The organism is Paraburkholderia sediminicola, from assembly GCF_046027825.1.
Classification (GTDB): domain Bacteria; phylum Pseudomonadota; class Gammaproteobacteria; order Burkholderiales; family Burkholderiaceae; genus Paraburkholderia; species Paraburkholderia sediminicola_D.
Window position 1 is genome coordinate 1 of sequence record NZ_JAQQDU010000059.1, and the last position, 56,105, is coordinate 56,105.

At 60.5% G+C, this 56,105-nt stretch carries 49 protein-coding genes; 35 read left to right on the forward strand and 14 right to left on the reverse strand.

The features are described 5' to 3' along the window. The first annotated feature begins 90 nt into the window (after positions 1 to 90). From PQQ96_RS27395 to PQQ96_RS27415, 5 genes are all read left to right on the forward strand, one after another. Positions 91 to 1,227: a polyamine ABC transporter substrate-binding protein gene (locus PQQ96_RS27395; RefSeq protein ID WP_408298464.1), complete on the forward strand. Its 1,137-nt coding sequence runs from the start codon at positions 91 to 93 to the stop codon at positions 1,225 to 1,227. 237 nt (positions 1,228 to 1,464) lie between these two features. Further along, positions 1,465 to 2,628: an ABC transporter ATP-binding protein gene (locus PQQ96_RS27400; protein WP_408298466.1), complete on the forward strand. Its 1,164-nt coding sequence runs from the start codon at positions 1,465 to 1,467 to the stop codon at positions 2,626 to 2,628. Beyond that, on the forward strand, positions 2,625 to 3,599 hold the full coding sequence (locus tag PQQ96_RS27405; protein ID WP_408298468.1) for an ABC transporter permease subunit: 975 nt from the start codon (positions 2,625 to 2,627) through the stop codon (positions 3,597 to 3,599). Before PQQ96_RS27400 ends, PQQ96_RS27405 begins: the two co-directional genes overlap by 4 nt. Next, a complete protein-coding gene (locus PQQ96_RS27410) occupies positions 3,596 to 4,507 on the forward strand; it encodes an ABC transporter permease subunit (RefSeq protein WP_408298470.1) in 912 nt (303 codons plus the stop codon). Before PQQ96_RS27405 ends, PQQ96_RS27410 begins: the two co-directional genes overlap by 4 nt. 37 nt (positions 4,508 to 4,544) lie before the next feature. Then, positions 4,545 to 6,125 (forward strand): DUF3138 family protein, encoded by a 1,581-nt coding sequence (locus PQQ96_RS27415; protein ID WP_408298471.1) that lies wholly within the window; start codon positions 4,545 to 4,547, stop codon positions 6,123 to 6,125. Between the two features lie 76 nt (positions 6,126 to 6,201). On the opposite strand, the gene PQQ96_RS27420 is transcribed toward PQQ96_RS27415, so the two are convergent. After that, the gene (locus PQQ96_RS27420; RefSeq protein WP_408298473.1) at positions 6,202 to 7,128 is read right to left on the reverse strand and encodes a LysR family transcriptional regulator; all 927 of its coding nucleotides are present in this window, start codon (positions 7,126 to 7,128) and stop codon (positions 6,202 to 6,204) included. Between the two features lie 179 nt (positions 7,129 to 7,307). Here PQQ96_RS27420 and PQQ96_RS27425 point away from each other — a divergent pair, with 179 nt between their 5' ends. From PQQ96_RS27425 to PQQ96_RS27445, 5 genes are all read left to right on the forward strand, one after another. Next, the gene (locus tag PQQ96_RS27425; RefSeq protein ID WP_408298475.1) at positions 7,308 to 8,636 is read left to right on the forward strand and encodes a flavin-containing monooxygenase; all 1,329 of its coding nucleotides are present in this window, start codon (positions 7,308 to 7,310) and stop codon (positions 8,634 to 8,636) included. Next, positions 8,633 to 9,070 carry a RidA family protein gene (locus PQQ96_RS27430; protein WP_408298477.1) on the forward strand — a complete coding sequence of 146 codons (438 nt, stop codon included), beginning with the start codon at positions 8,633 to 8,635 and terminating at the stop codon, positions 9,068 to 9,070. The genes PQQ96_RS27425 and PQQ96_RS27430 overlap by 4 nt, the downstream gene beginning before the upstream one ends. 10 nt (positions 9,071 to 9,080) lie before the next feature. After that, a complete protein-coding gene (locus PQQ96_RS27435) occupies positions 9,081 to 9,758 on the forward strand; it encodes a DUF1028 domain-containing protein (protein WP_408298478.1) in 678 nt (225 codons plus the stop codon). Continuing rightward, entirely contained in the window at positions 9,751 to 10,914 is a 1,164-nt protein-coding gene (gene argE / locus PQQ96_RS27440) for an acetylornithine deacetylase (RefSeq protein WP_408298480.1), read from the forward strand. The genes PQQ96_RS27435 and argE overlap by 8 nt, the downstream gene beginning before the upstream one ends. A gap of 258 nt (positions 10,915 to 11,172) precedes the next feature. Next, on the forward strand, positions 11,173 to 13,836 hold the full coding sequence (locus PQQ96_RS27445; RefSeq protein ID WP_408298481.1) for a bifunctional diguanylate cyclase/phosphodiesterase: 2,664 nt from the start codon (positions 11,173 to 11,175) through the stop codon (positions 13,834 to 13,836). Positions 13,837 to 13,859: 23 nt separating this feature from the next. Here PQQ96_RS27445 and PQQ96_RS27450 read toward each other — a convergent pair whose 3' ends face one another. Beyond that, positions 13,860 to 14,120 (reverse strand): hypothetical protein, encoded by a 261-nt coding sequence (locus tag PQQ96_RS27450; RefSeq protein ID WP_408298483.1) that lies wholly within the window; start codon positions 14,118 to 14,120, stop codon positions 13,860 to 13,862. After that, entirely contained in the window at positions 14,113 to 14,862 is a 750-nt protein-coding gene (locus tag PQQ96_RS27455; RefSeq protein WP_408298485.1) for a DNA/RNA non-specific endonuclease, read from the reverse strand. The genes PQQ96_RS27450 and PQQ96_RS27455 overlap by 8 nt, the downstream gene beginning before the upstream one ends. Before the next feature lie 107 nt (positions 14,863 to 14,969). On the opposite strand from PQQ96_RS27455, the gene PQQ96_RS27460 reads away from it, so the two are divergent. After that, the gene (locus tag PQQ96_RS27460) at positions 14,970 to 15,155 is read left to right on the forward strand and encodes a hypothetical protein (protein ID WP_408298487.1); all 186 of its coding nucleotides are present in this window, start codon (positions 14,970 to 14,972) and stop codon (positions 15,153 to 15,155) included. A gap of 165 nt (positions 15,156 to 15,320) precedes the next feature. On the opposite strand, the gene PQQ96_RS27465 is transcribed toward PQQ96_RS27460, so the two are convergent. After that, on the reverse strand, positions 15,321 to 15,680 hold the full coding sequence (locus PQQ96_RS27465; protein WP_201081306.1) for a DUF3564 domain-containing protein: 360 nt from the start codon (positions 15,678 to 15,680) through the stop codon (positions 15,321 to 15,323). Between the two features lie 160 nt (positions 15,681 to 15,840). On the opposite strand from PQQ96_RS27465, the gene PQQ96_RS27470 reads away from it, so the two are divergent. Beyond that, complete coding sequence (locus tag PQQ96_RS27470) at positions 15,841 to 16,515, forward strand: DUF4410 domain-containing protein (protein WP_408298489.1); 675 nt, start codon at positions 15,841 to 15,843, stop codon at positions 16,513 to 16,515. A gap of 43 nt (positions 16,516 to 16,558) precedes the next feature. Here the strand turns inward: PQQ96_RS27470 and PQQ96_RS27475 are convergent, their stop codons facing one another. Beyond that, positions 16,559 to 18,244 (reverse strand): acid phosphatase, encoded by a 1,686-nt coding sequence (locus PQQ96_RS27475; protein WP_408298491.1) that lies wholly within the window; start codon positions 18,242 to 18,244, stop codon positions 16,559 to 16,561. Positions 18,245 to 18,358: 114 nt separating this feature from the next. Further along, a complete protein-coding gene (locus PQQ96_RS27480; RefSeq protein ID WP_408298493.1) occupies positions 18,359 to 18,646 on the reverse strand; it encodes a hypothetical protein in 288 nt (95 codons plus the stop codon). Positions 18,647 to 18,821: 175 nt separating this feature from the next. Here PQQ96_RS27480 and PQQ96_RS27485 point away from each other — a divergent pair, with 175 nt between their 5' ends. Next, positions 18,822 to 19,793: an IclR family transcriptional regulator gene (locus PQQ96_RS27485; RefSeq protein ID WP_408298495.1), complete on the forward strand. Its 972-nt coding sequence runs from the start codon at positions 18,822 to 18,824 to the stop codon at positions 19,791 to 19,793. A gap of 85 nt (positions 19,794 to 19,878) precedes the next feature. Here PQQ96_RS27485 and PQQ96_RS27490 read toward each other — a convergent pair whose 3' ends face one another. Then, on the reverse strand, positions 19,879 to 20,955 hold the full coding sequence (locus PQQ96_RS27490; RefSeq protein ID WP_408298497.1) for a porin: 1,077 nt from the start codon (positions 20,953 to 20,955) through the stop codon (positions 19,879 to 19,881). Positions 20,956 to 21,394: 439 nt separating this feature from the next. Here PQQ96_RS27490 and PQQ96_RS27495 point away from each other — a divergent pair, with 439 nt between their 5' ends. Genes PQQ96_RS27495 through PQQ96_RS27560 form a run of 14 tightly spaced genes read left to right on the forward strand, consistent with a single transcriptional unit; the run spans position 21,395 to position 34,803 of the window. Continuing rightward, a complete protein-coding gene (locus tag PQQ96_RS27495) occupies positions 21,395 to 21,709 on the forward strand; it encodes a non-heme iron oxygenase ferredoxin subunit (protein WP_020068683.1) in 315 nt (104 codons plus the stop codon). A 1-nt stretch (position 21,710) separates the two neighbouring features. Continuing rightward, positions 21,711 to 22,022, forward strand: coding sequence for a recombinase-like helix-turn-helix domain-containing protein (locus PQQ96_RS27500; protein WP_408298499.1), 312 nt, complete (start codon positions 21,711 to 21,713; stop codon positions 22,020 to 22,022). Between the two features lie 49 nt (positions 22,023 to 22,071). Then, positions 22,072 to 23,169 (forward strand): aromatic ring-hydroxylating dioxygenase subunit alpha, encoded by a 1,098-nt coding sequence (locus PQQ96_RS27505; protein ID WP_408298501.1) that lies wholly within the window; start codon positions 22,072 to 22,074, stop codon positions 23,167 to 23,169. Further along, positions 23,162 to 23,938 (forward strand): SDR family oxidoreductase, encoded by a 777-nt coding sequence (locus PQQ96_RS27510; RefSeq protein WP_408298502.1) that lies wholly within the window; start codon positions 23,162 to 23,164, stop codon positions 23,936 to 23,938. Before PQQ96_RS27505 ends, PQQ96_RS27510 begins: the two co-directional genes overlap by 8 nt. Before the next feature lie 26 nt (positions 23,939 to 23,964). Next, positions 23,965 to 24,492, forward strand: a complete 528-nt coding sequence (locus tag PQQ96_RS27515) for a cupin domain-containing protein (RefSeq protein WP_074289220.1) — start codon at positions 23,965 to 23,967, stop codon at positions 24,490 to 24,492. A 46-nt stretch (positions 24,493 to 24,538) separates the two neighbouring features. Beyond that, on the forward strand, positions 24,539 to 25,429 hold the full coding sequence (locus tag PQQ96_RS27520; RefSeq protein WP_408298504.1) for an alpha/beta fold hydrolase: 891 nt from the start codon (positions 24,539 to 24,541) through the stop codon (positions 25,427 to 25,429). Beyond that, positions 25,430 to 26,317, forward strand: a complete 888-nt coding sequence (locus tag PQQ96_RS27525) for an IclR family transcriptional regulator (RefSeq protein WP_408298506.1) — start codon at positions 25,430 to 25,432, stop codon at positions 26,315 to 26,317. After that, on the forward strand, positions 26,314 to 27,120 hold the full coding sequence (locus PQQ96_RS27530) for an SDR family oxidoreductase (RefSeq protein ID WP_408298508.1): 807 nt from the start codon (positions 26,314 to 26,316) through the stop codon (positions 27,118 to 27,120). Before PQQ96_RS27525 ends, PQQ96_RS27530 begins: the two co-directional genes overlap by 4 nt. After that, positions 27,113 to 28,771: a thiamine pyrophosphate-binding protein gene (locus PQQ96_RS27535; RefSeq protein ID WP_408298510.1), complete on the forward strand. Its 1,659-nt coding sequence runs from the start codon at positions 27,113 to 27,115 to the stop codon at positions 28,769 to 28,771. Before PQQ96_RS27530 ends, PQQ96_RS27535 begins: the two co-directional genes overlap by 8 nt. Next, positions 28,764 to 29,594 (forward strand): aspartate dehydrogenase, encoded by an 831-nt coding sequence (locus PQQ96_RS27540; RefSeq protein WP_408298512.1) that lies wholly within the window; start codon positions 28,764 to 28,766, stop codon positions 29,592 to 29,594. Before PQQ96_RS27535 ends, PQQ96_RS27540 begins: the two co-directional genes overlap by 8 nt. A 40-nt stretch (positions 29,595 to 29,634) precedes the next feature. Beyond that, on the forward strand, positions 29,635 to 31,125 hold the full coding sequence (locus PQQ96_RS27545) for an aldehyde dehydrogenase (RefSeq protein ID WP_408298514.1): 1,491 nt from the start codon (positions 29,635 to 29,637) through the stop codon (positions 31,123 to 31,125). Between the two features lie 26 nt (positions 31,126 to 31,151). Continuing rightward, positions 31,152 to 32,117, forward strand: coding sequence for a VOC family protein (locus PQQ96_RS27550; RefSeq protein ID WP_408298515.1), 966 nt, complete (start codon positions 31,152 to 31,154; stop codon positions 32,115 to 32,117). After that, positions 32,110 to 33,375, forward strand: a complete 1,266-nt coding sequence (locus PQQ96_RS27555; RefSeq protein WP_408298517.1) for an NAD(P)/FAD-dependent oxidoreductase — start codon at positions 32,110 to 32,112, stop codon at positions 33,373 to 33,375. The genes PQQ96_RS27550 and PQQ96_RS27555 overlap by 8 nt, the downstream gene beginning before the upstream one ends. Positions 33,376 to 33,399: 24 nt before the next feature. Beyond that, a complete protein-coding gene (locus PQQ96_RS27560) occupies positions 33,400 to 34,803 on the forward strand; it encodes an MFS transporter (protein WP_408298518.1) in 1,404 nt (467 codons plus the stop codon). Positions 34,804 to 34,928: 125 nt separating this feature from the next. On the opposite strand, the gene PQQ96_RS27565 is transcribed toward PQQ96_RS27560, so the two are convergent. From PQQ96_RS27565 to PQQ96_RS27580, 4 genes are all read right to left on the reverse strand, one after another. Next, positions 34,929 to 36,815, reverse strand: coding sequence for a J domain-containing protein (locus PQQ96_RS27565; protein WP_408298520.1), 1,887 nt, complete (start codon positions 36,813 to 36,815; stop codon positions 34,929 to 34,931). Positions 36,816 to 36,821: 6 nt separating this feature from the next. Then, positions 36,822 to 38,531: a molecular chaperone HscC gene (locus tag PQQ96_RS27570; RefSeq protein WP_408298522.1), complete on the reverse strand. Its 1,710-nt coding sequence runs from the start codon at positions 38,529 to 38,531 to the stop codon at positions 36,822 to 36,824. A 271-nt stretch (positions 38,532 to 38,802) separates the two neighbouring features. Continuing rightward, positions 38,803 to 39,264, reverse strand: a complete 462-nt coding sequence (locus PQQ96_RS27575; protein WP_408298524.1) for a GNAT family N-acetyltransferase — start codon at positions 39,262 to 39,264, stop codon at positions 38,803 to 38,805. Between the two features lie 50 nt (positions 39,265 to 39,314). Further along, positions 39,315 to 39,656, reverse strand: coding sequence for a hypothetical protein (locus PQQ96_RS27580; protein ID WP_408298526.1), 342 nt, complete (start codon positions 39,654 to 39,656; stop codon positions 39,315 to 39,317). Between the two features lie 40 nt (positions 39,657 to 39,696). Here PQQ96_RS27580 and pdxR point away from each other — a divergent pair, with 40 nt between their 5' ends. Continuing rightward, the gene (gene pdxR / locus PQQ96_RS27585; RefSeq protein WP_408298528.1) at positions 39,697 to 41,202 is read left to right on the forward strand and encodes a MocR-like pyridoxine biosynthesis transcription factor PdxR; all 1,506 of its coding nucleotides are present in this window, start codon (positions 39,697 to 39,699) and stop codon (positions 41,200 to 41,202) included. Here pdxR and PQQ96_RS27590 read toward each other — a convergent pair. The 3 genes from PQQ96_RS27590 to PQQ96_RS27600 all read right to left on the reverse strand — a co-directional run bounded on the left by PQQ96_RS27590 (position 41,199) and on the right by PQQ96_RS27600 (position 43,919). Next, complete coding sequence (locus tag PQQ96_RS27590; protein ID WP_408298529.1) at positions 41,199 to 42,302, reverse strand: NAD(P)/FAD-dependent oxidoreductase; 1,104 nt, start codon at positions 42,300 to 42,302, stop codon at positions 41,199 to 41,201. The genes pdxR and PQQ96_RS27590 overlap by 4 nt on opposite strands. 147 nt (positions 42,303 to 42,449) lie before the next feature. Beyond that, positions 42,450 to 42,656: a DUF3562 domain-containing protein gene (locus PQQ96_RS27595; protein WP_408298530.1), complete on the reverse strand. Its 207-nt coding sequence runs from the start codon at positions 42,654 to 42,656 to the stop codon at positions 42,450 to 42,452. Positions 42,657 to 42,854: 198 nt separating this feature from the next. Continuing rightward, positions 42,855 to 43,919 carry a DMT family transporter gene (locus PQQ96_RS27600; RefSeq protein WP_408298532.1) on the reverse strand — a complete coding sequence of 355 codons (1,065 nt, stop codon included), beginning with the start codon at positions 43,917 to 43,919 and terminating at the stop codon, positions 42,855 to 42,857. A gap of 168 nt (positions 43,920 to 44,087) precedes the next feature. Here PQQ96_RS27600 and PQQ96_RS27605 point away from each other — a divergent pair, with 168 nt between their 5' ends. The 7 genes from PQQ96_RS27605 (at position 44,088) to PQQ96_RS27635 (ending at position 55,955) form a co-directional block, all read left to right on the forward strand. Continuing rightward, positions 44,088 to 44,690 (forward strand): lipocalin family protein, encoded by a 603-nt coding sequence (locus tag PQQ96_RS27605; RefSeq protein WP_408298543.1) that lies wholly within the window; start codon positions 44,088 to 44,090, stop codon positions 44,688 to 44,690. Between the two features lie 84 nt (positions 44,691 to 44,774). Then, positions 44,775 to 45,551 (forward strand): DUF1295 domain-containing protein, encoded by a 777-nt coding sequence (locus PQQ96_RS27610; RefSeq protein WP_408298534.1) that lies wholly within the window; start codon positions 44,775 to 44,777, stop codon positions 45,549 to 45,551. A 67-nt stretch (positions 45,552 to 45,618) separates the two neighbouring features. Beyond that, positions 45,619 to 46,722 (forward strand): SAM-dependent methyltransferase, encoded by a 1,104-nt coding sequence (locus tag PQQ96_RS27615; protein WP_408298535.1) that lies wholly within the window; start codon positions 45,619 to 45,621, stop codon positions 46,720 to 46,722. 824 nt (positions 46,723 to 47,546) lie between these two features. Then, the gene (locus tag PQQ96_RS27620; protein WP_408298537.1) at positions 47,547 to 49,193 is read left to right on the forward strand and encodes a glycoside hydrolase family 43 protein; all 1,647 of its coding nucleotides are present in this window, start codon (positions 47,547 to 47,549) and stop codon (positions 49,191 to 49,193) included. 282 nt (positions 49,194 to 49,475) lie between these two features. Further along, the gene (locus PQQ96_RS27625; RefSeq protein WP_408298538.1) at positions 49,476 to 49,778 is read left to right on the forward strand and encodes a GntR family transcriptional regulator; all 303 of its coding nucleotides are present in this window, start codon (positions 49,476 to 49,478) and stop codon (positions 49,776 to 49,778) included. Positions 49,779 to 50,037: 259 nt separating this feature from the next. After that, a complete protein-coding gene (locus PQQ96_RS27630; protein WP_408298540.1) occupies positions 50,038 to 53,109 on the forward strand; it encodes a glycoside hydrolase family 35 protein in 3,072 nt (1,023 codons plus the stop codon). A 332-nt stretch (positions 53,110 to 53,441) separates the two neighbouring features. Beyond that, positions 53,442 to 55,955 carry a glycoside hydrolase family 95 protein gene (locus tag PQQ96_RS27635; protein ID WP_408298541.1) on the forward strand — a complete coding sequence of 838 codons (2,514 nt, stop codon included), beginning with the start codon at positions 53,442 to 53,444 and terminating at the stop codon, positions 55,953 to 55,955. The last annotated feature ends 150 nt before the right edge of the window (positions 55,956 to 56,105 follow it).

Below are 56,105 nucleotides of genomic sequence, written 5' to 3' on the forward strand. Positions count from 1 at the left end.
CTGCAACCCAGCGTTTCTCAACGCCAATTTCATCCGGCGAGAGCACCGACCGACGCTCGCACCGGCTTCTTTATTTACTAGGGGAACATCATGAGCGCTTGTCATTCTGGACGTCATCTTCGACATGCGGCCGCGGGGGCGGCCACGCTACTGGCCTTTACGAGCTTTGCAGCGCTGTCGGTCACGCCGGCGCAGGCGGCCGATACGGAATTGAATGTCTACAACTGGTCGGACTATATCGCCAAGGACACGATTCCCAACTTCGAGAAGCAGGACGGCATCAAGGTCAAGTACGACAACTACGATAGCGATGACACGCTACAGGCCAAACTGCTCGCAGGCAGTTCCGGTTACGACATCGTGGTACCGACGTCGAACTATATGGCCAAGCAGATTCAGGCCGGCGTGTACCAGAAGCTCGACAAGTCGAAACTCCCTAATCTGGCCAACCTGGATCCCACCCTGATGAAAATCATCAGTGAGGCTGATCCTGGCAACCAGTACGGCGCGCCCTACGCGTACGGTACCGACGGCATCGGCTACAACGTGCAGGCCGTCCAGAAGGCCCTGGGTACGGATGCGCCCGTTGACAGTTGGGCGCTGGTGCTTGATCCGCAGTACCTCTCCAAGTTGAAGAGTTGCGGCGTGTCGTTCCTCGATCAGCCCGTCGACGTGTTCGCCGCCACGCTGCAATACCTGCACAAGGACCCGAACAGCACAAATCCGGGCGACTACCAGGCCGCCTTCGAAGTGCTGAAGAAGGTTCGTCCGTATATCACACAGTTCAACTCGTCGGGCTACATCAACGACCTCGCGAACAACGACATTTGCGTCACGTTCGGCTGGTCGGGCGACGTCGGCATCGCGCACCGCCGTGCGGAGGAAGCGAAGCGTTCATACGACATCAAGTTCAACAACGTGAAGGAAGGTGGCCTGGTGTGGTTCGACATGATGGTGATCCCGAAGGACGCGCCGCACCCCGAAGCGGCGCTCGCGTGGATCAATTACATCGAGGACCCGAAAGTCAACGCGGCCATTACTAACGAGGTTTTCTATCCGACCGCCAATGTCCCCGCGCGCCAGTTCGTCACGCCGGCTGTTCTGCATGACCAGGGTGTGTACCCGGCGGTGGATGTGCTGAAGAAGATGACGCTGATGAAGCCGTTGCCCACTGACATCCTTCGACTTGAAAACCGCCTCTGGGCCCAGCTCAAAACCGGCCACTAATCCCGCTAAACCCTCTAAACCGTTACGCACGGTAAACCAGCTCATCGCACCCTTCGCGGCAGGAGTCGCTTGACCCCTGCCCAACTGAAATAAGCAGCACGGTAGTCAGCCTGCGCGCTTTAAGGTTCCGACCTGCGCGCAGTCCCATGTTTCCCGATCGCAGCGCATTTTGCGAGCCGCTTCCCGCGCCTCGTATGGAGACACTTGCGCCCGCGATCCGCAAGGAATGGTTACATCATGAACTCGACGACCTTAAAAAGCGCGGCCGGCGCCGCCCAGACGGCCCGCCCAGCACCGACGACAAAGTCGAAATCGGACGAATTCGTTCGGATCGAAAACGTCGTGAAAAAATTCGGCGACAGCACCGCTGTCAATAACGTCAATCTGAACATCGCGAAGAACGAACTGTTCGCGCTGCTGGGCAGCTCCGGCTGCGGCAAGTCCACGCTTCTGCGCATGCTCGCTGGACTGGAGACGGTCACCTCCGGGCGCATCTTCGTCGACGGCGAAGATCTCGCTGCGATGCCGCCATACAAACGCCCAGTCAACATGATGTTCCAGTCATATGCGCTGTTCCCGCACATGAGCGTCGAAGCGAACATCGCTTTTGGTCTCAAGCAGGAAGGCACGCCGAAGAACGAGATCAAGGAACGTGTCGGCGACGCGCTCAATCTCGTGCAGATGAGCAAATACGCGCAACGCAAGCCGCATCAACTCTCTGGCGGCCAGCAGCAGCGTGTGGCGCTGGCCCGTTCGCTCGTCAAACGCCCCAAGCTGCTGCTGCTCGACGAACCGATGTCGGCGCTCGATAAACAGATCCGCCAGAAGACCCAGCTCGAACTGGTGAACATCATCGAGAAAGTCGACGTGACCTGCGTGATGGTCACGCACGATCAGGAAGAAGCGATGACGATGGCAGGCCGCATCGCGGTCATGAGCGAAGGCCACATCGTGCAGATTGGCTCGCCGAGCCAGGTTTACGAGTTTCCGAATAGTCGCTTCTCGGCCGAGTTCATCGGTTCGACCAATCTGTTCGAAGGCACGCTGGTCGAAGACGAACCTGACCATATCTTCGTCGAAAGCGAAGACCTCGAAGCACGGATGTATGTGAGCCATGGCATTACCGGTCCGCTCGGCATGCAGCTCGGCATCTCGGTGCGTCCGGAGCGCGTGAAGGTGTCGCTCGACAAGCCATCCACGCCGCACAACTGGGCGCGTGGCGTGGTCTCCGATGTCGCCTACATGGGCAGCTATTCGCTGTATCACGTACGTCTGCCGAGCGGCAAAACCGTCGTGTCGAATCTCTCCAGTTCGCACCTGATGAGCGAAGGTGCGCCCGCCTACAACGATGAAGTGTTCATCTACTGGTCGCCGTCGAGCGGCGTGGTGCTGACGCAATGAGCCATCCCACATCCTCCTCCCCCGCGACACTCGGCGCGTCGTCCGGCAGCCGGCTAGTTGGCTCGCTGCAAAAGCGCCTCTCGAAGCTGGTGCCGTCGGGCCGCTCGACGGTCATCGGTGTGCCGTTCGTCTGGCTCACGCTGTTCTTCGCCGTGCCGTTCTTGCTGGTGCTGAAGATCAGTTTCACCGACTCGCGGCTTGGCATTCCGCCGTACACCGATCTCCTCAGTGCGAAGGACGGCGTGCTCCACGTGGTCATGCAACTGGGCCACTACGCGTTCCTGTTACAGGACGATCTGTACGTCGCGACCTACATCAGCTCGCTGAAGATGGCGGCGATCTCGACTCTCTGCTGCCTGTTGATCGGCTATCCGGTTGCGTACTACATCGCACGCTCGGAGCCGGCAAAGCGAAACCTGCTGATGATGGGCGTGATGCTGCCGTTCTGGACGTCGTTCCTGATCCGCGTCTACGCATGGATCGGCATTCTGAAGGACGACGGCCTCCTCAATCACACGCTGATGGCCCTCGGCATGATCCATTCGCCGCTGCGGCTTTATCACACGGATATCGGCGTCTATATCGGCATGGTCTATTCGTATCTGCCGTTCATGGTGATGCCGCTTTACGCCCACCTGGTGAAGTTGGACCTCACACTGCTCGAAGCCGCTTACGACCTCGGCTGCAAACCGTGGACCGCGTTCACGCGTATCACCTTGCCGCTGTCGAAGAACGGCATCATCGCCGGCAGCCTGCTGGTCTTCATTCCGGCAGTCGGCGAGTACGTGATTCCCGAACTGCTGGGCGGCGCGGACACGCTGATGATCGGCCGCGTGATGTGGAATGAATTCTTCAACGACATGGACTGGCCGATGGCCTCGGCCGTGACGGTCGCGATGGTTCTGCTGCTGCTCGTGCCGATGGCCGTGTTCCAGTACTACCAGGTCAAGGAACTGGAGGGCGCGAAATGATCAAGCCAAATAAAACCCTTTCCGCCAGTGTGCTGACGTTCGGGTTCCTGTTTCTGTATATCCCGATCATCAGCCTCGTCGTGTTCTCGTTCAACGAGTCGAAGCTCGTCACGATCTGGTCCGGCTTCTCGATGAAATGGTATGCCGCGCTGCTGCAGGACGACGAGTTGCTGACTGCTGCCTGGTTGTCCTTGAAGATCGGTCTGATGACGGCGTGTGCGTCGGTCGTGATCGGCACATGGGCCGGTTTCGTGCTCGCCCGCTTCGGACGCTTTCGCGGCTTCACGCTGTTCGCCGGGATGATCAACGCGCCGCTCGTGATTCCGGAAGTGATCCAGGGCATTTCGCTGCTGCTGCTGTTCGTGGCGATGGAGCAGATGCTTGGCTGGCCGAAGGGTCGAGGCGTTGTCACGATGTGGATTGGTCACGTGATGCTGTGCGTGTCCTATGTGGCGATCATCGTGCAGTCACGCGTGAAGGAGTTGAACCGATCGCTCGAAGAAGCGGCCCTCAACCTGGGGGCGACACCGCTCAAGGTGTTTTTCGTGATCACGTTGCCGCTGATCTCGCAGGCGTTGATGTCCGGCTGGCTGCTGTCGTTCACGCTGTCGATCGACGACCTTGTACTGTCCGCGTTCCTGTCGGGGCCGGGCTCCACCACGCTGCCGCTCGTCGTGTTCTCCCGTGTGCGCCTCGGCCTGAATCCGGAAATGAACGCACTGGCGACGATCTTCATCAGTCTGGTGACGATTGGGGTGGTCAGCGTGAATACCCTGCTGGTTGCCAAAGAACGTAAACGCCTGCGCGATATGCAAGCGGCGTTGAACGTGGCCGAGACCGTCGATACAGGTCCCGCTGCGCCACAACCTGCTACGGCGCGGAAGTCGCTCGATACGGCCAGCGCATAAAAAACTTGCGGCAATACGACCAATAAGGAGAATTTGCATGAGAAAGAAGCTCATCTGTCTGTTGGTGGCGGGGAGTCTGCCTGGCATGGCCATGGCAGACGCCACCAGCGACCAGATCAAGGCGCTCCAGGCCCAGCTCAACGCGCTGCAAAAGGAGGTGAAGCAGTTGCGCTCCGAGGTGGCGACCAAGCCGAAAGCGGCCGCGGCGATGGTGGCGCCTGCCCCGGCAGCGGCTGCTGCGCCGGTCGACATCTCGTCGCCGGATTACGGCAAGGCACAGGCGACGCTGACCAACGACCAGGTCGACTCGATGAAGCAGCAGATCGCCAACCAGCAGTTGAAGGTCGATTCGCTGGTGGACGCGCAGAATACCGGGCCGATCGCCGGTCTGTCGGTGACGGGTTATATCGATCCGACCTACATGTATAACCGCGCGGCAAGCAGCTCGTCGTTCCTGTTCGCGAACCACGAAAGCAGCTACAACTACTTCAACAGCACGTTCGGCGATCTGTACCTCGACATCAAGAAGACCTTCGGTGTCGGCCCGATGGCGCCGTCGGCCGAGATCACCTTGATGCCGAACCGCGGCAACGGTATTACGCTGCTGCAGAACGAACACGGCAACATCGGCAACAACATTCTGAATACGGCGGTCGTGACCGTGCCGGTGACCGCAACCACGACCTTCGTGGCCGGCTTGATGCCGAGCTTCGGCGGCTATGAAGTGCAGCAGTCGAACCAGATGGTGACGCTCACGCACAACCTGCTGTATGACTTCTCCGATCCGGGCAGCTATATCGGCGTCGGCGTGAACTACACGGGCGACAACAGCAACTGGGCTTGGAAGTTCATGCTGGGCAACGAGCAGTACCGCACTTACGGCTCGGTGGTGCAGACGGGCACCAATGCGCTGGGCGACCCGATCACCAGCAGCAACAAGATCCCGACATTCACGGCCCGTCTTGACTACACGTGGTCGAGCGCGCTGGATATCGGCGGCTCGATCAATATCGGCCGTCAGACGCTCGCACAAGCAACGGATTCCAGCGGAAACGTGTTGCCGGGCGTCTACGGTGTTGGCGGTCAGGCGTCCAATCCGTATGGCACGTTCTTCTTCGGTGAAGCGGATCTGGCCTACACGGCGGCGGACGTGACGTACAACGCTGAACTCGACTACGGCCAGCAGCAGAACGCCGCATTCAACGGTGGCCAGGCGCAGTGGTACGGTCTGTCGCTGCTCGCACACCGCAAGTTCAGCATGCCGGTGGTGGGCCGTATGGGCGTGACCGCCCGCTACGACGTGCTCGTCGACAGCAAGAACGGCGGCGGCGGTGGTGGCGTTGCGTTGAATTCGAACGGCATGGACACGGCGGACGGCTTCGGTATCGGCGCGGACTGTCTCGCCAATTCGAAGGCGAACGGCGGTCTCGGCTTCGACTGCAAGGGCGCAACCCATCAGGACGTGGCGCTCGATCTGTTGTTCTACCCGACACAGCAGATTACGGTCAAGGTGGAATACCGCCACGACTGGGCCAACAAGCAGGTGTTCCTGAAGAACGACGGTTCGTACGGCAAGTCCAACGACCTGCTCGCGACGCAGTTCATCTACTCGTTCTAACGCCTTGCTTTGAGGTGTGGGCGTGTCGGAGTGAGGTGCCCGTCGGCAGTATCGTCGGGCACCCGACGCAAAAAATTCAGCGCTTCGCGTGCTGCTTCTTTATCTGCGCTTCACAGAAAGCCGTGAAATGCCGCACAACCTGTCTCGGCTTCATGTTGCGCGACTGCGCAATGCCCAACGTGGCGGCTGCCACGTCGTCCTTGAACCGTTTGACGACGAAATCCTCACCGTCCACGGTATGGGTCGATTTGAGCGGGAAGTTCAGGATGCTGTATCCCAGACCGTTCGCCACCATACCGCGCACCACCTCGGGTTGGGCGGACTTGAACGCCGGGACCGGACGCTCGCCCACCGCGTCGAACAGCCCCGCAAAATATTCCCGGCTATGGGGCAGGTCGAGCATGACATAAGGCTCCCCCACCAGATTCGCGAGCGCGATCGAGCGATGCTGGGCCAAATGATGGGTTTTCGGGAGGATGACGTACGGCGGCAGCGTCAGCATCGGCAGGAATTCAATGTCGTCGGTCAGATCAATGCTGTAGGTCAGCGCGAGGTCGAGCGATCCGTCGTGCAAGCCCGTGAACAAATCCTCCTGGTGCGCTTCCAGCGTCTGGAATACGACGCCGGCATGTTGGGCCACAAAGTGGCTAATGAGGCCCGGCAGCAACGGCGGCGCAAGCGAGACCAGGCAGCCGAGCGCTATACCGCCGGAGATGCCGGTGTCCATCCCGCGTGCAGCAACCTGCAGTTCTTCCGCATTCTTGAGCAGGTCACGCGTCTTGCCGAGCATTTCGCGCCCGGCCTGGGTCAGGGAAAGCCCGGAGGCGTGGTGACGGATGAACAGTTGCACACCAAAAGATTCTTCCAGCTCTGCAATCGCCGTAGAAATCGAAGGCTGCGAAATGTGCAGAATTTTTGACGCGCCGGTAAATGACAGCGCTTCTGCCGTCACGACAAAGTATCGCAACTGGCGCAGCGAATACCGAAGCAGTGGGCTTTCCATTGACCTGTTCCCATGAAAAAAATCATTCAGGAGACGCCGCGCAGGGCGCTCGACTCCAGGTTGATTATCGCGCGCTCTGCATAGCTAAAACAAATGTTTTGCATTTTTTAAATATGTTTTTCAGATGTGATCTATCCGCGTAGATTTCTTTCATCAGTGGATCTTGCAAGGAGATAGCCGTGACAGTTGAAAGAACGTCAATCGATACGCTTGTGGTCGGCGCCGGTCAGGCCGGCGTGGCCATGAGTGAACACCTGAGCAAACTCGGGGTGCCGCACCTCGTTCTGGAGCGTGATCGTATCGCCGAACGCTGGCGCACAGGACGGTGGGATTCTCTGGTTGCCAATGGTCCGGCCTGGCACGATCGTTTCCCGGGCATGGAGTTCGACGACCTCGACCCGGATGCCTTCGCCTCGAAAGATCGGGTGGCGGACTACTTTGAAGCTTATGCAAAGAAGTTCAATGCGCCCATCCGCACAGGTGTGGAAGTGACGAAGGTGGTACGCAATGCCGGCCGGCCGGGCTTCACCGTTGAAACCACGAAAGGCGTGATCGAGGCCAACCGTGTGGTTGTCACGACCGGACCGTTTCAGCGCCCGGTTATCCCGCCGATCGCGCCTGAAGCCGGGAAGCTCACGCAGATCCACTCTGCCGAATATCGTAACCCAGGGCAACTGCCCGACGGCGGGGTTCTGGTGGTCGGTGCCGGGTCGTCGGGCGTGCAGATCGCTGATGAGCTGCAGCGCGCGGGCAAGCAGGTTTACCTCTCGGTTGGCGCGCACGATCGCCCTCCACGCTCGTATCGCAATCGTGACTTTTGCTGGTGGCTGGGCGTTCTCGGCGAATGGGATGCGGAGGTCATGAGGCCGGGCAAGGAGCACGTCACCATTGCAGTGAGCGGTGCGCGTGGTGGCCATACGGTTGACTTCCGGCGGCTTGCCAATCAGGGGATCACGCTCGTTGGTTTGACGAAATCGTTCAATGACGGTGTCGTGACCTTCGAAGCGGATCTTGCTGAGAACCTCGCTCGCGGCGACGAGAACTATCTGTCGTTGCTCAATGCCGCTGACGCCTATATTGCCCGCAATGGTCTCGACCTTCCGGAAGAACCTGAAGCCCGCCATACGCTCCCGGATCCGGAATGCGTGACCCATCCCATACCTGAACTCGATCTGGCCGAGGCCGGCGTGACCTCGATCGTCTGGGCAACCGGCTATGCCGTCGATTACAGCTGGCTGTATGTCAACGCCTTCGACGCAAACGGCAAGCCGAAGCATCAGCGCGGCGTGTCGATCGAGCCTGGTGTTTATTTCCTGGGTCTGCCGTGGCTGTCGCGTCGCGGCTCCGCTTTCATCTGGGGCGTCTGGCACGACGCCAGGCATATTGCCGACCATATCATCACGCAGCGCAAATACCTCTCCTACCGTGATGCCTCGGAACGCCAGGCAGAAGACGGTAGCGAGATCTACGAAGCAAAATTTCTTCCGAGTACTGAGGTGCACGAATGAGTCAGCCTACCCACACCCGTATCCGCATGTTCAACACCAAGGATACCTACCCGAACCAGACGCTGGATAACGATCTCTGTCAGGCCGTGCGAGCCGGCAACACGGTCTATGTGCGCGGCCAGGTGGGCACGGATTTCGACGGCCGCCTGGTAGGACTCGGCGATCCGCGCGCCCAGACCGAGCAGGCGATGAAGAACCTCAAGCAACTGCTGGAAGAGGCGGGTAGCGACTTATCCCACATCGTCAAGACCACAACCTACCTGACCGACCCGCGCTATCGCGAGCCGGTGTACCAGGAGGTCGGCCAGTGGCTTAAGGGCGTGTTCCCCATTTCGACCGGACTGGTGGTGAGCGCGCTCGGCCAGCCGCAGTGGCTGATGGAGATCGATGTGATCGCGGTGATCCCGGATGGCTGGAAGCCGGCACAGGCCTGAGGAGTAGGACATGACTTTCTCTATAGTCGGACGTTGCCCGGAAACCGGGCAACTCGGGATCGCCATCAGCTCTTCCAGTATCGCCGTGGGTGCGCGATGCCCCTGGGTACGTGCGGGAGTGGGTGCGGTGGCGACCCAGAACGTCACCTTGCCTGCGCTCGGCCCGCAGATTCTCGACCTCCTCGAGAACCAGCAGATCGAACCTGCGGCGGCCTTGGACCGGGCGCTCAGCGCCAATGGCTGGAGCGAGTATCGACAGGTGACGGTGATCGATGGCCGGGGCCGTACCGCGCTCTTCAGCGGTAAAGAAGCGCTGGGCCTGCACAACGCGGTGGCGGGTGAGCAGTGCGTAGCCGCCGGCAACTTATTGGCGGGTGTCGAGGTTATCGAGGCGATGGTTCGGGCGTTCGAGAATGCGCCTGGGATACTTGCCGACCGACTGCTCGCAGCGATGCATGCCGCGATGGCGGCTGGCGGCGAGGCGGGGCCCGTGCACTCGGCGGCGCTCAAGATCGTGGGCGACGTGAGCTGGCCGATCGTCGATCTGCGCGTCGACTGGGCGGAAGAAGACCCAATCGGCCAATTGGGCGCGCTCTGGCAAGCCTATCGGCCGCAGATGCAGGACTACCTGGCGCGTGCGTTGAATCCGACCGCGGCGCCCAGCTACGGGGTGCCGGGCGATGAGTGAGGTGTCCAGCCGTGAGCTGCTCGAACGACTGATCGGTTTCGCCACGGTCAGTCGGCACTCCAACCTGGAGCTGATCGCTTTCATCCAGCGTTACCTGGCGGAACTCGGTGTGGAGAGCGAGCTGTTCTACAACCCGGAGCGCACCAAGGCCAACCTGTTCGCCACCATCGGTCCTCGTGACCGGGGTGGCGTTGTGCTTTCCGGCCATACGGATGTAGTGCCGGTGGATGGGCAGGCCTGGACGGTGGAGCCGTTCCGTCTCACCGAGAGAGACGGGCGCCTGTACGGGCGCGGCACGGCCGACATGAAGGGCTTCATCGCCTCGGTGCTCGCGGCGGTACCGGTCTTTCTCAAGCGGACGTTGACGCTACCGGTCCACCTTGCGTTCTCCTATGACGAGGAAGTGGGATGCCTTGGTGTGCGGCCGATGCTGGCGGAACTGGAAAAGCGTCCGCACACGCCACGTCTGTGCCTGATCGGCGAACCTACCGAGTTGAAACCGGTGCTGGGCCACAAGGGCAAGCTGGCCATGCGCTGCCAGGTGAAAGGGGCTGCCTGCCACTCGGCCTACGCACCCTATGGGGTCAACGCTATCGAATATGCGGCGCGACTGATCGGCCGGCTGGGAGAGATCGGTGCGCAACTGGCACAGCCTGAACATCACGATCAGCGTTTTGATCCGCCGTTCTCGACGGTCCAGACCGGCATCATTAAAGGGGGGCGTGCGCTGAACATCGTGCCGGCTGAATGCGAATTCGATTTCGAGGTACGCGCCTTGCCGGGCTTCGATGCCCATGAGGTGGCGGATGAGCTGCAGACCTTTGCCGAGGCCGAGTTGCTGCCGAGGATGCGTTCGGTGCAGCCCGATACTGACATTCACTTGCAGCCGCTCTCCGCCTACCCGGGATTGGCCACCTCGCCTGACAGCGAAGCGGCACGTCTGTTGGCTTTGCTGAGCGGATCCGCCGAGTTCGGTACGGTGGCCTTCGGCACAGAAGGCGGACTGTTCGACCAGGCGGGCATTCCCACCGTGGTCTGCGGACCGGGAAGCATGGATCAAGGGCACAAGCCGGACGAATTTATTATCCTTGATCAACTGACCCGCTGCGATGCGATGTTGGCTCGCCTGGCCGAATACCTTGGGAGTCCTGTTTGATCTCAATGCGGATGAACGCGATTTTGGCCTGAGCGTTTCCACCCCATGCTTTCATCGCGCCGACATTATCTAGGGAGAATTATCTAATCGAAAGGAGAGCCGCAATCTATGCAACCGCATGTAACTCAGCGGACGTAGAATTCCGCCCGCTCGCCAACCCGTACTTGTACCCATCAAGAAATGGCGGAGCAGACCGTTAAGCCCTTTGTGCCTGGTTGCTATTTTTGTTGTTCGCACGGCAGCTTAACAAGTCTACTCATGCTGAAACGCTTCCCTATCTGGCTGGATTTTCTTCGTCGGCGCCAATTCGAACTGGTCCTGTTCTTGTCTGTGTTCGTGTTGATCGCGCTTGCCAGCTATGGGCTTGTTCGCGACCGCATCAAGATGGTCGAGACGGGGCATCGGGATGCGTTGAACATTGCAGAGGCCGTGCAGTTGCACATTTCGGGTGAGCTTGTGCGGGCGACCAATAGCATCTTGGGCGTTCGCTCGGATTTGCAAGGAAATCCAGATGTAAGCACGCGCATGGTGCAGGCTAGCCTGTCGGAGGCGATGCGCTATGACTCGGTGTCGGCGCTCGTTGGGGCCGAGCACAGTGGCGAAGTCGTGATGGTGGACCGCGCGGGCCGTTTCACCAACCAACCCGCCTTGGCAAGCGCGGTCAAGGCAGCGTTCAAGACCCTCCAGGCGAACATCGTCGAGCCACTCCCGCTTATCCATGACGATGAGCGTGGCATCTGGTATTTGCCCCTGGCGATACGCAACGCGGAATCCGGCAAGGACGCCGACGTTTTCTTCTCGCTCGTTCCTGCGGAGCAGTTAGTCGAAGCGGCCGCCAGTCTTCAACTGGTCACAGACGGACGCTTTGGTTTGTTTACGGGTGACGGCAAAAGGTTGTTCCGCTATCTGAGCCGCGAGCGCGCATTCGAGATTCGCCCGGCTCCGGTTCCACCAAACTTGCTACGCCTCTTCGCGGCGCAGAAATCTGGGACGTTTGAAAGCAAATCTTCCGTCGATCAACGATACGACATTTTCGGATACTCGCACTCCAACTCCCTGCCGGTCTTTGTGGTCGTGGGCGTGCCGAGGCGTCCGATCGAGATGGCATGGTTACGACAGTCTGCCGTGCAGCTTTTTTTACTGTTGGCAGGGACGATTGCATCAGTTGTCTTCAGTTTGCGATTGAAGAAGGCAGTTTTGGACCTGAAGGATAGCCACAGCCAGTACCGGCAACTGTTCAGATCGGTGGGCGACGGATTGGTCATCCTGAATCGCGACGGCGTCATCCAGAAATGCAATCAAGCGGCTTCCCGCCTTCTGCGTGTTGGATCGGCACAGGATCTCGCCGGTGTGAACCTCTTTCATCTGACTGTGACGGATAAAGATTCAGCGGTGGTCGAGTCCCGCGGGCTACGGCAATTGCGCAAACTTCGGCCAGGCGAAACGTGCACACATGACTGGCAATTTCGGCGCGTTGGCGAGTCGGGCATGGCCTACGTGAAAATGCAGCTATCCGCGTCTCCATGCGAGTCGGAACCATTCGTCACAGCGCTATTGCGGGACGTGACGGCCGAGCGCGAGTATCTTGCCCGGCAGGAATTTCTCGCCCGGCACGATGCATTAACGGGTTTGCTGAATCGTTCCGGGTTCCTTGATCATCTTGCTGGCAGAATCAACGACCATTCAGACACGTCGTTCTTCGTTGCGTTTGTGGACTTGAACCGCTTCAAGGACATCAATGATTCATTGGGGCATCACGCCGGCGACACTGTCCTCGAAATTCTGGGCGGGAGATTAAGCCGCGTGCTTGAGAACCGGTCTGGCTGCATTAGCCGACTGGGCGGAGACGAAATTGCGGTTTGCGCGGACCCGACGGAATGGGCTGGTGGAGTCGCTGAGTTTTGCCAGGAACTGCACGCGGCCGTGCAGCAAACCTTCACGCTCAACGATGCAAGTTTCGAAATTGCCGCAAGTGTCGGCATTGCGGTCTATCCCGATGACGCAACCAGCCCCGAGCAGCTTCTGCGCTGTGCCGACATCGCCATGTATTCAGCGAAACGGGCCATGATTCCGTTTCAGTATTATTCGCAGAAGCTGGATCGCTACGCGCCGCAGTCATTGACGTTCAGGTCTGATTTTGCACGCGCCATTCGCAACGGAGACCTGGCTCTGGCGTATCAGCCCAAAGTGCGATTGAGTGATGGGGCCCTGGTCGGGTTCGAAGCATTGGCGCGCTGGACACATCCCAGTCAAGGTGCCATATCGCCCAGCATTTTTGTTCCTTTGGCGGAAACAACTGAGCTGATTTATCCCTTTACGGATCGGGTGATCAGGATGGCGATGCAGCAACTGATGTCGTGGTCGCTGCTAGGCCAGACGGCATCGGTATCCGTCAACGTCAGTGTGAACAATCTGCTGCATCGGGATTTTGTGGCGCAAGTACGCGCACTGCTCGTGGAGTTCGATGTTTCGCCGGAACAACTCGAACTGGAAGTCACGGAAAGCGCACTGATGAGCGACCCCGATACCGCACTGATGCAACTTTGCCAGCTTCGAGACATCGGCGTCAGACTGTCTATCGATGACTTTGGCGCGGGTCACTCTTCTCTGGCTTATCTGAAGAGGCTTCCTGTCCATATCCTGAAGATCGATCGCTCCTTTATCGCATCACTCATGACCGAAGAAGGGGATCGCCGGATCGTGGAATCATCCATCGCGCTGGCGCATAGCTTCAACCTGGAGGTGGTGGCCGAGGGGGTGGAAACGTCTGAGGTGGCCGACTTACTGACGAGCATGGGATGCGATATTGCGCAAGGCTACTTCTATGGCCGGCCGGCGGGAGCGGAGGAAGTGACCGCGCAGTGGTTGTTGAGTGACTCGAGCGCTGCGAAAGCGGATCGAGCGGCAACGACAAACGTGTGAGTGTCGCGTTGCCCGTGGACGCGCTATTGAAACGGATTCTGCACGACGCCTGGTTTCGCATCCGGCTCGTCCTTCACCTTCGCCGGCAAATTGGTCTGCGCCTGCAGCGCAGCCACTACCGCATCGATCGCTTCCTTCAGCGCCAGCGCTGCCTTCAGCCCGTGCTGGTCCTGAGTCAACTCCAGCGTGCCGTTCAGCACCACGCGCGTGGTGCCGTTGCTGACGGTGAGGGCATCGCCCTGGATATTGAGCACGTCGTCATCGTTCGAATAGGGTTTAAACACCTTTCAGTCCTCCCGGTCGCTGATCTTTGAGATTCTCCGGGATACCCGGAAAACGGATGCCCGATGCCGCCTCGAGTTCGTGAATCGTTCTGATGTCGTAGCGGCTGGTCGACACGTTGTCCACCACCACCGCGAATGCCATCTTCCGCGACGGCACGTACACCACCTTGAACAATTGCGTCGGCACGAAGACGCGCGTCGGTCCGATGGTCTGCAATTGCTGGCCGCTGAAAATCGGCCCGGTGACGACATAGGTATCGTCGTACGACGTCGCGATCTTACGCACCGACGTTTCGATACGCGCCCACAAACGCTGGTTGTTTTCGCGGTTCTGCGGCACGACGTTGGCCAGCGAAAACGATTGTGCCATCGCTTCCTGATTCCAGCGATTGCCTGCCGGACTCATATGACCGCGATCGAAGCCGCTGCGCTTATAGTCCGCGAGTGTTGCGCCTTCGCCGTCGGGCAAACGCGCGTCTTCGAAGAATTTGTTGGTGCGCACCATGTCTTTGGCGGCTTCGATATGGTCGCGCGTCAGATGCTCGGCGGACCACAGCGGACCATGCGTGATACCCGAATGCAGTACCGCGAAATCGCTATAGCAAAGCATGCGCGTTTTCGGCGCCATCTTCTGATTGGTCAGAACCGGCCATTGCGCATTCGGGGTGAACTGGGTGCAGGAAGGCGCCGCGCTCGCGTGAGCGGCAACGGCGAACAACAGACAGGCAAACCACTTCTTCATGTGTGTCAGTCAGTCGAAAGATCGGGGGCGCAAGTATAGCGTCGCGAGCCCGTATCGAGCGACGTCGAACATAGGGAATCACTGAGGAAAGAAGCGGATTTTGCGCGATGCTTGCGGCGATGAAAATGGCGCGAGCGGAAGAAGCGGAAGAAGCGGAAGAAGCGGAAGAAGCGGAAGAAGCGGAAGAAGCGGAAGAAGCGGAAGAAGCGGAAGAAGCGGAAGAAGCGCACGGCGCACCAAAAAACCCCAAAGCGCCACACCAAAAAAAACGGGCCGCTTTGCAGCGACCCTAATGCGTGGACTTCAAACTCTACGCACGCAAACTTAAGGCGGACTTAAGCGCACGCGATGCAAAGTATGGCGTGCATTGAAGGTGCGAACGCGCGCACGAACCCGCCGCGCACGGGCGGCGCGGTCTGCGTGAGTAAGAATTTCGACGAACGAAAAAGCGCTCGAACTTAATTACCGAATACGCTGTGCTCGGCATGCACGTTCTGGCGGTCGACGGCTTGCAAGCGCCAGAAGCCGCTGGTCTGCGCGCGTGTGGGCAAGGCCGTCCATGCCGCGGCGCCTTGCGCCGCGCTCACGCGTTGTTTGCGATCGACGTGCAATCCGCGCAGCGTGCACAGCGGCGCATCCGTGCTCGGCGCACAGAGGGTGGTCACGCCATTGTCGTCGTGTAATTCGCCCCACGGGGGCAGATCGATCCCTTGATGCGCTTCTCTCGACCACCGGTGTTCATCGGTGTCGAGCCATAACACAGCGTAGTCGTGGCTGACGGTGGGATCGGAACCGTTGATGAGGATGGTCAGTCGCATGGCAGTTCCGTACAAAGTGCGAAGTGATGCCCTAACAGTCTATGCCGCAACGCGTGTTATGCAAGGCAAAAGGGATGACGATCCGGCACGAAAAAAACTTACGCGCCGTGCATACGGTTGTACGATAGCCGCGTCTCATAGACATTCGCGGAGGCGCGCCATGCTGCGTCGATTTCTGCAACTCACGATGATGGCGGCGTGCCTCGGCGCGGTATCGACGCTCAGTGCCGCAGCGGACAGCGCCCCTTTCGCCGCGCCGGTGCCGATCGTCTATGTGTCCGACTTCGAACTCGACGTGGCCAACGTGAAACCCGACAGCGGACCGGGGCAACGTCTGCGCGGCCTGCGCGGTATGCTGCCGAGTGGCCCCGGACCGTTAGGCAAGGACAAGAATCCGGAGGACCACGCCAAGGACATCGTGAACGAGATGGCGGACGCGCTGACTGCGGATCTGAAAAAGGGTGGTGTCGACGCGCGCCGCAGTGCGCCCGGTCAGCCATTACCCGCAACGGGCTGGGAAGTGCGCGGCGTGTTCCTGAGTGTCGACGACGGCAATCGTCTAAGACGTGCGATGGTCGGTTTTGGTGCAGGTCAGAACGATATTCAGGTCGCGGTATCGTGCGACAGCCTGGGGACGGCGGATTTGCCGCCGCTCTATCAGGCCGTCGAAGAGGCCGACAGCAAAGGGAAGCCCGGCGCGGTGATCAAACTCAATCCCTACGTGATCGCGGCCAAGTTCGTGATGGCGAGCGGCGACGAGAAAAAGACGATCAAGAAGACCGCTCAGGAGATTTCGGATTCGGTGATTGCGAAGCTGCACGGGGTGGCGCAGTGATTGACGCACTGCGGCCCACCCCTTCGAGGCAGGTAAAAACGGCTTAGGCGAGATCCAGCGTACCGGTCAAATCGCCCAGCGGCGCGAGACCATTCTGCGCAAAAGCCCGATCTCGTGCGACCACCCCATCCAGCGGCGCCAGCCCATGCACGCGGCTAATCAGGCGAAGAATCGAGTTGGTGTCGTACACCGTATGATCGACATACCCCTTCTTCGCCAACGGTGAAATCACCAACGCGGGAATCCGCGATCCCGGCCCCCAGCGGTCGCCCTTCGGCGGTGCGACCGGATCCCACCAGCCGCCGTTCTCGTCATGCGTGACGATGATCACTGTATTGGCCCACTGCGGACCGCGCTGAATATGCTCGATCACATTCGAGATGTGGCGATCCCCCGATGCGACGTCCGCATACCCCGCGTGCATGTTCAGGTCGCCCTGCGGTTTGTAGAACGTGACCGCCGGCAAACGCCCCGCGTCGATATCTGCAATCAGGTGGTTGGTGGACGCGTCGTCGCCGAGGCCCGCATCGCGCAGATACCTGCTCCGCGCGGCCGTGCCCGGTGCGTAATTGGCGAAGTAATTGAACGGCTGATGGTGGTACTGGAAGTCAGGCACCGCGCCCGTGTCCTGATGCTCCAGCGCGTACTGCCACGCACCGCTGTACCACGCCCAGTCGACGCCCTTGCCTGTCAGACGGTCGCCGATCGTCGCGTAGTTTTGCGGCGGCATCACGCGCGGATTCGACGGGTCGGCGAACGCGGGATTGCCGCCTTCGGCCGGCCGCACATTGCTCGGTTGGAAAGGCGGCGCCATCGTGTTGACGGCGTAGCCGTCGGCGGTAAACGCGCCGTCGTTGACGAATTTCGGCGGACCGTCGAGCGCGGACGCGGGCGAGTCCGGCGCCAGCTTCAGCCGTGTGCCGGTCGGATCGTCGCCGTCGACCACCGAGACCAATTTCTTCGCCGGACTGTTATGGATGTCGGGGTAGAACGGCGCCTGCGCCGAGATCAGAAAAATGTGGTTCATCCACGAACCGCCGAACGCCGCCATGAAGAAGTTGTCGCACAGCGTGTATTGCTGCGCGAGATTCCATAGACGCAGCGTATCGGTGGAATTGCGGTAGTGCCCCATCACCAGGCCGCCGGAGTCGCCCCATGCGGCGAACTGATTGTTGCGGCCGGCATTGATCTGCATCTGGTTCTGATAGAAGCGATGCACCAGATCGCGGGTGATCACACCGTTCGGCAAGGGTGCGCCTTGCGCGTCGGTGATATGGAACGGGCCGTTGCGCAGGTTGCCGATGTCCTTCTGACCGATCATGTAGCGCTTGCCGTCCACCTCCTGCGCTTGCGGCACGAGGCCGCCCCAGATCGCCGGCAGCCGCGGCAGCGGCGTTTTGCCATCGCGGTCGAGTTGCAGGTAACGCTCGGCGCTCACTGTGTCGAGTGGATGCTGGACGCCGGGAAAGTTGCCGTAAAGGTTGGCAAAGCTGCGGTTCTCGGCGTAGATCACCACGATCTGCTTGACCTGATCGTGCAGCGCGGCGTCGAGCCGCATGTCGGCGGCACTGCGCGGCGCGGCGCCGCTCGCGGTACTTTGCTCGGTCGTGCAACCGGTCAGCACGAGCCCGATACCGACCGCGGCGAGCCCGGTCAGGACACGGCGGCGTTCGGGATCGTCGGGGGCATCGTCGGGGTTCGGCGGCAGGATGGAGTCGTTGTCTGTCATCGGTCGGTTTCGAGGTTCGCGTGACGGGCGCTTCACAGGCTCTAGTTGCCACTCGGGGCGGCATGCGCGCGGTACCGGGTTCAAATACGAGGGGGCCGGAAGGTTCCGGCACAGCTAAGGTAATCGTCGTTTCACGCGCCAGCTATTGTGCGTCGAGTCGACGGCGAACAGAAGCCAATGTCTGGCGTCGACGGGATGGCGCCTCTGCGTCGCGTAACCGTCAACGGTCAATTCGAGTTCGTCGAAAGTCCGCCGATGGCAGGTGGCATGCGCGCCGGAGCCGTCCGCAAATTCGACGATAGCCGCGGCCGCGCCGGCCGGCTCGGGCAGGTGCGCGATCTGCACTGCGCAGCCCGGATAGAGATGTGAGTCGGCAACCTGGATCTGGACGGAATCGGACATGAGCGTGGTCTCCGGACGCCTGGCGGCAGCCAAAGCGCGGCAGTGAGACCGCGCGCGATGGACCGCATCAAAGGATAGCACCGCGCGAAACGAAAATGACCGCCGTGTGCTTCGCGCTATCATGTTGATCTGTATCCGATGAACAGCAGAGACAACGGCAAAGACGGCAGCCAAGATGGCAAAAGAAGAGCAGACAGGAGCGGGACGCAAGCTGGGGCGGCCACGCGGTGCGGCGGCCCCGGCTTCGCACGACGACGCGGCGTTGTCCCATGCGGAAGGCGCGGATTCCACCGACTCCACCGATGAAGAGAGCACCGGCGGATCGACTTACCTCGTGCCTGGGCTGGAGCGCGGCCTGCGCATCCTCGCCGAATTCAGCGCGCGTGAACCGATTCTGGGCGCCCCCGAATTGTCGAAACGCATCGGCATTCCGCGCACCACGACATTCCGTCTACTGCAAACGCTCGAAGCATTAGGCTTTCTCGAGCGCGTGAACGGCGACCGCTATTTCCGCTTGAGCGTCGCGGTGTTGCGACTCGGTTTCGAGTATCTGAGTTCGCTCGAACTCACCGACGTCGGCACTCCGATCCTCGAACGCCTGCGCGACGCGACCGGCCTCAGCACGCATCTGCTGATCCGCGACCAGCGCGACGTGGTGTTCGTCGCCAAAGCGCAAACCCATGAGCCGATGTTCAGTTCGGTGAAGGTGCATGTCGGGACGCGTCTGCCGGCGCATGCCACGGTCCACGGCCAGGTGCTGATGGGCGATTTGAGTTTCGAAGAATTGCGTCAGCTGTACCCCGAGCCGCAACTCGAACGTTTCACCGAACGCACGCCGGCGACGGTCGAAGAACTGTATGGAAGAGTGCGCGAAAGCGCGGCGCTCGGCTATGCGTTGAGCGAAGCGTCTTTTGAACGCGGGATCTCGGTGGTGAGCGCGCCGGTGCGCGATCAAAGCGGCAAGATCACCGCCGCGTTGACGGTCACCATTCCGCGTTCCGATATCGGCGAAGCCGAAGAGCGTGAGCCGCTCATCATCGCGGTTTGCCAGGCGGCGCTCGAGTTGTCCGAGCGTCTGAGCTATCGTCCGCGGCCGGATGATCCGACTGCGGCTCAAGCGCGTCGCAGACCGGTTGCGGCGCACTGATTCTGGTTTTGCTTCCGCTCATGTCAAACGGCCCGGCTGCTTTCGCACCCGGGCCGTTTGTTTTACGTCGTCGGCATCATGGCGATCAGAACGAGTGGTGAATACCCGTCAGGAAAATCGTCTGATTCCGGCCGCTCGACACACCCGCGGTAAAGAACGCGGCATCCGTATTCGAGCCCGCGCGCTCATACAGCGCATTCACATACAACTGCGTCGACTTCGACAGCGCGTAGATATCGCCGATCTCGAACTGCGTCCAGCGATGGCCCGCCAACGTGGTCGTCGCGGCGCCGCCGGCGACGCTGTTGAACGGCGTGAACTGATAGTTCGCACCTGCATCGTAGCTCTGATACGTGTCCGAATGGCCGGCCGATTCCAGCTTCACACGCGTGTACAGGCCATGCACCAGCAGCTTGCCGAACTGGTACGACGCGCCCGCACCCATGTTCTCGACCTTGTCCGCCGCGTAGTTTGCCGCTGCCACGCCCTGGAAGGTGGTGATGCCCGTGGTCACGATCGACGGTGTCTGGTTGTGCTCATTCGCATAGGTCGCGCCGGCCTTGAACGGACCATTCGCATAACTAAGCGCAAAACTCAGGGTCTTGCCGGTTGAGAAGTTGGTCGTGTTGCCGAGACCCATCATCGCGCCGACCGAGAAGCCGTTGAAACTCGCCGAGCGGAACTTCACCGAGTTGGCGAACGGCACCACGCTGGTGTCAGCGAGTTCGTCGATGTTGCCCGGGTGGAACGCGTACCAGCTCGCGGCCAGATAACCCGTGCTCAACGGACCCAGCACGTCGAAGCTGAACGGCGTCTGAAGACCGAGTGTGACCGTGCCGATCTGGTCCGAGCTTAGGCCCACGAAAGCCTGGCGATTGAACAGCGTGCCAGCAGAGACCATTGCGCCTGTGTTCGTTTTAAAGCCGTTTTCCAACTGGAAAACCGTCTTCAGACCACCGCCCAAATCCTCGACACCCTTCAGGCCCCAGCGGTCAGGCTGCATGTTGCCTTGTTCTTCCATCCATTCCGAACTGCCATGCACATTGCTGATATACGCGACACCGGCATCCAGGCTGCCGTATAGCGTCACGCTGCTCTGCGCCCATGCGCCAGTCGTTGCGCAGATTGCCGTCAAGCCGGCCGCCGCAATGATGTGTTTCACCGTTGGTTCTCCTGATCGCACGACGGGCAGCTCGCGCTGATTTCGTCGTCCCGATCCTTGCTTTGGGTTGAATTCAGCTTCGGGTTTATGCGCCAAAACTGTTCCGCTTTATGTTCCACCTATGGGCGTCTGTATCGCCTATGGAAAAGTATAGTGACTCTAGAAGTGGTCAAAATAAATTTTCGGACCCCGTACAAACCCGCATGAGGGCGTCGGCATTTGTCTGAAAATTATGGGGAAACCCAAGCCCACAAAGGCTCTTGAGCGAAAACGGGCATTCATGCCAGTTCACGCAAAGCTGTGTTGTGAACGCCACAGTCGGTGTTTTCCCCTACCAGCCCAGATTTTTATTTTCTCCAGTCGAAGCCGCTCCTATAATTATCCATACACGAACTGATGTTCCTTGTATGGAACATAAGGCTTCAGGAGAAGGCGAGAAATGACTGAACAATGGCGCTGCGCCGGCCATGCCGGCGACCTGTCCGAAGACGCGCCGCTCGAGTTCAAACTCGACGGCACCGAAATCGGCATCTACAAGGTGGGCGATGCGCTGTACGCGCTGGAAAACGTCTGCCCCCATGCGTACGCGTTGCTGACGCAGGGCTTTGTCGACGGCGACACCGTCGAATGCCCGCTGCACGAAGCCGTGTTCCATATCCCGACCGGCAAATGCTTGAAAGAGCCCGGTGGCCGCGACCTGAAGATGTACTCGGTACGTCTCGCCGGCGAAGAAATCCAGATCAAGGTGGAATGACATGCGAGAGCAAACCGTGAACTTCAATCCCTTCCTGAAGCCGTGGCTCGCGCCGCAGCCGAACAACGTCGCCGGCAAGGGCGTGATCGAAAAGCCGGGTGAGACCGAAAACTTCATCTGGCAAACGCGTAAGGCGGAGCCGACCCAATACGAAAACGACTTCGGCGACGCGCTCGAGCACGTCTTTGAAGCTGGCGCGATGGAGTTGCAGGAAGTCGTCGACGGTCTGAACCGCTTGGGCTTCCGTACGCCGGAAGGCCAGGCGTGGGACGCCGACCGCCTCGCCGCCGAATTCCGCCTGCTCGCCGAATAAGCGCGCTTTTCCGAACACGTCTCATCGCTTTCGTATCTGGAGTCTCTTCATGACGTCCCCCAATACAACGACTCAAGGCGCGGCCGATCCGATCCAGTCCTATCTGGACCGCGGCCTGCGCAATTACTGGTATCCCGTTGCACCGAGCTGGCAAGTCGGCGACGCGCCGGTCGGCATCACGCGCCTCGGCGACCAGATCGTGCTGTGGCGCGACAAGGAAGGCAAAGTCCGCGCGCTCGAAGACCGCTGCCCGCACCGCGGCGCGCGTCTATCGCTCGGCTGGAATCTCGGCGGCAGCGTCGCGTGCTGGTATCACGGCATTGAAATCGACGGCGGCGGCACGGTCACGAAAGTCCCGGCGGTGTCGAACTGCCCGCTGGAAGGCCAGAAGTGCGTGAAGTCGTACCCGGTCGAAGAACACGCCGGCGCGATCTTCCTGTGGTTTGGCGACGAGGCCCATAAAGAACCTACGCCGCTCGTGCTGCCGGAAGAACTGGTCGGCGAGGAGTATGCGAACTTCCTGTGCATGTCGAACTGGAAGTGCAATTACCAGTACGCGATCGACAACGTGATGGACCCGATGCACGGCGCGTACCTGCATGCGACGTCGCACTCGATGGCCGAAGGCGACAAGCAGGCCGACATGCGCGTGCGCAAGACCGAAACCGGTCTGAGGTTCGAAAAGGTCGGCCAGCGCGATGTGAACTTCGACTGGGTCGAGCTCGGCGAAACCGGCACGCTGTGGATGCGCCTCGCGATTCCATACAAGAAGAAGTTCGGCCCGGGCGGCAACTTCGGAATCATCGGCTTTGCTACGCCGGTCGACGACAACAACTGCCAGGTTTACTTCTGGCGTACGCGCAAAGTGTCGGGCTGGCAGCGTGACGCATGGCGTTTCATGTATCGCAACCGCCTGGAAGCGCTGCACTGGGCCGTGCTGGAACAAGACCGCTACGTGCTGGAAAGCATGGCGCCAAATGCGCGCGAGCACGAATTCCTCTATCAGCACGACGTTGGCATGACGCGTGTGCGCCGCATGTTCCGTCAGCGCGCGCAGCAGCATTTTGCCGATCTGGAAGCGCATCGCGCCGAAGCCGCTCAGGCCGGCGCCGCGCAAACAGACGCAGCAGGCCACAGCCATGCATAACGACGCGTCATCGGCATTGTCAGCACTCAAAGGCCGGCGTGTCCTCGTGACGGGCGGCGCGCGCGGTCTCGGCGCGGCGTTCGTTCGCTCGCTGGTGCAAGCCGGTGCACAGGTCGTATTCGGCGATGTCCTGCATGACGAAGGCCGTGCGCTCGCTGCGTCGCTGATTGAGCAAGGTCACGCGGTGACGTATTTGCCGCTCGATCTCGCTGATCCCGTCAGCATCAAGCAGTTTGCCGATCAAGCTGCGGCGCAACTCGGCGGCTTCGACGCTCTGATCAACAACGCGGCGATCACCAACTCGGGCGGCAAGTTCGCCGACGAGTTGTCGGTCGAGACGTGGGACGCCGTGATGAACGTCAACGTGCGCGGCACGTGGCTGATGAGCACCGCAGCATTGCCGTATCTGCGTGACTCAGGCCGCGGCAGCATCGTCAATATCGCGTCGGATACCGCGATGTGGGGCGCGCCGAAATTGCTCGCGTATGTGGCCAGCAAGGGTGCCGTGATCTCGATGACCCGATCGCTGGCGCGCGAATTCGGTGCCCACGGCGTGACGGTCAACGCGATCGCACCGGGTCTTACCGAAGTCGAGGCCACTGCCTACGTGCCCGCCGAGCGTCATCAGTATTACCTGCAAGGCCGCGCGCTCATGCGCGCACAAGTGCCCGACGACGTCACCGGGCCGGTGCTGTTTCTGTTGTCCGATGCCGCGCGCTTCGTGACTGGCCAGTTGCTGCCGGTCAACGGCGGCTTCGTGATGAATTGATCTTGTCGAATCGAAAGGAGAAAGAGATGGCGGACGCCGAACTCGAACGCAAATCGTGGGAACAACCCGCGGACGCGAGCTTTGCACAATGGTTGGACAGCCGCGTCGCGCGCCTGGAAACGCGTCGTTATGACTGGGATGCGCTGAAGTTCCAGGCCGACTACGACCCGAAGTATCGCCGCGCGCAAATGCGCTATGTCGGCACAGGCGGCACGGGCGTCGCGAAGGACATGAACACGGTGCCTGCGGGCGGCTTCACATTCTCGACGATGGTGATCCCGGCCGGCAACATCGGTCCGAGCCATATCCATATGGATGTCGAAGAAATTTTCTTCGTGCTGCGCGGCAAGATGAAGGTGATCTGCGAGAAAGACGGCGAGACGTGGGAAGCCGTGCTCGGCGAACGCGATCTGATCTCGGTGCCGCCGGGCGTGTATCGCACGGAAGTGAACATCGGCGAAGAAGACGCGTTGATGTGCGTGATGCTCGGTGCAGCCAAGCCGATCACGCCGACGTATCCGCCGGATTCGCCTTTGGCCAAGCTCAAGCGCTAAGCCTTCTGTTATTAGCGCCGTTTTGAAAACACCCGCGAAGGAAATCATGTCCGCAGTCCCGTCCGCCACCGCCGATCAGAACGCTACGCTCGAAGCGCGCCTTGGCCGCTTTCCCGCGCAGCAGATCTGGCTGGCATCGCAACGCGCGGTGAGCTATCGCGATGTGGATAGCGCCGAAGGCGAAGCACTGCCGCTCGTGCTGTTGCACGGTATCGGTTCGGGCGCGGCTTCGTGGGTGCAGCAGTTTGAAGTACTGGGCGAGACGCGCCGTGTGCTGGCGTGGGACGCGCCGGGGTATGGCGCATCAACGCCCGTCGAAGCCGACTCGCCTGCTGCAAGCGATTACGCCACTGTATTGACGGAATGGCTCGACGCGCTCGGCATTGAACGCTGCGTGCTGCTCGGACATTCGCTTGGCGCGATCATCGCGGGTGCGTTTGCTGTGACGAATCCGCCGCGCGTGGCCGGCTTGCTGCTGTTGTCGCCTGCTGGCGGTTACGGCGCTTCGGCGGCGGAAGTGCGCGAGACGAAACGCGACCAGCGTCTCGCCATGATTAACGAACTCGGCCCGCAAGGTCTCGCCGAGAAACGCAGCACCAATATGTTGTCTGTCCACGCGAGCGACGAAGCGCGCGCATGGGTGCGCTGGAACATGTCGCGCGTGATTCCGCACGGTTATGCGCAAGCGACGCATCTGCTCGCGAACGCCGACCTCGCCAGCGATCTCGCGCGTTACACAGGCCGCATCAACGTCGCGGTCGGCGCCGAAGACACGATTACGACCCCGGAAGCCTGCGAGCGACTCGCACTGGCCGCCGGCACCAAACTGCAGGTCGTGCCACGCGCTGGGCACGCCGGCTATATCGAAGCACCCGCCGCGTACACCGCGATCATCGACACGTTCTGCCGCGCGAGCGACGGACAACGGAGCCAATGAATGACGCCCGACACGATTAGCGCCGAGCGCGAAGCGGACGACGACCGCAACGACACCAGCAGCGATATCAGCTATCGCGTGCCGGGTCTGGAACGTGGTCTGAAGATTCTCACCGAGTTCTCGCCGCGCGAGCCGGTACTTGGCGCACCGGAATTATCCAAGCGCCTGAAGATTCCCCGCACGACGGTGTTCCGTCTGCTGCAAACACTCGAATCGCTCGGCTTTCTCGAGCGGGCCGATAAGGACCGCAACTATCGCCTCGGCGTCGCGGTGCTGCGGCTCGGTTTCGAATATCTGAGTTCGCTCGAATTGACGGACTTGGGCTTGCCCATCATCGAAGCATTACGCAACGACACCGGCTTGACGAGTCACATCGTGATTCGCGACGGACGTGATGTCGTATTCGTCGCCAAGGCGCAAAGCCACGCACCGATTTTCAGCTCGGTGAAGGTAAACGTCGGCACGCGCCTGCCGGCCTACGCGACGACGCATGGCCAGGTGCTGATGGGCGACATGACGCTCGAGGATTTGAAAAAGCTCTATCCCGAGCCGGAACTCGAACGCTTCACGAAGCAGACGCCCGCCACGATCGACGACCTGTATGAACGGATTCGCGATGACGCCAAGCGCGGTTACGCGATCAGCGAGTCGTCATTCGAGCGCGGCATTTCGGTGGTGAGCGCGCCGGTGCGCAACGACACGGGCCGCATCGTCGCCGTGATCACGACGACGATTCCGCGCCACGAGATCGACGCCTCGCTGCTCGATAGCGGCCTGATCGACAAGGTTCGCCATGCCGCCGACGAACTCTCGCAGCGGCTCAACTATCGGCCGAAGGGTGGCCCGAACGCGGGTACGAAATACTTTAAGGCACTGGGGCTCAAATGATTCAAATCGACTTGACCGGACAGGTAGCGGTGGTGACGGGCGGTTCGTCCGGCATCGGCCTCGCCACTGCCGAACTGTTCCTGCAAGCAGGCGCTTCGGTGGCGATCTGCGGCCGTGACGCTGAACGTCTCGCACAAGCAGAGGCCACGCTGAGGACGCAGTTTCCCGACGCACAACTGCTGGCACAAACCTGCGACGTGCTGGACGCCGACGAAGTGAACGCATTCACGCAAGCTGTGCAAGCGCGCTTCGGTCGCACTGACGTGCTGGTGAACAACGCCGGCCAGGGCCGCGTGTCGACCTTCGCCGACACCACCGACGACGCCTGGCGCGAAGAACTCGACCTGAAGTACTTCAGCGTGATCCGCCCGACCCGCGCGTTCCTGCCGATGCTGCGCGATGCGGCTGGCTCTGGCCATGCCGCGGTGGTCTGCGTGAACTCGCTGCTCGCACTACAACCGGAGCCGCATATGGTGGCGACTTCGTCGGCTCGCGCCGGTGTGCTGAGCCTTATCAAATCGCTCGCGGTGGAACTTGCGCCGCAACGCATTCGCGTGAATTCGATTCTGATCGGCATCGTCGAATCGGGTCAATGGCGCCGCCGTTATGCGAAGGAAGCGCAGCCGGGCCAGAGCTGGGAAGACTGGACCGCGGAACTCGCGCGCAAGAAAAACATTCCGCTAGGCCGCTTCGGTCGCCCCGAAGAAGCCGCACAAGCGCTCTTTTACCTGGCTACGACGCTGTCGTCCTATACGACGGGCAGTCACATCGATGTTTCTGGAGGCGTTGCACGACATGTCTAACAAAACCACCGTTGGCGAACTGATCGCCGCTTTTCTCGAGCAATGTGGCGTTCAAACCGCATTCGGCGTGATCTCGATCCACAACATGCCGATCCTCGACGCGATCCACAACCGCGGCAAGATTCGCTACGTCGGCGCACGCGGCGAAGCCGGCGCGGTGAATATGGCCGATGGCCTGGCGCGTGTCTCCGGCGGCCTTGGCGTGGCTTTCACCAGCACCGGCACCGCGGCGGGTAACGCTGCCGGCGCGATGGTCGAAGCACTGACGGCGGGCACGGCGCTCTTGCACGTCACCGGCCAGATCGAAACCGAATACCTCGATCAGGACCTCGCTTATATCCACGAAGCGCCGGATCAATTGTCGATGCTTTCGTCGATCTCGAAGGCAGCGTTCCGCGTGCGCTCGGTCGAAACCGCGTTGCCGACAATCCGCGAAGCCGTCCGTGTCGCGCAAACCGCGCCGAGCGGTCCGGTCAGCGTTGAAATTCCGATCGACATCCAGGCGGCCGAAATCGAATGGCCTGCCGATCTGGGCGCGCCGCACGTCACGACGCTCACGCATTGCAGCAAGCGCGTCGCGCAACTAGCAGAGCAACTGGTAAGCGCCAAGCGCCCCCTGTTGTGGCTGGGCGGCGGTACGCGTCATGCACGTGCTGCGGTTGAACGTCTGGTGGCGTTGGGCTTCGGCGTCGTGACTAGTGTGCAGGGCCGTGGCGTGCTGCCGGAAGATCATCCGGCGACGCTCGGCGCGTTTAACGTGCACTCGGCAGTCGAGAGCTTCTACAAGACGTGTGACGCGCTAGTGGTGGTCGGTTCGCGTCTGCGTGGCAATGAAACGCTGAAATACAAGCTGGCGCTGCCGCAACCGCTGTATCGCATCGACGCCGACGCGCTCGCCGATAACCGCGGCTACCGCAACGAGATGTTCATTCACGGCGATGCATCGGCCGTTCTCGAAGAACTCGCGACGCTGCTCGAAGGCCGCCTGAAGGTCGATCCGACTTTCGCGCAAGATCTGGCTGCCGCCCGCGAAAGCGCCGTCGCCGATGTGGGCAAGGGCCTCGGCCCGTACAAGCGCCTTGTCGACGCGCTGCAACAGGCGGTGGGCCGCGACTACAACTGGGTGCGCGACGTCACGATCTCGAACAGCACGTGGGGCAACCGCATGCTGAAGATTTTCTCGCCGCGCGCGGGCGTTCACGCACTCGGCGGCGGTATCGGCCAGGGCATGCAAATGGGTATCGGCGCAGCACTCGCCGGCAATGCCGCGAAGACCGTGTGCCTGGTCGGTGACGGCGGCCTGATGGTCAACGTCGGCGAACTCGCAACGGCTGTGCAGGAAAACGCCAACGTGATGATTGTGCTGATGAATGACCAATGCTACGGCGTGATCCGCAACATTCAGGACGCGCAATACGGCGGGCGCCGCTGCTACGTCGATCTGCACCAGCCGGATTTCGCGCAGTTCTGCGAGAGCCTGAAGCTCACGCACTACCGCATCAAATCGCTCGACCAGGCCGACGAAATCATCCGCGCAGGGTTTGCGAAGACCGGTCCGGTACTGGTCGAAGTGGACATGCTGTCGGTCGGCTCGTTCGCCACCGCGTTCGCGGGCCCGCCGGTCAAGGAACAGGAGCCGGAACATGCGTGAGACCGGCTACGCGGGGCATCACGCACCCGTCGACGTCGCGATGATCGGCTTCGGCGCGATCGGCCAGGCGGTGTATCGCTCGGTCGAGTCGGATCCGACGGTGCGCGTGTCGCACGTGATCGTGCCGGAACGCCATATGGCGTCGGTACGTGACGTGGTGGGGTCGTCGGTCGACGTGGTCTCGTCGGTGTCCGCATTGAACAGCCATCCGCATTTCGCGCTGGAATGTGCGGGGCATAGCGCGCTGGTCGATCACGTGGTGCCGTTGCTGAAAGCCGGTACGGATTGCGCGGTCGCGTCGATCGGTGCGCTGTCCGACATGATGTTGCTGGACGCGCTGTCGGCGGCGGCTGACGAAGGCGATGCGACGTTGACGCTGTTGTCCGGCGCAATCGGCGGCGTGGATGCGCTGGCCGCCGCCAAGCTCGGTGGCCTCGACGAAGTGCTGTACACCGGCCGCAAGCCGCCTACGGGCTGGCTCGGCACACCCGCGGAACAGGTCTGCAATTTGCACACGCTGAGCGAAGAGACGGCGATTTTCGAAGGCAGCGCCCGCGAAGCGGCGCGGCTGTATCCGAAGAACGCCAACGTCGCTGCGACGATCGCTCTGGCCGGCCTGGGTCTGGACCACACCATGGTCCGCCTGATCGCCGACCCGAACGTGTCGCGCAATGTGCACCGGATCGTGGCGCGCGGCGCATTCGGCGAGATGTCGCTGGAAATGTGCGGCAAGCCGCTGCCGGACAACCCCAAGACGTCCGCACTGACCGCGTACAGCGCGATCCGTGCGTTACGCAATCGCGCGGCACGCTGCGTGATTTAAGACATTAGCTGATTAGCTGAAGCAAACCGGAACGACCGACATGACTCACTTTGATACCAGCCTCGTGCCCACCGGCGATATTTTCATCGGCGGCGAATGGCGGCAAGGGCGTGGCAACCCGTACACAAGCCTGTATCCGGCGGATCAGTCGGTCAACATGGAAATCTCGACGGCCAATGCCGACGACGCCCGCGAAGCCGTGGAAGCCGCGGATATCGCCTGGCGCCGCGCGGATTGGTCGGGTTTGAAGCCGCATCAGCGCGCGCTGATTCTGTACCGCATCGCCGATCTGATCATGTCGCGTCATGAGGCGCTTGCACAATTGCAGCGCCGCGACAACGGCAAGCCGATCGGGGAAACGCGTGTATTGGTGGCGAGCGCTGCGAACACGTTCCGCTATTTCGCGGCGTGCCTCGAAACGCTCGACGAAGAAGTCACGCCCTCGCGCGGCGACTATCTGACGATGAGCATCTACGAGCCGATTGGTGTGATCGCGGCCATTACGCCGTGGAATTCGCCGATCGCATCGGACGCACAGAAACTGGCTCCGGCACTGGCAGGCGGCAACGCAGTGGTGTTGAAGCCCGCTGAAGTCACGCCGTTGGTGTCGCTTGCATTGGCTCGTATCTGCGAAGAAGCCGGTGTGCCGAAGGGTGTGATCAGTGTAGTGCCGGGTAAGGGTTCGGTGATTGGCGACGTGCTGGTGCGCCATGCGTTGGTGAAGAAGGTGTCGTTCACGGGTGGCACCGAAGTAGGCCGCGGGATCGCGCGCATCGCGGCAGACAAGCTGATGCCGGTGTCGCTGGAGCTCGGCGGCAAATCGCCGACCATCGTATTCGACGACGCCGATCTCGATCACGCAGTGAACGGTGTGCTGTACGGCATTTTCAGTTCATCGGGCGAAGCGTGCATCGCGGGCTCGCGCCTGTTCGTGCAGCGCTCGATCTACGACGCATTCATGAAGCGTCTGGCTGAAGGCGCTCGCAAGTTGCGCGTCGGCGATCCGTCGCGCGCGGAAACGCAGATGGGTCCGCTCATTACAGCAGCGCATCGCGAAACCGTCGAACGTTACGTCGCTTTGGGTCTGGAAGAAGGCGGCCGCCTGCTGTGCGGTGGCGAGCGTCCGGTTGGCGATGGCCGCGAAGCAGGCACCTACTTCCAGCCGACGATTCTCGAAGGCCTCACGAATGACGCCCGCATCTGTCAGGAAGAAATCTTCGGCCCGGTGCTGGTCGCGATGCCGTTCGACGACGAAGCGTCGCTCCTGAAAGAAGCGAACAATAGTGTGTTCGGTCTCGCCGCCGGCATCTGGACGCGCGATTACAAACGCGCCTACCGGATCGCCCGCGCGCTTGAAACCGGCACCGTGTGGATCAACACCTACAAGCTGTTCTCGATCTCGACGCCGTTCAGCGGCTGGAAGGAGAGCGGCATGGGACGCGAGAAAGGCCGTCTCGGCATCCGCGAATACATGCAACAGAAGAGCCTCTACTGGGGCTTGAACGACGCGCCGCTGGCGTGGGCGAATTAATACGCAAGATACGCAAGAGGCACGTTATGACGATTCTCGGCATTGAACAGATTATTTACGGCGTGACGGATCTCGCCACCTGCCGGCGGTTTTTCGCGGATTGGGGCCTCAAAGAAACCGGGCACGACGAGACGCACGCGCGCTTCGAAACGCTGAACGGCTGCACGATTCTCGCCGTCGATGCGAGCGACCCGTCGCTGCCGCCCGCGTTCGAAGAAGGTCCGACGCTGCGGGAAGTGACCTGGGGTGTGGCAACGAAAGCCGAACTCGACGATCTGCGCGGCCGCTTTGCCGGTCAGCCGGGCCACTTCGAAACGGAAGACGCTGTGGGGTGTATCGACCCGAACGGCATGGCGATTCGCGTTGAAGTGACCCGCAAGCGTGCGCTCGATATTCACGGTTCGCCGTCGAACGTGTGGGGCCAGACGTTGCGCGTCGATCAACCGTCGCCGATTTACGAACGCGCGGAGCCGGTTGAAGTGGGTCACGTGGTGTTCTTCACGAACCAACTCGCGGAACAGGAAAAGTTTTACCAGGAACTGCTCGGCTTCGAAATGTCGGACCGTTATCCGGGCCGCGGCGCATTCATGCGCTGCGCACCGCACGGCGGCCACCACGACATCTTCCTGCTGGCCTTGCCTGGCGGTAAGCGCGGTCTGAATCACGTCGCGTTCACCGTGCGCGATATCCACGAAGTGTTCGGCGGCGGCATGCACGTCAGCCGCTGTGGGTGGGATACGCAACTCGGTCCGGGGCGTCATCCGGTGTCGTCGGCGTACTTCTGGTATTTCCAGAATCCGGCCGGCGGCCTGATCGAGTACTACGCCGACGAAGACCAACTCACGCCCGAATGGCAGCCGCGCGATTTCGAACCGGGTCCGACCGTGTTCGCCGAATGGGCGATCGACGGCGGCATCGACGGCAATACGCGTCGCCAGAAGAACGCGAAGGCGCCGGAAGGCAAGTTCATGACGGAGCGGAAAAATGACTGACGCTGCTGCTGAAAAGGCTCAAGCCGCGCATGCCGGACTCGAAGCGCCGCGCACGATCGTTGTGATCGGCGGTGGTCAGGCGGCGGGTTGGGTCGTGAAGACGTTGCGCAAGGAAGGCTTCGACGGCCGCCTCGTGATGATCGCCGACGAGATTCATTTGCCGTACGAGCGCCCACCGCTGTCGAAGGCCGTATTGGCCGGCGAAGCGGATATTGAAACCGTGCGCCTCGTCACGCCCGACGATTTCGACGCGCTGAATGTCGAAGCATGGCAACCGGATTGCGCGACGTCGATCGATCGCGAACAGCGCATCGTGCGCACGCAGTCGGGTCGTGAAGTGCAATACGACCGGCTGGTGATCGCAACGGGCGGCGCGGCGCGCCGTTTGCCGGAAGCGTTGGTGAAGACCTCGCACATTACCTATCTGCGTACGCTCGACGAAGCCGTCGTTCTGGGCGAACGCCTGCGTGCAAGTAAACGCGTACTCGTTGTCGGCGGTGGCTGGATCGGTCTCGAAGTTGCGGCCACTGCACGCAAGCTCGGTGTGGCAGCGACGGTAGTGGAAGGCGCGCCGCGTCTGTGCGCTCGCTCGTTGCCGCCGATGGTGTCGGATTTCCTGCTGCACCTGCATCGTGCGAATGGCGTGGACGTGCGTTTGAACGTATCGCTCGTGTCGATCGCGGATCATCCGAACGACGCCAACCGTATTCGCGCAACGTTCGCCGATGGCTCCACATTGGACGCCGACTTCGCGGTCGCCGGCATCGGCCTCACGCCGCACACGGCACTGGCGGAAGCCGCCGGTATCAAGGTGGAAGACGGCGTCGTCGTCGATCATTTCGGCGCGACCGACGATCCGCGCATTTTCGCGTGCGGCGACGTCGCGAATCATCCGAGCGCGTGGTTGAAGCGCCGCGTGCGGCTCGAATCGTGGGCCAATGCGCAGAACCAGGCGATCTCGGTGGCGAAAGCGTTGCTCGGCACCTTTGAACCGTATGCGGACATCCCGTGGTTCTGGTCCGATCAATACGACGTCAATCTGCAAATCCTCGGCGACATTCCGGGCGGTGCGCAACTCGCTGTACGCGGTGACTTGCCGGGCAAACGCGCCACGCTTTTCCATCTGGAAGACGGCACGATCCGCGGCGTGATCGCTATCAACACGCCACGCGAACTGAAATTGTCGCGCAAGTGGATGAACCAAGGCCGCACCATCGACCTTGCCACCCTGACTGACGCCTCAACGGCGCTTGCCTAACCACATTACGGACGGCACCACGGCATGAGAACCATCGACAACACCATGGGGGACCGCAGCAGCGCCGGTGTCTCAGGCCCCGTGACCCGGGGTTCCATCATCGCGCGTCTCGAGCGCTTGCCGAAGAATGCGATGCAGGTGCGCGCGCGCATTTTGATCGGTCTCGCGACGTTCTTTGACGGCTTCGACGTGATCGCTATCGCGGCCACGCTGCCGATCCTGATTGCGAAATGGCATCTGACGCCGTGGGAAATTGGCTTCCTGATCGGCTCCGGTTCGGTCGGGCAGTTGATTGGCGCATTCGTGTTCCCGTGGTACGCGGAGCGCAAAGGCCGCGTGAAGGCGATTGCGTTGAGCTCGGGGATCATCGGCATTACGAGTATTGCGTGCGGCTTTGCGCCGACGTTTGCCGTGTTCGTCGCGTTGCGGGTGATTCAAGGGCTTGGGCTCGGCGGTGAATTGCCGGTGGCCGCGACGTACATCAATGAGATCAGCCGTGCACATGGCCGCGGCCGCTTCGTGCTGTTGTATGAAATCGTTTTCCCCGTTGGCCTGCTTGCATCGAACGCGTTGGGTGCCTGGATCGTCCCGCGTTTCGGCTGGCAAGCAATGTACTTCATCGGCGGCATGCCGTTGATCCTCTTCTTTGTGCTGCGCAAGCTTGTGCCGGAATCGCCGCGCTGGCTCGCCGAACGTGAACGAATGGCCGATGCCGATGCAGCCGTGCATGCTTTCGAGCGCGTGGTGAAGGGTCCGCTGCCGCCGGTCGCCAATTCGGCTGAGTTCGAAGCGATGGTCAATCGTCATCCGAAGCGGCGCATGAGCGACCTGTTCGGTCCGGCGTATCTGAAGCGCACGATGGCTGTGGCGATGCTGTGGATGACGTGCGGCTTCATTCAGTACGGCCTGTCGACCTGGCTGCCGACGATCTATCGCACGGTTTATCACGCGCCGCTGCAACTGGCGCTGAATCTGGCGGTGGCGGCTTCGGTGCTGGGGGTGGTGGGTTCGCTGACGTGTGCGTTGCTGGTCGATAAGGTGGGTCGCAAGCCGATTATCAATTTGTCGTTCTTGGCGTGTGCGTTGTCGTTGCTGCTTGCGGGTGTGTTCCACAACTCGTCGGTGTATGTGGTGGCGGCGTGCTGCGCGTTCGCGCTCGGCTTCCTCGCTTGCGGCTTTATCACGGCTTATGTGTACACGCCGGAGTTGTATCCGACCAGCATCCGTGCGATGGGTTGTGGTGTCGGCGGCGCGTGGCTGAAGGTGGCGGCGATTTTCGCGCCGGCTATCGTGTCGAAGACGATGATCGGCGGCAATCTGGATGTCGCGTTCTATATCCTCGCGGTTGTGCCGTTCATTGCGGCGATCGCGGTGCACTTTCTTGGGATCGAGACCAAGGGCAAGGTGCTGGAGCAGCTTGAGGCTTGATGCTTTTGGGCGTGTGACGAGTTTGGTGGGCGGTTGATGTAAAAGCAGAACCGCAATGGCAGGGAGATGAAGGGCGCACTGGGTGGTGCGCCCTTTGTTTTTGGGGCGGCCCTTCGGATGCAACCTTAAGGCGCTGTTCCGCGCGCCCCGCGTCGCTGCTTGAATTCCTCGATAATCCACACACTCATCAACCCCGCGCTCACGCAGGCGATGATGTCCGGTTTGGAGACTGCAAGCGCCAACCAGAAGAGGTGGACATACCCTCGAAAGAATCCCGGCACTGCCCGGCGCAGATCATTCCAACGCGTCGTCGCCAACACGCCGCCCGCTGCGGCCATCACCGTAAAGAGCGCCCACGCAAACTGCGTCGAACGCTCATCACGTTGCAACAGCAAAACGATCAACGCGGCGAAACCCGCAAACCACAGCGTTGCCCCGAACCGCGCGAGGCGCGGCCGGCGTGCGAGCCAGCCACGCCACTCCTGTTGCACAAAAGAGAAGAAGAACGCGAACAGCACCCCGTGCGCAAATGGCATCTGCCACGCGCGAGGATCGGTGGAGAGCCAATGGCCGACGAAGCCGAACCCGGTCGCCCCGACGGCGGCCAGTATCACGAGTTGCTTGATGCGGGGCCATCCACAGATCAACGTGGCCCATATCGTGCAGATGCCGAGTGCGCCCATTGCGATCGAGGTCAAGCGCCCACTGCCGCCGTCGCACAGCGCGGCGCCAGTCGCGCCAAGCCACACCGGCACCCACCCATAACGCAGCCAGCCATTCGAGCGCAGCGTCCGCAATCGCTGTTGCTGCGGTTCGGATAGCAGCACGGTCATCGCGGCGCTGGTGACCAGTGTCACCATCAGCGTGCCCAGAAGCACGGCCAACTGAATGGGCGTCCATTGATCGAACCACCGATCGCCATTGAGGTTCATCGACGCGTCGGCGAACAGCAAGCCGCACCAGGCGCTAAGCGCGAGCGCCGGACCGAACAGGCGGCCCGTGCCGAGCCGGAACGTCAGGCAACGGGTCCAGAATTCGACCTTCTCGCTGTCGAGCCGCAGGCGCACGACGTTCGGATGATAGCGACTGAGCGCAGTCAGTAACTGTTCCATCTCGGTGCGCACGCCTGCGCGAAGCAGTGCGTGTGCGCCCGCCGCCAGCGTGGGCTGCGGCCCTTCGAGGAGTGCCATGGCATTCGTGAAGCGCAGCCGCAGCGCGTTGTAGTCTTCGTCGGCGAACACACGGTCCAGCGCGAGGGTCGCGACAGCCGCGTTGCGACGACGCAGATGGGCGGCGTTGTCCCGCCACCCAAGGACCGCACTCAGGTTCATGCGCAGCGTGGCCGGTGCTTGCTCGTTCAGGCAGTGAACCAGCGCCTGCCATTCGAGTTCGTCGCGCGTCTGAATATTGACGACGGCGGCGAATAAATCCTGCAGGGAACGGCGCGACTCGAGCTGATCCCGTTGCGCGACGAAGTCTTGCCAGAGCTGGGCAGCGCGTTCGAAGGCGTCGGGTTCGCGAGGGTGGGCCGCAGGCGGTGCATGTTCGATGCTAGATGGCTGCGGCGTCTTTTGCGCAGCGGGTGTCCTACGCGAAACGGGCGTTGTCTCCGTGTCAGGCATGGAGTGGACCGTGGCCTCGGCGCTCGCGCTCGTCGGAGTCCGCATTGACGTCGGCTCAGGCACCGGCACCGATATCGGCTCCGGCTTCGCCTCCGGCACAGGCACAGGCACAGGCATCGACACCGGCTCTGGCGCCGTGCCAGGCACAGGCACCGATACCGGCATTGATTTATGCACCGGCACCGCGGCTATCTTCTCCGCTGCTGCGCCGCTCGCCATCTGCAACGCAGATTCATACGCGTACCGAAGCCGCTGAAACGCCTCGGCGTCCTCATCCGGGCGTTGCTGTTTCAGGAGACGCGCATAAGCGCGGCGCACGGTGCGCTCGTCGGCGTTCGCCGCAATGCCGAGCACGTCCCACGGCCAGTGATAGGCAGAAGTCGTATCCATGGCCGATCAGTAAGTCACATGCACATCGAAGCGATCCAGCAACGCGGTCAATTCGCCGCGCGCATGCGCGATCTCCTCGGTGTTTTGTCGCTCGAGCAGCGACTGAAACCGCGCGATCTGCGCGGCCAGATATTGCCGTTGCTCGCCGAGCGTTTCTTCATACACGCGGTCTGCTCGCGTCAGCAGCGTGCGATTCTCCAACTGATCGCGCGGATGGATCTTCAAAGCGCTTAGTGCCGCAAGCCGTTCGCTGATTTCTTCCGGTGTTAGCACGCCGGGGTTTTCTTCGATCACCATCGCGCGTTTCACACCGCCAGGAAAGGCAGTCGCTTCCACTTCCAGCACGCCGTTAATGTCGTAGGTGAAGCGCACGTCCGCACCGGCCTGGCCTGCCGGCTTAACCGGCACGTCGAGCGTGAATTCGCCGAGCGGAACGTTATCAACGGTCAAACGCGCTTCTCCCTGGAACACCTTGATGCTCAAGATCTGCTGACGGTCGCTCACCGTGAAAATGCGCTGCATGCGGCTAACCGGAACGATCGTGTTGCGCTCGATGATCGGCAGAAAATGCCCCGGCACATACTGATGGACGCCAACCTGCATCGCGGTATCGATGCCGAGGCTATACGGCGCGACATCGGTCAGCACCATTTCGTCGAGACCCGCGTCGCGCGTGACGAGTCCTGCCTGCACGGCGGCGCCGAGCGCTACGACTTCGTCCGGGTTCAGATTGGCGGCGGGCAACCGGCCGAACATCTTCGAGACCAGCTTGCGCACCATCGGCATACGCGAGGCGCCGCCGACAAGGATGATTTCATCGAGCGCATCGACGGCGATCTTCGAATCGCGCAATGCTCGCTCGACCGGCTTGCGCAGCCGTTGCAGCAAGTGCTCGCAAGCCCGCTCCGCGGCGGTCGCATCGAGTTCGAGGCTGTGCTCGTGATCACCGACCGTGAGCTTGAGCGCGACGCTATCAGCACCGCTTTGCGTGAGCAGACGCTTCGCACGTTCGGCCTGCTGATGCAGACGTTGTGCGGCAATCGGGGTGAGCGATTCGACGCGAAGGCTATTGCGTTGGCAGAACAACTCGACAAGCGCTTCGGTGAAATCTTCGCCACCCAGAAAGTTGTCGCCCGTGCTGGCGCGGACTTCCATCACGCCTTCGAAGAAATCGAGCACGGAGACGTCGAACGTGCCGCCACCCAGATCGAAGATCAGGAACTTGCGTTCGCTGTCGCGCTGATGCACGCCGTACGCAAGCGAGGCCGCGGTCGGTTCGTTGACGAGGCGCAGCACATTGAGCCCGGCCAGTTCGCCGGCGATGCGCGTGGCTTTGCGTTGCGCGTCGCTGAAATAGGCCGGTACGGCGATCACGGCGTCGCGTACCGTGTCGCCGAGAAACGCCTCGGCATCGGCTTTCAGCGACTTGAGTACGAGCGAAGACAGTTCCTCCGGACGCATTGTCTGCACGCCGAGCGACACGTTGCGATTCGTGCCCATGTAGCGTTTGAAGTTGGCAGCGGTGCGTTCGGGATGCGTATGCAAGCGATCGCGGGCAGGGCGGCCGACGAGAATCGAGCCGTCGTCGTCGATCGAGACGCAGGACGGCGTCAGCACATCGCCCAGCGCGTTCGGGATGAGGGTCGCCTGGTTATTGCGCCAGACGGCCGCAAGACTATGCGTGGTTCCAAGATCGATGCCGATGATCGAAGGCATGTACAGTTTCCGATTCGTTTTGCGCCCCTCCGTGAGGAGATCGCCCAAGGTCGCGTGGGAGCCAGGTGTAGCTCCGTCCAATGGCGATAACGGCAGGCTGCGTGCAAACTTGAGCGCCGAGGGGGAACTGATGGGACCAGAATCGGTGCAGGGGACGCGATTCGCATGGCGGCTGGACAGGCAGCCGGGCATGCGAATGCGGCGCGTCGCGCGTGGCTGGCGGCGCGAAGAGGGGAGTCGAACGTCGGCTGTGCGGGCGTGTTATTCGAGGTTACAACGCCTTGCGGTACACCACGAAGCCGGAGTGCTCAGCGACCTTGTCGTACAGCTTCATCGCCGTGTGATTCGTCTCGTGCGTCTGCCAGTAGACCCGCTGGAGACCGTCAGCCTTGGCTCGCGCATACACCGCTTCGATCAGCGCACGGCCGACACCTTTGCCGCGCTCCGCCTCCAGCGTGTAGAGATCTTGCAGATAGCAGGTCGGCGCGATCATGGTGGTGTGACGGTGATACAGGAAGTGCACGAGACCGAGCAACTGGCCGTTGCGTTCGGCGACCATCGCGTGCATCGGCTCGTAGCTGTCGAAGAAACGCCCCCACGTGACCCTCGTGATCTCGCGCGGCAATGCCGTCTCGCCCGAGCGGCCGTAGAACGCGTTGTAGGCGTCCCACAGCGGCAGCCAGGCGTCGAAGTCGGCGGGCGTGACGGGACGGATTTGAATCGCTTCGGACATGGATGTGGCTCCTTGTGTAGTGATGGTTGTGACCGAGTGAATCGTTGCCGCTAAGGCTGCGTCGAACAGGCATAGACGGCTGAGCTGAACGCCTGTTCGCGGTCTTCTTCGGCGGCTGACGTTGCGGCACTTGCGCCGGTTGCGCTACCGCGCTGCGCCAGACTTGCGTTCACGCAGGCATCCAGGTTTGCGCGTGCGGTTGCCGCAGGCTCGAGCAGCCCGTAGGCATAAGCCGCGCAAGCCAGCGCCACGCACCACGTCACTGCAGCGCCATAGCCCGGGCGTGCTGGGGTGATGTCGCGTGCAGGCGTGTGGCTCATCGCATCGGCCTCTCTGGCAGTTTCAATGGTGGCGACTTCGGAACCGTCAGGATATGAAATTTGTGGCACCATTGTTAGCTCCACAATACGACCAGAATTTGGAGCCACCACTTTGGACTACGGCCTGTTGATGTCGAACGTCGAGCGCGCAATGGGTGAGCGCAAGCTCACGCAGCAGGACTTGCTCTACGAGAGTCTGCGCCGCGCGATCCTCGACGGCGATATCCGCAACGGCAGCCGGCTTCTCGCCACGCGAGCGCTCGCCGAACAATTGGGCATTGCGCGCAACTCGGTGCTCTACGCCTACGAACGGCTCACTGACGAGGGCTTCATCACGGCGAGCCGACATGGTTCCATCGTCAGCATGGTGAGCGGTTCTGGTACTTCGATCTCCGCCGCAAGCGGCGCCGAGCAGACGCCTGAAAACCGCCTGTCGCGCCGCGTTGCCGATCTGCCGCGCGAGCGCACCAACCCTGACGATCCCACGCCGTTTCGTCCCGGCGTGCCCGCGCTCGATGAATTTCCGCTCGCGCAATGGCGCGCCTCGATGGAGCGTGCATGGCGCTCAGTCGAATCGCATGAACTCGGTTACGGCAACAACGCCGGGGACCCCGCATTGCGCCGCTCGATTGCGGAATACGTGCGCGTGTCGCGCGGCGTGCGGTGTTCGGCGGAGCAGGTGTTCATTACCTCGGGCACGCAGGCGAGTCTCGATCTATGCGCGTGCATGCTGGCCGATCCCGGCGACAGCGTCTGGGTCGAGGACCCCGGCTATCACGGCGCGAAGGCTGCGTTTCAGGCCGCCGGTTTGCACCTGGTGCCGATTCCCGTCGATGCCGCTGGCATGGCGCCGACGCCCGATCACTGGGACCAGACGCCACCACGCCTGATGTACATCACGCCCTCGCATCAATATCCGCTCGGCAGCGTGTTGAGCCTGGAGCGGCGCTGGTCGATCATCGAGAACGCGGTGGCGCGCGGCGCCTGGATCATCGAAGACGACTACGACAGCGAACTGCGTCACAGCGGTCCGCCGTTGCCGTCGATCCAGGGCCTCGCGCCCGACACGCCGGTGATTTACCTCGGCACCTTCAGCAAGACAATGTTTCCGGCGCTGCGGATGGGCTTTATGGTCGTGCCGGCGCACCTTGTCGCCGACATCGACGAGGCGCTCAGCGAAATCGCCCGGCAAGGGCGCGTGGCTGAACAGATCGCGTTGGCGGATTTCATCGATAGTGGGAAATATGCGCGGCATCTGCGGCGAATGCGGCGTCTTTATCAGCAGCGCCGCGCCGCGTTGGTGAACGCGATCGAGCGGCATATGGGCGACCTGGTGACGGTCTCGTCCGACGGCGGCGGCATGCATCTGACGATGCGGCTCGATGCACCGCTGCGCGACCAGGACGTGAGCGCCGCGACGCGTGAGCACGGTCTGTATATCGCGGCGTTAAGTGCTTTCTGTCAGCCGCCTGCTAAAGACGCCGCGCACTACAACGGCTTCATGCTTGGCTATGCGGGTATCAGACCGCACGAAGCAGACGCGCTGGTGGCGCGGCTCGCCGCCGTGGTGCGTGGACTGGACCGCGAGCGTCTTATTGTTACGAAGAAAGAAAACTAGACCGTTTCCGCCCTGAGCCAACGCGCGAGCAGGGCGTCGTCATCGGTATCCAGCGCTTGCGCGACGCGGCGTCCGACTGCTGCGCCGAATTTATAGCCATGACCCGAGCATGCCGACACCACCAGCGTCTTGCCGATGCGCGTCGAAAAAAAGCGGCTGTCCTCAGTGAACGTGTAGGCGCAGGTTTTTACTTCGGTGACCGTATATTCGTCGATGCGGCTGAACGGCGGTGAAAACAGCCGGCGCAGTGTGTCACCTTCTTCAGCTGCGGCGACACGATTGGCATCAGGATCAGGCGCAAGAGATTTATGCACGCCGGCGCCGAATTTCAGGCCGACGCCGTCAAGCGGCGGCAGCGCGTAACCGCCGCTATCGCCGCCGATATCGACAATGGCGGGCGCATTCGACCATGCGTCCTCCAGATCCTTCGGCGGCGCCATATAGGCGACCGCGTTGCGATAAGTCATCAGGTTTTCGGCGAGCGAGGGGAACAGTTGCAGCGTCCACGCGCCGGCAGTGACCACGAGCCGGTCGGCGCGAATGATGGTGTCGTCCTCGATGCGCACAGAGGCCGAGTGCGCATCGACCGCGAGCACCTTGGCGTGAGTGCGAATCTCCGCGCCGCGCATCTTGAGCCACGCTTTCATGTCGTGTGCAATGCGTTCGCTAAACAGCGCGCCGCCATCGTGATCGAGGTAGGCGTAGCGAAACGTGGCGGGATCGAGAAACGGATAGCGCTCGGCCGCTTCGCGCGCGTCGAACTGTTCGTAGTCGAATTTCATCCGGTCGAGCCCGGTGCGGTATATCTCGGCGTCATCGCCTGCGCGCTGCGAAATGCCGAGCACGCCGCAGTTCGCATAGTGGGATACGCCCAGGTCATTCCACAGCAAATCCCAGCTATCGAACGCTTCGGTCATGGCGCGTGCGTAGCCGTCGGCATCGCCATATGCGCGACGGATCATGCGATTTCGGTCGCCCGAGGCGGCGAGTGGATTCGGAATCGAGCCCTGCTCGATCAGTGTGATGTCGTGTCCCAGCTTCGCGAGCGACCACGCTGTGCTCAAGCCGGCAATCCCCGCGCCTACGATTGTCACCCGCATGCCATCTTCCCCCGAGTCGATGTATCCGGGTCAGAGTCTAGCAGTGGGAAAAATAAATCGGTACGCGTTCTAGCGAATCGCCACGCAATCCAGCGGGGTCGATCCAGCGCGCTACCAAACAGGCGGTGGTCTCCGCGCGCCGCCGTATCAGTGTTTGTGGTGCTTCGACGTATGGCGCAGTTTATCGCGCACCTTCTTCGCGGCGAACAGCGGCACGTAGTCGAACACACGCGCTTCGTGCCGGTAGTCGGCCAGTGTGTCTGCATACATCTTTGAGACCGTTTCTGTGGGCGTGTCGGTCTCCTCTGCGATGCTTCTCACCAATTCGTCGACGTTAGGCTCGGGTTGGGACATGGATCTCTCCGGGGCAAGCGGGGTGGACAAGGGGATCGCCAGGCGGGGTTGCCCGGAACGGGCGCGCACGACAGGAGTTTCATTAGAGGATGCGATCCACCGCGATGCCAATTGAATCGATCTATCGTATGAACTGTCCCACAGAGATTTTTGTCTTGCGCTGCAGCAAGCGCCCGCACCACGCGGCGATACGAGAAATCAATGCGTATGTCGGTGATGAATATCCGGGAAATGCGCGTGCGCATGCGTGATCGGCGCATGGGAATGCGGATGGGTGTGGGGCTCGTCGCCGTCCCACGCGAAATCGTGCTCGTGCTGATGGTGCGCGTCGTGCCGGTGGCGATGCGTGTGGTCCAGCGGATGGTGCGTGTGGGGATGCTCGTGACGTTCGCGGATGTGCAGCCAGACGCCCAGCGTCATCAAGGCAGCGGCCACCCAGAACAGCGGCGGCGGCATCTCCGGCCACAGCAGCCACGACAAGGTCACACCAAATAGGGGCGCGACCGAGAAATAGGCGCCGGTACGCGCGGTGCCGAGATTGCGCAGCGCGACGACGAACAGCACGAGACTGACACCGTAGCCCGCGAACCCGGTCAGCATGGCGAGTGCGACAGTCGCGGCCTTGGGCCACGCGGCGCCAAGGGTGAGTGCGAGCGTCACGTTGACCGAACCGGCCACGAGACCTTTTATGCAGGCAATGAACATGGCGTCGTGAGTCGACACCTTGCGCGTGAGATTGTTGTCGACTGCCCAGCACGCGCAGGCGCCGGCCAGCAGCAGCGTGCCGGGCGGCAGGCCGGCCGCGCCGGGCTGCCACGACAATGCCACGCCGCCCGCGACGATCGCGGCCATACCCAGAAACACCTGAATGTCGACATTCTCGCGAAAGACGATCCACGCGATCAGCGCGGTGAATACGCCTTCGAGATTCAGCAGCAACGAACCCGTGGCGGCTGGCGTCGTTTTCAGACCCAGCATCAGCAGCGCCGGCCCCGCGACCCCGCCGGCCACGATCGCGCCGGCGAGCCACGGCACGTCGCGCAATGGAAAACGGTTGTGACTGACCGGTTGCCCGTCCGCATGACCTTTCAGGCGGCGCGCCAGAATGACGGCGGCAAGACCGGTGCCGCTGCCGAGGTAGAACAGTCCGGCCAGCAGAAATGGCGAGAGCGAACCCAGCAGCGCCTTGGCGAGCGGGGTGGTCGCGCCGAACAAGGCGGCGGCGAGCAGGGCAGTGAAAGCTGCGTTGAAGCGGGTAGGCATGAGCGGACAATTCGGTAGGGGCGGGCGTTGCCGACACGATACCGCTATCGGGCCACGAACGCCTAACGCTGCGGAACAGGCATTCGGACCGGAAATCCTGCCCACGTGCATCCATCTGGCCCCGTCGAACGTAATACGCTTATTGCCGCTACGTTCGAGGCCATCGCCATGCGCCGCGTTGTCTATGCCGCCGCTGCTGTTGCGACTGTTTTGCTGCTGTCCCTTACGGGGTGCTCCAACGACCCGCCCAATCTCAACCCGCGCGCTAACGAACCGCTTTCGACAGTCCCCGTCGACCTGCCCCGGTATATGGGGACGTGGTACATCATCGCGAACATCCCGTATTTCGCCGAGCGCGACATGGTGGGCAGCCGCGCGGAATGGAAATTGCGGCCGGACGGCAAGATCGACGATTCGTATTACGGCCGCAAGAAGGGCTTCGACTCGCCAGAAAAGCACTATCAGTTCCTCGACACGCCCGTGCCCGGCAAAGAAGGCGGTGAATGGAGCGTGCAACTGTTCTGGCCGGTTCACGTGACGCAACTGACGCTCTACGTCGACGCCGATTATCACTACACGATTCTGGGTTATCCAGGCAAAAACCTCGGCTGGATCTTTTCGCGTGACCCCGACATGAGCGACGACACCTACCAGTCGCTGCTCGCGCGGCTCGATGCGATGGGCTACGACACATCGCGCTTCAGGCGCGTGCCGCAGCATCGCGACCAGCTGGGTAAAGAAGGATTTGCTTCGCCGGGCGACAAGGATTAGCGGCGGCTGTGCCGGATGTGGGCCCACAGCATCCGAGCGTGTCCTTATCGCGTATAACCCGCATCGCTGTTGAACGAGGAACCCATGCCGCCACTTGCCGCTGCCTTGATCGCCCTGGCTGGGCTCGTCGTGATCTTCAGCGCCGTCTGGGCGTGGCAGTTGAAGACTGAGAACGCCGGCATGGTCGACCCGGTCTGGGCCTATTCGCTTGGCCTGGTCGCGGTGCTGTACGCCGTGCTCAGCAACGGCGCCCCGGTCTCGCGTGCACTGACTGCGCTGGGCGGTCTGTTTTGGGGCGCGCGGCTCGGCACGCATCTGTGGAAACGCAATTTCGGTCGGCCCGAGGACGCGCGCTATCGCCGCTTCCGTGAAGAATGGGGCGACAAGGCTGCTAGCAAGATGTTCTGGTTCTTCCAGGCGCAAGTCGTGGTCTCGATGCTGCTGTCGATCGCATTCCTGGTGCCGTCGTACCGGAGCAGTCCAGCGGCCATCGGCTGGATCGTGCTGGCGGTCGTGCTGTGGATCGTCTCAGTCATCGGCGAAAGCACTGCGGACCGGCAACTCAAGCGCTTCACGCAAGATCCGGCCAATCACAACACCGTGTGCCGCGTCGGCTTGTGGCGCTATTCGCGGCATCCGAATTACTTCTTCGAATGCGTCCATTGGCTTGCTTATCTCGCGTTGTCGATCGGTACGCCGTGGGCATGGTTCACGTTGTTGCCGCCGGTGCTGATGGCGTTTCTGTTGCTGAAGTTCTCCGGCATCCCGCTGCTCGAGGAAAGCATGGCTAAACGGCGTGCCGGCTATGCCGAGTACATGCGCACCACCAGCGCGTTGATTCCGTGGCCGCCACGGCATTGAGACGAGCCGGCCACGGCGCGTGCAAATGGTCAGAAGAGTCCAGCACAAACAATAGGGAGTCAGTCTCATGAGTCTTTCCACCACCGACCAAACGATGCCGCCACCGTCGCCCGCTGAGCCAGGCGAGGGCTGGCTGATCCAGTGTTGCGAACGCGGCTGGTTGCCCGACAGTCTGATCCGTTTCGGCATGCGTCAACTGATGCGCCAGCGTTTGCGCGACGAAGCGATCGACAACGGCGAGTTGCGCGCGCAACGGCTCAATCGTCTGCTGGACGACTTGCGCGCGAGTCCGATTGCCATCGAAACCCAGGCCGCCAACACGCAGCATTACGAGGTGCCGGCGTCGTTCTTTCATGCGCATCTCGGACCGCATCTGAAGTATTCGTGCTGTCTGTACCCGACCGGCACAGAGACGCTCGCGCAAGCCGAAGTCGCGATGCTCGAGCGCTATGCCGAACGCGCGGAACTGGCCGACGGTCAACGGATTCTCGATCTCGGTTGCGGGTGGGGCTCGTTGGCTTTGTGGCTGGCGGCGCGTTATCCGCGTGCGCAGATCGTCGCGCTATCGAACTCGCATGGGCAGCGCGCGTTCATCGAAGCGCGTGCGGCGGAGGGCGGCTTGCACAACCTCTCGGTGGTGACGGGCAATGTCGTCGATTTCGAATTCGACGAAGCACAGCTTGGCGGCGGCTTCGATCGCGTAGTGTCGATCGAGATGTTCGAGCATATGAAGAACTACGGGCTGCTGCTTGCGAAAATTGCACGCTGGATGCGCGACGAGGCGAAACTGTTCGTGCACATCTTCGTGCATCGCACGTTGGCGTATCACTTTCAGATGCATGACGGCAGCGACTGGATGTCGAAGTACTTTTTCACCGGTGGCACGATGCCGTCCGAGGCGCTCTTGCTGAACTTCCAGGACGATCTGCGGATGGAGCGCCAGTGGTGGGTGAGCGGCACGCATTACGAGCGTACGGCGAATCATTGGCTCGCCGTGCTTGATTCGGCGCGTGATCGCGTGCTGCCGATGCTCGTCGATACGTATGGCGCGCGCGATGCGGCAGTGTGGCTCCAGCGGTGGCGGATGTTCTATATGGCCGTGGCCGAGTTGTTCGGCTACGCGAACGGGAACGATTGGGGCGTGGGGCACTATCGGTTTGTGAAGCGGTGAACGATAGTCAAACCGCTTGCGCGGTCGCTGTCTGCATTCCTCGCGGCTCCACGCACCGCATTCAAACGGATTGGATTCATCCTATCAATCAGAACCCGTGGCTTAGGTTGCAAACAGTTCTTTGCTCTTGTTGACAATCTACAACCCCGATGTTTAACTGTCATAAATCGCCACGTTTTGCGTCATAACGCCTCATTATGTGGGATTCGAATCGGGTCTGCCCATGTAGTCCAATTGCCACGATAGTTGCCGAGGTGGGTGGACAACATGTACCAAGGTCTGTACTCCCGACGTCACGAGCCAGAAGTTTAAATATCGCAAATTTTATTGTGAAATAAATACCGTATACATAGGATTCCTATCCTCTCATTATTTGAAAAACCCGTTGACACAGAACGGGATGAATGAAGTAATTCCCAAATTTTGGTTCCGGAATGAAAGCATTGGTTGTTTGAGTATCGTTGTCATAGAATCGCCGTCAAACCGACGGGCTGACGGGTCGGCGGTCCGTATGCGGATGGGAGAAGGAGCGGATCATTGCTCATTTACGTTATGGTAAACCTTATTATGTGTATACCTTATTTGTTAGGTATGCGAATCGTTATAGCGTGGGCGACATTTTTAAGGTTCCGTATTTATTGAGGTGTCCCACTATTGAAGAATGGTTTCATTGAAAGTGGTCACCATTTCAATTAAATGGGTGCCATGCGGAATCGCAATTTGATTCTTGCACTGCAAAACCACAGCGGCATCACCGGAAAAAATACAAGCGAAGGCGGGGCTATCAAAACGACCTCGCGTATAAATAACAGAAGGAGACAATCGTGAAGCAAACTTTCTTATCCCCCGTTTGTTGCGCTTTGATTTCCGCGCTGCTTTTGGCAGGATGCGGCGGAGGCAACAGCAACCCAGGCAATGCTGCCGATTCCGGACAGAAACCCGGTTCCTCGACCACGTCGAGTTCAAACGGTTCGCCTACAGGATCATCGTCGAACTCAAATACTGGCGTCAGCGCAGGCACAGGTTCTTCGACGGGATCCACGACAGGCGCTAACTCGGGTTCCAACACCGGCTCTTCTACTGGTTCGTCTGGCGGTTCATCCACCACGCCGGTAGCCGACCTGCAATCCGTCATCCATCCTTCTGCTCTTTGGCAGGATGACGCTGGAAATCAGATCCAGGCACACGGCGGCGGTATGTTCCAGGCGGGAGGCACCTACTACTGGGTTGGTGAAGACAAAACCGGGGAAACAACGTCCGGAACGTTCCAGAACGTAAAATGCTATTCGTCGAAGAACCTGCAAAGCTGGCACTTCGAGGGCAACGCGCTTTCACCGCAACCGACGGGTGACATTGCCGCCAGTCAGGTTGTCGAAAGACCCAAAGTCATCTTCAATGACACCACAAAGCAGTACGTGATGTACATGCACGTGGACAATACATCGTACTCCTTCGCAAAAGTTGGTGTGGCAACCAGTACCACGCCGTGTGGACCGTACACGTACCAGGGCAGTTTCATGCCGCCCAACAGCAGTTCCAGTCGCGACCTGGGTCTGTTCAAGGACGACGATGGAACGGCATATCTGTTGAGCGAAGATCGTGGCATTGGCACACATATTTATAAGCTGACGAGCGACTATCTCAGCGTCGACAGTCTTGTCTACACGATAGGCGGCCCGAATCAGTGGATCGCGCTCGAAGCGCCCACAATGTTCAAGGCCAATGGCTACTATTTCGTGATTGGCTCAGGCCTGACCGGCTGGGGTCTGAACGACAACTTCTACATGGTGGCAAGCACGCCCGCGGGTCCGTGGACCGGTCCGACAACGCTGGCCCCTTCCGGGACGGATACCTTCTCCTCACAGTCGACTTACGTGCTGCCGATTACAGGAAGCGGCGGAACCACATACATGTACATGGGCGACCGGTGGAACGGAAATTATCTTCAGAACTCCTCTTACGTCTGGCTTCCTCTTCAGGTCAACGGCGGGATAGCCAACTTGCCGCAATGGGACAACGCATTCGGAATGGACCTCACAACCGGCTTGCTCCAACCTGCCGTGTCTACTTCGGACTATGACGTAACGTCTCCGGGTACCAGTCTGTCAGGCGGCGCCAGCTCTTACAGTTGCTCACTATGTTTCATGTCCCGCAGCGCAATTGGTTATGTCGGTGGGCCCGGAAATGGCACCGTAACATTTGGTGGAATTAGCGCTCAAAGTCCCATCACCACGATTGCGTACATTAGTTACATCAACAACGATGCCAACCCCAGGTACGCTACTGTGACGACGAACGGAGGCACCGGAGTCGTGGTTACCTTCCCGCCGACCGGAACGTATGGTGGCACTGTCCCCGTAGCTGTGAACCTCGTGGCCGGCGCAAATAGCATCTCGATCTCAAGCGCAACGGTCTCAGGTCAGAGCACGCCTTATGGCCCGGACATCGAAGAACTATTCTTCGACAACTAGGCGTGACCTGATTGCCCGCCGCACCCCTGGACGCGGGGGTGACGGCGAACGATCTTGCCTGCACCGGAGGTGGATGCGACTCGGCGCTCACTCCGAGGGTTTCGTATCGACACCTGTCCTAAGACCCCGTAGGTGTGGCTCGACGAGAGCGAGCCAGGTTGGCATACCGCGCTGGCCGCTCGGCCTCTTGATCGTCCGGGGCGCGGAGAAGGTTTCGCGTCTGATGGGCAGCACAAAAGCGGAATATCGCGATGTTCGCTTGACTGACTCGGAGCAGGCTTCATGGATCATTTCAGGCTAGATGTATCGAAGAAGGCCCTCGGAAACTGGATGCCTTCAATTTCAGGCTATTCCGGACCCTCCTATCTGGCACTGGCGAGCGCTATTGAGGACGCGATTAAAGCTGGGCTCGTGCGACCGGGCGAAAAATTGCCCTCTCAGCGACTGATGGCCGACTTCCTTGGTTTGCATGTCAATACGGTCAATCGTGGGTTGCGCGAACTCGCTTGGCGCGGCCACACACGTGGAAATACCCGTTCAGGCACCGTAGTGCTCTCGTGTGCCTCCTTTGTAAAAGAGGGCTAACCCGTACGACCTATCGCTGAAACGCTATCGGCATTGATCCCAGTGTCTGCTGGGGAATCGCCGGGCTCAGTTCGGTGAAGCCACGAGCCGTGTTTCAACTGATGAACTCGCCGCGTAAGCGGCGGAAAAAATAAAAGTTTGCGAACGACATTTCAAATAGATGGTGCTCAGGTACGTCATTTTGAAAGTGTGGTTCGCAGTCCAAAATACATAGCACCTATTCAGGTGATCAATTGGCAAGTGCAATTGGGAGATTTCCATGAAGTGTTCTGGTCTTTTGTTGTTGGCGACATGTGGGGCGATCCTGATGAGTGCGTGCGGCGGGAGCGACAACTCGGAACCGGGGAGCACCGCGACAAGCGGCACCGGCAGTGGAGGTGCGACGACCGGCACATCCACTGGCACCGGAACCAGTCTGCCAAGTCTGCCTTCAGGAACGCCGCCACAACTCGTCGCGCACAAGATCGGCTGGGACCATTACACGCTTAAGGTCGACGGAAAAACGACGCCGATCTGGTCTGGTGAGTTTCATCCCTTCCGGTTGCCGAGCCCAAGTCTGTGGCTCGACATTCTTCAGAAACTGAAAGCGAACGGCTTCAACGCCGTCTCCATATACTTCGACTGGGGTTATAGCTCCGCGAAAGCCGGAACCTACGATTTCACCGGAATCCGTGACATGGATACGCTGCTTGATATGGCGGCGCAAGCGGGCCTTTACGTCATCGCGCGTCCCGGCCCGTACATCAATGCGGAGACTGACGCTGGCGGCTTTCCCGGCTGGTTACTCACGCAAAGCGGCAAAGCTCGCACTAGCGCGCCGGATTACCTGGCGGCCGCGAGAGACTGGATGAGCCAGATCAACTCGATCATCGCTCGACACCAGTTGTCCACGGGCCAGGGCACCGTCATCCTGTATCAGATCGAGAATGAAATGCAGGACACGTCGCAGATCCCCTACATGCAAGATCTTCATGATTGGGCACGATCAGATGGGATTTCCGTACCGATATTTCATAATGATCCCGGCCCGAATGGCAATTTCGTTCCGGCGAACTCCCCGATTCCAGGCGTCGTAACGGGTCCTGTCGACCTGTACGCATTTGACAACTATCCGCAGACAAGCTGCACCGGCAACCCGGGCGCGGGATGGTATGGCCTGTTTAGTGGTGGAGGCGCGAAAGGCGGCGCCACAGCTTCACCTTATACGCCAGGATTCATGGCGGAAATGGAAGGTGGCTGGTTTGACAACTGGGGCTCCTCCGGAATTTATCCGTGTATGGCGCAAACCGGTGCCGGCTCAAACTTCGAGCGGCTTTTTTACGGTACAAACATTGCGAACCGGATCGCGATACAGAACATTTACATGTCGTTTGGTGGTACGAATTGGGGCTGGCTGCCGTCCACCGGGCTATATACGTCGTATGACTATGGTGCAGCGATAGACGAAGGCCGCCAGCTACGGCCCAAAATGGCTACGCTCAAGGCGCTGGGCAATTTTGTCCAAAGTGTGCCCGCGATCATGCACGTGGACGCCGGAACCGCCATTACCCCATCGTCGCAGGCGATTCAGATTCTGCACGGGGTGGACAACACCTCCGGCACCAATCTTTACACGATCCTGCACTCTCCCTCAAATGCAACGTCAAACGACACCTTTACTTTCCCTGTCGTTACATCCGACGGTGGCTTTACAGTACCGCAGCAAGGGACATTGAGACTTAACGGCGCAGACTCCAAGCTGCTGCTCGCGAACTACTCGTTTGGTCAGCATCATCTCGTCTACACGACGTCGGACTTCGACACGCAACTGTCGACTGCGTCGGGCGACGTGGTCCTGTTATATGGCCGGCAGGCAGAAGACGGCGAGACCGTACTGCGCTTCTCCTCGCAACCTACCGTAACGGTGATCGCAAGCCCGTCTGGCAATGTTGGCCAGGCGTGGGATCCATCCACAGGGCAGTTAAGGTTGAACTATCAACACAACGAACTGACGAGGATCCTGATATCCGGCGGTGGTGCCGCCACGCCACTGATGTTGCTTATTGCTGACGACAACACCGCGGCGACCTTCTGGCGGCAAGATACAAGCGCCGGCCCCGTACTCGCAAGCGGTCCCTCGCTGCTCCGCACCGCGGCGGTCAGCGGGACGACGCTCCAGATGACTGGGGACACGGAATCGACTGGCTCGCTAGAAGTCTGGGCGCCGCCGGCAATCAAGCAACTTGCGTGGAACGGTACGGCTATCGCGAGCAAATCAACCACTTCGGGAAGCCTCCTCGCGCAAAATGCGTTGTCCGGGCCTGACGCGGTATCGCTCCCTGATCTCACGACTCAATCGTGGCGATATATGCAGGAATCGCCCGAGGCACAGCCCGCGTTCGATGACTCAAAATGGGTCGGCGCTACACTGACATCGACCAATAGCACGACCCCGCCGCCCTCGGGACAGCCGGTGCTCACCGCTGACGACTATGGCTTTCATCACGGTGACGTGTGGTATCGCGGGCAATATAATTCGTCTTCGGCCGTGTCGGCGATCACGTTGAATTACTGTGGGTCGCAAGCCGGCATGGCCCAGGTCTGGGTGGATGGCAACTATCTCGGACAGAATGTTCTTGGCAGTTCAACCTGTGGCACGTTTGCCGCGCCGGTGACGCTAGCGCCAGGGGCGCATGTCATAGCGACAATGATTCGAAATAACGGGCACAACGAAGACTGGTACGCGAATGACGGACAAAAGGAGGGAAGAGGGCTCGTTTCGGCTTCTCTCTCTGGTTCCGGCAGCACAAGCATCGCGTGGAAGATACAAGGAAATATCGGTGGCGAAACTCTTTGGGATGTTGCTCGCGGCCCGATGAACAACGGAGGGCTATGGGGCGAACGCAACGGCTGGTATCTCCCTGGTTTTCCGGCAACGGGCTGGTTGACCGCCACATTGCCGGCGGGACAGGCGTACGCGGGCACTTCATGGTTCAGGACGACGTTCCCGTTGTCGATCCCAGCCGGCGATGACGTTTCGGTCGGTATTCAGATCGGCGGCGCCGACGGCACTATCACTGGCGGCAACTATCGCGCCTTGATCTTTGTAAATGGCTGGAACTTGGGTCAGTACATTGCGAATGTCGGGCCCCAGCATACCTTTGTCGTCCCGAATGGCATCCTCAATCCCAACGGGCAAAACACGATCGCTATTGCAGTGACCAGCAACGGCAACCCGGCCGACGGGCTCGAGAGCATTCGACTCGTCAATCTGGGCACTGTTCGTGGAGGCGTGCCGGTTCAATTCAATGATTCTCCCGATTATTCGGCTTGGGCTGCGGCCAACCCATAACAATGGATCGTGGGGACTTCCAGTAAGCGCCGAGACCCCTGCCGGGGTCCGGCCTTGATTGTTCCCACCGTGAAGCGCCGGGGCGTCACGCACATTGAACGCTCCGGATTCTGTGGAGGCTCGCTAGCTTGAGTGAAGCCGCGGAAGTCTGCCCGATGAGTCGCCAAGACGCTATCTGATATCAGGTGAAAGGACGCATTCATGATGCTTCACTACTTTGCATATGTAAGTAATTAGCAATCCAAATGAACGTTAGAGCGAAGATTCTTATCGATAGGTGCCGGCATGCTGGCGGACCCGTCCAGAACAGATAGGTAGTACAGGAGACATCAATGGAAAATAAACCGAGTGCAAAACGCCGTTCCCTGATCAAGCTTGGTGGGTTATCGCCGCTTCTGCCGTATATATACGGGTGCGGGGGCAGCAGCGATTCCTCGAACCCGGGTAGCCCCCCGTCAGCAACAACGGGAACCAATCCCGCGGCCGGCGCCGTTTCTGCACCCACTGCCAGTTCCAGTCCCGCTGCCAGTCAGGAGCCCGCGACAGCAAGTCTGATTGCCGATGCCGACGCGCTACAAATGAAGTACGCCTACGGCGCGGGGCAGTCTCCCGATGCAATTGGCGCCAATACGTCGGCATCGACGTACATGCTGTATGAGGGGCTACCCATTGGCAACGGTCGTCTTGGGGCGCTCGTTAGCGGCGCTCCTGCCCAGGAACTACTCTATCTAAACGACATCACCCTCTGGTCCGGGCAATCCGACATAATGGATTACGCTTACACGGCAAGCGGGATGGGTTCCTATCAAACGCTAGGCACATTGACGATCAGTTTGCCTACGCACACTAACGCGACCCAGTACGAGCGATTGCTCGATATCAGTAATGGTCTTGTCAGAACAACCTATACCGCTAACCAGGCAAACTACCAGAGGACAATTTTCAGCAGCTTTCCGAATGACGTCATCGTGATTCGGCTAACCAGCAGTTCACCCAATTCTTATACAGGATCGATTGCGCTTGCAGACGGTGGGAGAGGCGCGGCAACATTCTTGGATGGGAATACCCAGATGTTGTCGTTTTCGGGAACCTTGCCGAACGGGGAACTCTATTCCGCCTGCGCGCAGATATTGCCTGACGACGGCGAATTGGCCGTAAACGGCAACCAGATTGTCTTCCTCAATTGCAGCGGCATTACCATTCTGATAGCTGCCAGCACTAACTATGATGGCATTGGTGCAAATCACTACCTGGGCGGTGGAGCGCCATTGGACACCGCCCATGGACAGATCGCGGCGGCCGAAGGCAGCAGCTTTGCAACATTGCTCGCTAACCATCTCGCAGACTATCAGCCGTTGTTCGGAAGATTCAACGTGGATTTTGGGCCGTCAACTTCTGCTCAAAATGCGATGACGATTCCTGATCGCCTGCAGGCGCGTGCTGCTCCGAACAGTCCGCCTGATCCGTGGCTGGAATCGTTATATGTGCAGTTCGGGCGCTATCTGAGCATCGCATCGTCGCGTACGTCCTTGCCGATGAATCTGCAGGGACTGTGGAACACGACGAACGATCCAGCGTGGTTCTCGGACTATCACACCGATATCAACGTCCAGATGGCCTACTGGCTTGCGGACCGGGGTGGGCTGCCGGAATGTTTCGAGCCGTTCCTGAACTTCATTCTCAGTCAGTACAAAGACTGGGAAGCCTTGACGCAGAGTAGTTTCAATAGTTCGAGCAACCCATTCGCAAATTCGAGTAAAAAGATTGCGGGCTGGACGGTGGGCATCTCGGCAAATGTCTACGGATCACAGGGCTGGCAATGGCACCCTGCGGGAAATGCGTGGCTTTGCAGAAATCTGTGGGATCACTACGAATACACGGTAGACAACAGTTATCTTTCGACGATATATCCAGTCCTGAAATCTGCCTGCCAATTCTGGGAGGCCCGTCTGGTCTCCGTCCAGACGGGTACGAATCCCGATGGATCTCCGTTGATGCAACTCGTCGACGACTTTGATTGGTCGCCCGAGCATGGAAATTATTTGCAGGGCATTACCTATGCGCAGGAGCTTGTCTGGGATCTCTTTACTAACTATGTCAAGGCTGCGTCTATTCTTGGAACCGATTCAAGTTACGTTGCGACCATCACGTCGTTGCTATCGAATCTTTATCTTCCACAATTGAATCCTCAGAACGGCAACCTGCTGGAGGAATGGATGCAAGCGTCATACGACGCGCAAACGGAGCAATCCGATCCCACTCATCGTCATCTTTCGCCATTAATCGGACTCTTCCCGGGGGAGCGTCTTTCGATCAACAGCGACCCAACGTTTATGAGTGGCGTCAAGGCGTTGCTGACAGCCAGAGGCACCGCCAGTTTCGGGTGGGGGATGGCCTGGAGAGTAGCGTGTTGGGCTCAATTGCAGCAACCGTCGATAGCGTATTCGATGGTTCCGATGCTGCTCAATCCGGTGACCTTTTCCAATCCAGGAAACGGCAGTTTTGCAAACATGCTCGACGCCTACGACGATGGGCCGGAAGTGTTCCAGATCGACGCGAATATGGGAGGACCCGCTGCAGTGTGCGAAATGCTGCTGCAAAGCAGACTCTCATCAATCACGTTGTTGCCGGCGCTTCCGTCACAGTGGGGAAGCGGGCGGGTGACGGGTTTGCGGGCCAAGGGAGGGTTCTCCGTCGATCTGGCATGGACCAATTCGGCACCGACTTCCGTGACGCTGACGAGCGTAGGGGGAACTTCGACGACGCTGTTCTACATGGGGAGAAGCAAACTCGTCAAGGTGCCCCTGAACGGCTCGATTACCTTGAGCGCGGGCCAATTTCCGTGACCTAGGAGTGTGCGCGGCAGAAATCTGATGTCATCCGGCCGGGCGGGGTAAACGTTGTTAGAAGAGGCCAACAAGCTATCTCCCATACGAGCCGCAGCAGCAGATGTTGCTGCCCCACGCGCTGCAAGACTGGCTGCCTGAAGGGCACCG

Coding starts and splice junctions, on each gene's coding strand:
- PQQ96_RS27395 (WP_408298464.1), top strand. CDS start 91: ATGAGCGCTTGTCATTCTGGACGTCATCTTCGACATGCGGCCGCGGGG.
- PQQ96_RS27400 (WP_408298466.1), top strand. CDS start 1,465: ATGAACTCGACGACCTTAAAAAGCGCGGCCGGCGCCGCCCAGACGGCC.
- PQQ96_RS27405 (WP_408298468.1), top strand. CDS start 2,625: ATGAGCCATCCCACATCCTCCTCCCCCGCGACACTCGGCGCGTCGTCC.
- PQQ96_RS27410 (WP_408298470.1), top strand. CDS start 3,596: ATGATCAAGCCAAATAAAACCCTTTCCGCCAGTGTGCTGACGTTCGGG.
- PQQ96_RS27415 (WP_408298471.1), top strand. CDS start 4,545: ATGAGAAAGAAGCTCATCTGTCTGTTGGTGGCGGGGAGTCTGCCTGGC.
- PQQ96_RS27420 (WP_408298473.1), bottom strand. CDS start 7,128: ATGGAAAGCCCACTGCTTCGGTATTCGCTGCGCCAGTTGCGATACTTT.
- PQQ96_RS27430 (WP_408298477.1), top strand. CDS start 8,633: ATGAGTCAGCCTACCCACACCCGTATCCGCATGTTCAACACCAAGGAT.
- PQQ96_RS27435 (WP_408298478.1), top strand. CDS start 9,081: ATGACTTTCTCTATAGTCGGACGTTGCCCGGAAACCGGGCAACTCGGG.
- argE (WP_408298480.1), top strand. CDS start 9,751: ATGAGTGAGGTGTCCAGCCGTGAGCTGCTCGAACGACTGATCGGTTTC.
- PQQ96_RS27445 (WP_408298481.1), top strand. CDS start 11,173: ATGCTGAAACGCTTCCCTATCTGGCTGGATTTTCTTCGTCGGCGCCAA.
- PQQ96_RS27455 (WP_408298485.1), bottom strand. CDS start 14,862: ATGAAGAAGTGGTTTGCCTGTCTGTTGTTCGCCGTTGCCGCTCACGCG.
- PQQ96_RS27460 (WP_408298487.1), top strand. CDS start 14,970: ATGCTTGCGGCGATGAAAATGGCGCGAGCGGAAGAAGCGGAAGAAGCG.
- PQQ96_RS27465 (WP_201081306.1), bottom strand. CDS start 15,680: ATGCGACTGACCATCCTCATCAACGGTTCCGATCCCACCGTCAGCCAC.
- PQQ96_RS27470 (WP_408298489.1), top strand. CDS start 15,841: ATGCTGCGTCGATTTCTGCAACTCACGATGATGGCGGCGTGCCTCGGC.
- PQQ96_RS27475 (WP_408298491.1), bottom strand. CDS start 18,244: ATGACAGACAACGACTCCATCCTGCCGCCGAACCCCGACGATGCCCCC.
- PQQ96_RS27480 (WP_408298493.1), bottom strand. CDS start 18,646: ATGTCCGATTCCGTCCAGATCCAGGTTGCCGACTCACATCTCTATCCG.
- PQQ96_RS27485 (WP_408298495.1), top strand. CDS start 18,822: ATGGCAAAAGAAGAGCAGACAGGAGCGGGACGCAAGCTGGGGCGGCCA.
- PQQ96_RS27495 (WP_020068683.1), top strand. CDS start 21,395: ATGACTGAACAATGGCGCTGCGCCGGCCATGCCGGCGACCTGTCCGAA.
- PQQ96_RS27500 (WP_408298499.1), top strand. CDS start 21,711: ATGCGAGAGCAAACCGTGAACTTCAATCCCTTCCTGAAGCCGTGGCTC.
- PQQ96_RS27505 (WP_408298501.1), top strand. CDS start 22,072: ATGACGTCCCCCAATACAACGACTCAAGGCGCGGCCGATCCGATCCAG.
- PQQ96_RS27510 (WP_408298502.1), top strand. CDS start 23,162: ATGCATAACGACGCGTCATCGGCATTGTCAGCACTCAAAGGCCGGCGT.
- PQQ96_RS27515 (WP_074289220.1), top strand. CDS start 23,965: ATGGCGGACGCCGAACTCGAACGCAAATCGTGGGAACAACCCGCGGAC.
- PQQ96_RS27520 (WP_408298504.1), top strand. CDS start 24,539: ATGTCCGCAGTCCCGTCCGCCACCGCCGATCAGAACGCTACGCTCGAA.
- PQQ96_RS27525 (WP_408298506.1), top strand. CDS start 25,430: ATGACGCCCGACACGATTAGCGCCGAGCGCGAAGCGGACGACGACCGC.
- PQQ96_RS27530 (WP_408298508.1), top strand. CDS start 26,314: ATGATTCAAATCGACTTGACCGGACAGGTAGCGGTGGTGACGGGCGGT.
- PQQ96_RS27535 (WP_408298510.1), top strand. CDS start 27,113: ATGTCTAACAAAACCACCGTTGGCGAACTGATCGCCGCTTTTCTCGAG.
- PQQ96_RS27540 (WP_408298512.1), top strand. CDS start 28,764: ATGCGTGAGACCGGCTACGCGGGGCATCACGCACCCGTCGACGTCGCG.
- PQQ96_RS27545 (WP_408298514.1), top strand. CDS start 29,635: ATGACTCACTTTGATACCAGCCTCGTGCCCACCGGCGATATTTTCATC.
- PQQ96_RS27550 (WP_408298515.1), top strand. CDS start 31,152: ATGACGATTCTCGGCATTGAACAGATTATTTACGGCGTGACGGATCTC.
- PQQ96_RS27555 (WP_408298517.1), top strand. CDS start 32,110: ATGACTGACGCTGCTGCTGAAAAGGCTCAAGCCGCGCATGCCGGACTC.
- PQQ96_RS27560 (WP_408298518.1), top strand. CDS start 33,400: ATGAGAACCATCGACAACACCATGGGGGACCGCAGCAGCGCCGGTGTC.
- PQQ96_RS27565 (WP_408298520.1), bottom strand. CDS start 36,815: ATGGATACGACTTCTGCCTATCACTGGCCGTGGGACGTGCTCGGCATT.
- PQQ96_RS27570 (WP_408298522.1), bottom strand. CDS start 38,531: ATGCCTTCGATCATCGGCATCGATCTTGGAACCACGCATAGTCTTGCG.
- PQQ96_RS27575 (WP_408298524.1), bottom strand. CDS start 39,264: ATGTCCGAAGCGATTCAAATCCGTCCCGTCACGCCCGCCGACTTCGAC.
- PQQ96_RS27580 (WP_408298526.1), bottom strand. CDS start 39,656: ATGGTGCCACAAATTTCATATCCTGACGGTTCCGAAGTCGCCACCATT.
- PQQ96_RS27590 (WP_408298529.1), bottom strand. CDS start 42,302: ATGCGGGTGACAATCGTAGGCGCGGGGATTGCCGGCTTGAGCACAGCG.
- PQQ96_RS27595 (WP_408298530.1), bottom strand. CDS start 42,656: ATGTCCCAACCCGAGCCTAACGTCGACGAATTGGTGAGAAGCATCGCA.
- PQQ96_RS27600 (WP_408298532.1), bottom strand. CDS start 43,919: ATGCCTACCCGCTTCAACGCAGCTTTCACTGCCCTGCTCGCCGCCGCC.
- PQQ96_RS27605 (WP_408298543.1), top strand. CDS start 44,088: ATGCGCCGCGTTGTCTATGCCGCCGCTGCTGTTGCGACTGTTTTGCTG.
- PQQ96_RS27610 (WP_408298534.1), top strand. CDS start 44,775: ATGCCGCCACTTGCCGCTGCCTTGATCGCCCTGGCTGGGCTCGTCGTG.
- PQQ96_RS27615 (WP_408298535.1), top strand. CDS start 45,619: ATGAGTCTTTCCACCACCGACCAAACGATGCCGCCACCGTCGCCCGCT.
- PQQ96_RS27625 (WP_408298538.1), top strand. CDS start 49,476: ATGGATCATTTCAGGCTAGATGTATCGAAGAAGGCCCTCGGAAACTGG.
- PQQ96_RS27630 (WP_408298540.1), top strand. CDS start 50,038: ATGAAGTGTTCTGGTCTTTTGTTGTTGGCGACATGTGGGGCGATCCTG.
- PQQ96_RS27635 (WP_408298541.1), top strand. CDS start 53,442: ATGGAAAATAAACCGAGTGCAAAACGCCGTTCCCTGATCAAGCTTGGT.